This is a genomic window from Novosphingobium sp. 18050, assembly GCF_902706195.1.
GTDB lineage: Bacteria > Pseudomonadota > Alphaproteobacteria > Sphingomonadales > Sphingomonadaceae > Novosphingobium.
Genome location: NZ_CACSJO010000004.1, coordinates 225,899 through 283,180 on the forward strand (window position 1 = coordinate 225,899; position 57,282 = coordinate 283,180).

Below are 57,282 nucleotides of genomic sequence, written 5' to 3' on the forward strand. Positions count from 1 at the left end.
AGAGCTACAAGGCCAGCGTCTGGAAGGATGGCGAAGGCGCCACCTACCTCACCGAGGCCCGCCACAGGATCGCCTACGACACCAGGACCGTGCGCAAGGGCGATACGATGGACGTGTGGCTGGCCCCCGGTGGCGGCACGGCCATCAGGCTTGAGCCGGGCCGCTAAAAGAAAAACCGTCGTCCCCGTGCAGGCGGAGACGACGGTTTTTTCCAACTCACCGGTATCAACTTACGAACAGCTGGTATCGGTGTTGGTGGGCGTAATGCCGGGAGTCAGGTTGCGGTCGTCGCGGATCATGAACGCAGCCTCGCGGTGGAAGCTGGGATTGCCCGCGAACATCGAGCCGAACAGCGGCTGATAGGTATAATAGATCTCGACGTACATCACCGCCGAGCCATCGACTGCGGTGATCAGCGGGTTGCCCATGCCGGCCAGTGTCGTGCCGGTCAGGCCGGTCCCGGTCTTGCCATACTTCGAATTGGCCTTGAGGCTACCTTTGCAGCGCTGCCAGTGGATGTACTGGCGCCCGGTCGCGGAATCGCGCTCCAGGCTGGAAAGGATGATCCGGCCATTGGCCTCGAAATTGAAGGCCGCCCCCTCGACAAGAGCGCCGGTCATGATCGAATCGATCTGGGTCTGGGTCACGGTGGGCGTCACCGCGCTGTTGTCCGTCTGGCCCAGGCGCGAGGCGTTGTCGGCAACCGAGGTGGCCATCTGCCCGATCTGCATGTTCACGGTCGCCATCGTCGCCAGTTCGGTGCCGTAAAAGCCCAGCGTGATGAGGACGGGCAGGATCAGCGCGAATTCGAGGAAGGAAACGCCGCGCCGGTCCTCGCGCAGCCGCTGCGCCAGCGAGCCCAGCCGCAGCATGGTACGGTCGGGAAGTCTCACGAACATATCCCCGCAGCCGAACCGTACTTCTCCTGAAGTGCGTAAGGCTGGTTCTTGCTGACCGCACTGGCGATCAGGGTGCGGGCGTTCTTCGCGTTGCTTACGAACGGGTTCACGAAGATCGGCGTGTAAGTCACGGTCACCGTGTAAAGCACGACGTCATTGGCGCCGCCATTGTCGGTGGTGCCGATGTCCGCATCCCAGCGACCGTTCTTGTTTTCGTCGGTGTAGCTTTCGGAATTGTCGCAGATACCGTTGCCGTTCTTGTCGTTCCACGCCTCGGCCCGCTTGATATCGGCGAAGTCGTAATAGCTGACGCGCTTACTGGTGACCGTTGCGCCCGGTGCCACGCCCTGGACCAGGCCGGTTACATAGGTATCCGCCTTGGCAGTGTCGGCGATTTCAAGGGCACCGATGCGTGCGGCCTGGTTCACCGCGCCGTGCAGCACCGCGTTGAGATAGGCCATGTGGCCCATGTCGTAGATGCCGATCAGCAGCATGAAGAGCACCGGCGCCGTTACCGCGAACTCGATCGCAGTCACGCCGCGCCGATCGCCCCGCAAGGCACGCAGCGCTTCACGCACGAGGGGCGCCCTCGTCACTCGACGACCCTCAACTCACCCACCTGCTTGGCGATTTCCTGGAACGCGGAGTTCAGCTCGGCGGCATTGCCCGCGACGTAGGAGCTGCTGTCCGAAGCGCAAGCCTTCAGGTCATCGTTCAGCGCCGCAGTGAAGGCCACGACCCAGATGCGGATGCCCTTGTCCTTGATCGCCTCGCACACAGCGCGGAAGCGGGCCGTATGGCGCGCCTCGTCGTTGGTGGTGCCGTCGCTGGTGACGCGGCGGTCCCAGTACTCCATGCCCCAGGCCTGCTGGATATAGGCGTTGGGCTCCATTTCGCCGTCGGTCATGAAGATGAGGTGACGCGCCACTTCGCCGCCGTTGTCGGGATCGTCGTTTACCAGGCCCCTCCACAGACCCTGCGGCGAAAGCATGCGCCCACCCCAGATCATGCCGATGTCGAGGTAGGTGCCACCGATCGGCGTAAGAGAATCCGCAACTTTGGCGAAACCGTCCTTGTCCATCGCTTTGAGCAACTGCGCCTCGGCCGGGCAATACAGTGTCGTCTTGGCGCCGTAGGCAGAGTTGCTCGTCGTGTATCGGTTCGAACTGGTATATCGGTAATAGGCGACTTCCGGCCACATCGGCGCCCACTTGGTCTTGTCGTCCGAACCTGGAATCCCGTCGAGGTTGAGGTCGAGCGCGCCGGTCGGCGTGATGCCGGTGGCGGACGAATAGGAGAAGTTCGACTGCGCGATGGTGCTGCGTTCTTCGATGCAGCCTCCCCACGTCGACGAAACGTTGGCCCCGCCGCTGCCGGTGCGCGTCGTTACCTTGTTGAACTTCTTGTAGGCACTGGTGTCATAGGTCTCAGGCCGGTAATTGAAGGCGTAGGGACGCGTCGTGGTGCGCGAGTAAATGTAGTAAGACCCCGATTGACGGCAAGAGTATTCCGTCCGCTGCTGCTTCGACTGACCCGATACATCCGAAAAATCGGTCGTTGACGGCAAATCGGAACTACACTTCGAAGACGACGAATAGGATTTGCTCGAATAGAGCTTCCAGTCAGTGCTCGTATCGTTATCGTCGGTCGTGCCGGGTTCCCAAACGCGGGACTGGTACTGGCGCGAGTCGACAAGATAGCGCGGGTCGAGATCGTTGATCAGGCGGCCGACATTGACGGTCGAACTGAACGGCACGAAACCATAGCGCACGCGCGCGTTGCTGGCGCCGGTCGCGGCCGACATCGTCTGGTAAAAGTTCTTCACCGCCGCCCGCAGCGCCTCAATTCGCGTCTGCCCGCCCGAAAGCGAATTGGCCATCGAGCCCGTGGTATCGAGCACCATCATGATATCGGCATTGCCCACACCCATCGAACTGCCGCAGGTAACGGTGACGGTGATCGTTTCCTTGCCGAAGACACGCATCAGAAGCGTATCGAGCACGGTCGACGCCGTCGCTGTGATGGTGTTGCCGTCGTCGGAAGAAACGGCGTCGAACTTCGTCTGGCTCGTGGTCTGCGCGTTCTCGTTGTAGTTCGTCTTGAAATAAGCGTTGGCGGCATTCTTGGACGCGGTGTCCCAGCCGTTCGTGGTCACCGTGCGGCGGCCCGCCAGCACGCCGGCGTCACAGGCCGTCTGGAGCTGTTCCTTGGCGAGATAATTGCGGCTGAGATCGACGGCGGAGCCAATGACGGCAACTCCGACGAGCAAGCCGATCGCCGCGATGGGCAGTACGTTACCCGCTGTATCGCGCAGCAGTTCGCGGACCGGCCGCATGTCGATTTTTGGTGCTTGCCCCATCGTGTAAACCAGACTCGCTCTTGGAATTTCCCCGATAATCTCCGGGTCCTACCAGCAATGTCTTAAGGAAGTTTTCTGCCGTCACGGCGGGAACCAAAGCGGGGTGCCGCGCGTTGCCATGCCCGATCCGGGGATCGCGCGCGCCAGGGGCGCACGGTCCGCACTGGCACCGGCATCCCCGCACGGCCTTACAACGGCGCTGGATACCAAATGAAGAATGCGCGCAGTTTCGATTACCCGAAAACTTTATCCACCCTGCCATCCATTCTGCTACATGCCGCTCCCACGCTCCGGCACCGTACCCACGGCCTGCCGGCGCGATGCTTGCCTTCCGGCGGTTTCCCTGTCCTTGGCCCATTCGGGCCGGGCCGCAAGGAGACGATCCCGCGCCGCACTATCCACAACGTGCAGGAGGCAGCCATTGCCCAATGAATCGATCAGGATCCTGGCTGTCGACGACATTCGTGAGAATCTCGTCGCACTGGAGGCCGCGCTCGACCAGCCGGGCGTGGAACTGGTCACGGCGGCCTCCGGGTTCGAAGCGCTCGAACTGCTGCTGAAACACGAATTCGCGCTGGCCCTGCTAGATGTGCAGATGCCCGATATGGACGGCTTCGAACTGGCCGAACTGATGCGTGGAAACGAGCGGACGCGCGGCGTGCCGATCGTCTTCCTCACCGCCGTCGCCACTGACGAGCGCCGCAAGTTCCGCGGTTTCGAGACCGGCGCAGTCGACTACCTGCTCAAGCCGCTCGACATCACCGTGCTCAATTCCAAGGTTGCAGTCTTCGTGGAACTGGCCCGCCAACGCCGCGAAATCGCCTCGCAGCGCGATGAACTGGGAGCCGCGCTGGGCCGCCTGCGCGCGCACGGCGACAATTCGCCGCTGGCCATGCTGGAGATCGATTCTACCCTGCGGATCGTCGGCTGGTATCGCAGCGCCGAACGCATGGTCGGCTACACCGCCGCCGAGATGCTCGGCCTGGCCCTTGCCGATGCGCCGTTTCTACCCTCGAACGGCGGCCGTGAGGAATTTTTGGCCGGCATGAACGCGCTGCTGACCGGCGGAGACCGCCGCGCCATGCAGCAGCACCGCTTCACCCATGCCGACGGCACCCTGCGCGAGGGTGAGTGGTACTGCTCCTCGCTGGCGCCCTCGCTCGCGGGAGGCGGCCTGCGCCCCGGCAGCGTGATGATCGAACTGCTCGACGTAACCGAGCGCCGCCGCGCCGAGGACACCCAGCGGCTGCTGATCGGCGAGTTGAACCACCGGGTCAAAAACACCCTCGCCACGGTCCAGGCGATCGCCTCGCAGGGGTTTCGCCATGCCCGCTCGGAAAAGGATTTCCAGGACGCTTTCACCGGGCGCCTCCAGGCGCTCTCGCGCGCCCACTCGATGCTCAGCGCCACGACCTGGGAAAGCGCGCGTCTGCGCCACCTTATTGCCGACCAGGTCGCTATCGGCGCGGTGAGCGAGGACCGCCTGCTGCTCGCCGGCCCGGATGTCGACCTGCCGCCCGAACTGGCGCTGCGTTTCTCGCTGATCTTCCACGAACTGGCGACCAATGCCCACAAGCACGGCGCACTGTCGAATGCCACCGGCACAGTGCATCTGGTCTGGCGGCTGGAAGCGGGCGTGCTCGAACTCGAATGGGCGGAACACGGCGGCCCGCCCGTCGCCCCGCCCGAACGGCGCGGCTTCGGCTCCACCCTGATCGAGCACAGCATGGCGGCCGATGGCGCGCACATCACGTCCGACTTTGCTCCGGAAGGCGTCCGCTGGACGATGACCCTGCCGCTGGTCGCCCCCGTTGAAGATCCTGCCGAGCACGAGGCGCCCCTGCCCATCCCCGCACAGCCCGCCTACGATTCGGCACCCCCGTTCCAGCCTGCCGACACACTGCCCCCCTTGCGCATCCTCGTGGTCGAGGACGAACCGCTGGTGGCGATGGAACTGATGATGGAGATCGAGGACGGCGGCGCGATTGCCATCGGCCCGGCAACTTCCTGCGAGCAGGCGCTGGCCATGATCCGCGACGGGCGGCCCGACGCCGCCCTGCTCGACGGCAACCTGAACGGCGAAAAGATCGACCCCGTGGCCGACATGCTCGCCGCGCACGATACCCCTTTCGCCTTCGTCAGCGGATACGACCGGGATCACTTGCCGCAGGGCCACGGCGCCCGCCCAATGCTGGGCAAACCGTTCATCGGAGCGGACGTGCGCTCCATGCTGCGCCGCCTTGCCGAAGAAGCGGGCGCCGCCGTACGCTGAAGGCTATCCCCATCGCCGGGTGACGCGGCGCATCGCTGCGGCTATCGTGTGGAAATGCGCCAAACTCCGTCCGTTCTCTTCGTCTGCCTCGGCAATATCTGCCGCTCCCCCCTCGCCGAGGCCGCCTTGCGCCGCGAGGCGGAAGCAGCGGGTCTCGACATTCTCGTCGATTCGGCCGGAACCGGCTCCTGGCATGTCGGCAAGGGCCCCGACCCGCGTTCCTGCGCCGAGGCGCAGCGCCACGGCATCGACATCAGTTCCTACCGCGCCCGTCAGGCGAAGCCCGAGGACTTCGCCCGATTCGACCGCATCGTCGCGCTGGACGCCGCCAATTACGCCGACCTCCAGCGCATCGCCCCGCGCCATCCCCATGCGAAACTGTCGTTGCTGCTGGACCATGTCCCGGGATTGGAAGGTCAGGACGTCGCCGATCCCTATTACGGCGGCCCCGAAGGCTTCGAGGAGACCTGGCAGCAGGTAAACGCAGCAGCGCGTCAACTGGTGACAGAGCTGAGTCGTTAAAGGCGCCGCAGCCAGTATTGCATCGGTTTGGGTGTATCGCCCTCGTCCCGGTGGTCTTTCCAGGCGAATTCGGTGACGAAGCCTTCGACCGGCTCATAGCCGCGCTTTTGCCAGAACGGGCCAAGCGGACGATAGTCCGCCGGGCGGTCGGGATGATCCAAGGGCCGGATCACTACCGCGAACGTCGCGGCCTGCGCGCCGCAGCGCCGAGCCTGCGCCTCACGGTGATCGAAGAAGGCATGGCCGATGCCCTGCCCGCGATATTCGGGCAGCAGCACGGATTCGCCGAAATAGAACAGGCTTTCGACATCGAGCCCGCGCGCTGCGAAAGGCGCGCGAAACTGCGCCTTCTGCGCCGCCATCGGCGAGCCCGTTGCCGCTCCGACGATCCGCCCGTCGTCGCGCGCCGCCACAAGAACGGCGCTGGGCGCCTCAACGAATTCACGCAGGTAGTCGGCCTCGTAGCCTACGTCGCCGTCATAAAGGTAAGGCCACCGGGCGAAAACGGTCATCCGCAAGGCCGCCAGATCATCGATCGCGGCAAGCACTTCGTCGCCATTGAGAGTATCGATTGTAACGGTCATGCCGCAGGCTAGCGCGGCTTCGTCCACGCTGCCATCCTTGCCCGGTTTGCTTTTGACGCCGCTTCCACTATATGCCCGCTCGAATGCCCCGGCCGATAAAGTCGCCAAAGCGGCTCGATCGCGTCGGGGTTTGCTCTTTTGTCGTTTCAAGGACCACGCGCATGTCCCGTCGCCGCCAGATCTACGAAGGCAAGGCCAAGATCCTCTATGAGGGCCCCGAGCCGGGCACGCTGATCCAGTATTTCAAGGACGATGCCACTGCGTTCAACGCGCAGAAAAAGGGCACGATCCAGGGTAAGGGCGTGATCAACAACCGCATCAGCGAGTATGTGTTCACGCGCCTCAACCACATCGGCGTACCGAACCACTTCATCCGCCGCCTCAACATGCGCGAGCAGCTGGTCCGCCAGGTCGAGATCATCCCGATCGAGGTCGTGGTGCGCAACGTGGCGGCCGGCTCGATCTCCAAGCGCCTCGGCATTCCCGAGGGCGAGATGCTGCCGCACACGCTGATCGAATACTACTTCAAGGACGACGCGCTGGGCGACCCGCTTGTCTCCGAAGAACACATCGCCTGCTTCGGCTGGGCCAACCACGACGAGATGCAGGACATCGCGGCGATGGCCATCCGCGTGAACGATTTCATGGCGGGCATGTTCGCGGCGATCAACATCCGCCTCGTCGACTTCAAGCTGGAGTTCGGCCGCATCTGGGACGGCGATTACAGCCGCGTGATCCTCGCAGACGAGATCAGCCCCGATGGCTGCCGCCTGTGGGACATGATCACCGGCGAAAAGCTGGACAAGGACCGCTTCCGCCAGGACCTCGGCGGCGAGGAAGAGGCCTATCAGGAAGTCGCCCGCCGTCTCGGCCTGCTGCAGGATGACAGCGGCCCGAGCGAGGTTCTGGACCTGACCAAGCACCGCAAGCTGCGCGGCAAGTAAATCCGCCTTCCGGTTACGAAAAAGCTCGGTACGCCACCTGCGCGCCGGGCTTTTTCATGCCTGCGGCGATCACCTCGCCCCTTGCCATCCTTGGCCTGGGCGGGCAGTCCTTGACGCGATGAGAGCTTCCCTGATTGCTATCCTGATCGTGCTGGCGCCCGCGCCGCTGGCCGCCAAGGACAAGCCCCCCCGCCCCGCTACGACCCGCGATCACACTGCTTGGGCGTTCGAGCACAGCGACGTGCCGGTCGACCCGGATTTCCGCTTCGGCCGCCTGGCCAACGGCATGCGCTACGTGATCCGTCATAATGCCACGCCCGCCGGAACCGGCATCGTGCGCATGGACGTGAACGCCGGCTCGCTCGACGAATCGCAACAGGAACAGGGCTTCGCGCACTTCGTCGAACACATGGCCTTCAACGGCTCCACCCGTGTTCCCGAAGGCCAGATGGTCCCTCTGCTCGAACGCGAAGGGCTGGCTTTCGGCGCGGACACCAATGCCTCCACCGGGTTCGACCGCACCCTCTACAAGCTGGACCTGCCCCGCAGCGATCCGGCCCTGCTCGATACCGCGCTGATGTTGATGCGCGAGACGGCAAGCAACCTGACGATCTCACAGGCCGCCATCACCCGCGAACGCGGCGTCGTGCTGGCCGAAATGCGCGACCGCAATTCCTGGGCCCTGCGCAACGCCATAGCCACGACACAGTTCTTCTACCCCGGTGCCCGCTATGCCGAGCGTTTCCCGATCGGCACTGTCGAAACACTGAACGCCGCGAATGCCGAAACCCTGCGCGCCTTCTACGAGCGCGAATACGTGCCCGCCCATGTCACGCTGGTCGTCGTCGGCGATTTCGACGTTGCGGCGGTAGAAGCCGGGATCGTGCGCCATTTCGGCGACTGGGCGGCGAAACCGGCCGATCCCCAGCCCGATGCCGGCCCAATAAAGCCAAAGGACCGCGACCGCGCCGCCGTATACCTCGATCCCGCACTGGCAGAGCGCATCACCGTCCAGCGCAACGGCAAGTACCAGGACGAGCCGGACAGCCTCGCCCAGCGCCGCGAGGGACTTCTGCGCTCTATCGGCTATAACATCGTCAACCGCCGCCTCCAGCGCCTCTCGCGCGGCGCCGAGCCGCCGTTTCGCGGTGCTGGCTTCGGCACGGGCGACGTGTTCGAGGCGGCTCGCTCGACGCGGCTCATCATCGACACCGTCGACGGCAAGTGGCGCGTCGGCCTCGACGCCGCGGGACGCGAATACCGCCGCGCGCTGGCTTACGGATTCGAGGCGGGCGAAGTCGCCGAACAAGTGGCGCAGGTGCGCACCGCTCTGACCAACGCGGCGGCCTCTGCCGGCACGCGCAGCAATGCCGCGCTGACCCAGCTGGCGCTCACCTTGGTCGACGACGAACTGGTCCCCGCCACGCCAAAGTCGGGACTGGAGCGCTTCGAGGCCTACGCCGCGCAGATCACGCCCGATGCCGTGCTGGCCGCGATGAAGCACGAGGCGCTGGCTCTCGACAAGCCGCTGATCCGCTTCCAGGGCAGGCAGGCTCCCGAAGGCGGCGCTACAGCACTGCGCACGACCTGGCGCGAGGCTATGCGTGCAAAAGTCGGCCGCGAAACCAAGGCCGCCGCGACAACGTTCGCCTATACCGATTTCGGCACGCCGGGCGCGGTGGTCAGCGACACGCGCACCCCGGACCTCGCCATCCGCGAAGTGCGCTTCGCCAACGGGGTGATGCTCAACCTCAGGAAGACCGACCTCGAAACCGACCGTATCCGCGTCAGCCTTGCGATCGACGGCGGCGACATGCTGGACACCCGAGCGAACCCGCTGGCGAGCGAGATGGTCCCCTATCTGGACGAAGGCGGACTTGCGCTGCACAGCCGCGACGACCTCGATTCGATCCTAGCCGGGCGCACCGTCGGCTTCGGCTTTTCGCGCGGAGAGGCCAGTTTCGATTCGCGCGTCGCCACCACCCCGCGCGACCTCGAATTGCAATTGCAGCTGCTCACCGCCCTGATGACCGCGCCCGGCTATCGGCCGGAGGGCGAGGTCCAGTATCGCCAACAGATCAACAACTACTTCGCGCAGGTCCGCGCCGCCCCCGGTTCGGCGCTCCAGGCCGACCTCGGCGGCATCCTCTCGGACAACGATCCGCGCTTTTCGCTGCAGAAGGTCGAGGATTACCGCCAGCTCACCTATGCCCGCCTGCAGAAGGACATCGGCGAGCGCCTCGCGCACGGCGCCATCGAGGTCGGCGTGGTTGGCGACATCGACGAGGACAGGACCATCGCCCTCGTCGCCGCGACGCTGGGCGCCCTGCCCGCCCGCGAACCGGCGTTCCGCGCCTATGGCGACCAGCCGCCGCGCCTGTTCACCGGCGACCGCGCCCCCCGCGTGATCCGCCATACCGGCCCGGCCGACCAGGCCCTGCTGCGCATCACCTGGCCGACCCGCGACGATGCCGACCCGGTGGAAGCGCTGGCGCTGGAGATGCTGGAGCGGGTCATGCGCGTGGAACTGACCGACCAGCTTCGAGAGGCGCTGGGCAAGGCCTATTCCCCCTCTGCGTCGAGTTCACTCTCGCACGAGTGGAAGGGCTACGGCGTGTTCGCCGTCAACGCCTCGGTCGATGTATCGGAAGTCACCGCCACCCGCGCCGCGATCCGGCAGGTGGTGGACGAACTGCGCGCCGCGCCGATCAGTGAGGACATCCTGCACCGCGCCCGACAGCCGCTGGTCGAAGGGCTGCAGAACGCGCTGAAGAACAACGGCGGCTGGATGGCACTGGTCGAACACGCCCAGACCCAGCCCGACCGGATCGCGCGATTCGAAAAGGCAAAGGAACGCGTTTTGGCCCTGACCCCTGCGGACGTTCAGGCGATGGCCAAACGCTACCTCGCGCCGGATGCGGGGCTGGAAGTGCTGGTGCTGCCCGAGGGGGTGGCGGTTCCGAAACGCTGACCACACCCCTCGTCAGCGTCACCGCGCGTGATTCGGTCTTGTCGGCTTGCCCACCCGGTCCGCCCAATCGACGATGAGGTCGTCGTAAAGGGTCTGGTCGATCAGGTCGTACTTCTCGGGGAAATTGGTGAAAGCCCCCATCGCGCTGGCAACCGATCCTGTCTCCATCAGCTCGCGCGCCATCTTGAGGTGATTGACAGCCGCCGAGACCCAGCCCCATCCGGTGGACAGAGTGAAGCGAGTATCCGGCAGGTTGAAGCCCAGCGTGCATACCGGGATCTTCATATGCGGGATCACCTGCATCTGCTGCTCGGGCGGCGCACTGGCGAAGACCACCGTGTCCGCCCCGGCCTCGGCATAAGCGTGTGCCCGCCGGATCGCCTCTTCGATAGAGCCGGTGCCGCCGCCCCCATTTGCGCTGGTATAGAGTTCGTCGCAGCGCGCGATGATGACGAGGCCCGAGTCGCCGCGCGCCTTCACACCTGCCTCGATCCGGCACTGCATCTCCTCGATCGAGCATAGTCCGTTGACGTGCTTGGAGTGCTTGGGGTTCACCTCGTCCTCGACGTGGTAGCCGGCGATCCCCGCCGCGACGTACATCTTGGTGAGGCGATAGGCATCGGCCACCGTTTCCCCCAAGGTATCGGCATCGGCGACGAGCGGGATATCCATGGCCTGGGCGATGCGCCCCGCCTGCTCGATCTGCTCAATCTGGCTGAAGCTGCCATTGTCGGGCACGGCATAGTGGAAGGCCGAGCAGGCATGGCCGCCCAGATAGGCCGCCTTGAAGCCGACATGTTCGACGATACGGCCGGTCAGCGCGCTATAGGCTTCGGCGGCGACGAAATGCTCGCCGTTTTCTATAAGTGCACGCAGCTTCTCGCCCGGTGTCGGCATCGTCTCGTCTCCCTCTTTTGCAGGAGGGCTCGCACGGCGATCCAAGGCTGGCAAGCGCGCGCGCCTGCCGCCTCAACGTATCGGCGGGGCGTTACGCCGCCGGGGCCGATTGCCCGATGCGTTCAAGCGCGGGGACCAGTTCGCCAAGGTGACCGATCACCGCCGCTGCGCCCATGTCCTCGGGTGTCATGTCGCTGAAGCCGAAGCCCACAACCACGCAGGGTAGCCCGGCAGCCGCTGCGGCGCGGGTGTCGTAGGTCGTGTCGCCGACATAGGCCGCCCTGCCTTCGGTCCCGGCGCGTTCGAGCATGAGGTGCAGCAGGTCCGGCTTCGGCTTGGCCCGGCCCGGACCCAGCGTATCGCCGCCGATGACGGTGTAGAAACGATCCGACAGCCCAAGCTCGTCGAAAATCTTCACCGCAAAGCGCTCCAGCTTGTTGGTGACGACTGCGATCTTCACACCCTTTGCCGCCAGGGCATCGAGCATGGCCTCACCGCCGGGGAACAGCCGCGTCTCGACTGCGATGTTCGCCTCGTAATAGGTCAGCAGCGCATCGTGGAGTTCCTCGAAGCGTGCGTCGTCCACTGCGCCGCCCGTCGCTACCATTGCGTTGGCAAGCATCTTGCGCGCGCCGCCGCCGACGAAACCGCGCACTTCGGAGATCGGCACCGAACGCCGCCCCTCCAGCGAGAGCGCATGGTTCACCGCGTGACCAAGATCACCGAGGCTGTCGAGCAGGGTTCCATCGAGGTCGAAACCGACGATTTGAAAGGGAAATGCAGTCATCTCGCCTGCAGTGGCGGCTTGGTGTGGAAACCGCAACAATTTGCTGGCAGGAGTACCCCCATGACTTCTGCCAGTACCCCGCTCGCAGCGCCTCCCGGCGCGCCCTTGGCCACTGTCGTCCTTGCCGCCGGCAAGGGCACCCGGATGAAGAGCGACCTGCACAAGGTGCTCCATCCGATCGCCGGGCGGCCAATGCTGGAACACCTGCTGGCTAACGCACAGGCGCTGGCACCGCAGCGGCAGGTCGTCGTCGCAGGGCACGGTCGCGAGCAGCTGCAGAAGGCGCTGGGCACGCGCGCCGCAATCGCCGTGCAGGACCCGCAGCTGGGCACCGGCCACGCCGTGCAACAGGCTGAAGGCGCGCTGGCCGGCTTCGACGGCGATGTGCTGATCCTCTACGGCGACGTGCCTTTCGTGCGAGCCGAGACCATGCGCGCGATGATCGAGCGGCTCCATGCCGCCGATGCGCCGGCCGTGGTCGTACTGGGCTTCGAACCTGCCGACCCGCTGCAATATGGCCGCATCCTCGCCCATGACGACGGGCGCATCGCCATGATGGTCGAGTACAAGGATGCCACCGACGAACAACGCGCCTGCACCCTCTGCAATTCGGGGCTGATGGCGGTCAAGTCGGGCGACCTGTTCGGCCTGCTTGCCAAAGTCGGCAACGACAATGCCAATGGCGAATACTACCTCGTCGACATCGTCAATATCGCCACTCTCGAAGGCCGGGCCTGCGCCGTCATCGTCACCGACGACGCGGACGAAGTGGGCGGCATCAACAGCCGCGCCGAACTCGCCGAGGCGGAAGGCCGCTGGCAGAAGAAGCGCCGCGTCGAGGCCATGGCCGATGGCGCAACCCTGATCGCCCCCGAAACGGTGTTCTTCTCCTGGGATACCAGGCTGGGACGCGACGTGACCATCGAGCCCAACGTCGTTTTCGCCCCCGGCGTAACCGTGGCAGACAACGTGACGATCCACGCCTTCTCCCACCTTGAGGGCGCCACCCTGGAAAGCGGCGTCGCCATCGGGCCTTATGCACGGCTTCGCCCCGGCGCGGTGCTCAAGGCCAACTCCAAGGTCGGCAATTTCGTCGAGATGAAGAACGCGGTGCTGGGCGAAGGCGCCAAGGCCAATCACCTGACCTACCTCGGCGACGCGGAAGTCGGCGCCGGCGCAAACATCGGAGCGGGCACGATCACCTGCAACTACGACGGCTATTTCAAGCACAGGACGGTGATCGGCGAGCGCGCCTTTATCGGCTCCAACAGCGCCCTTGTCGCGCCATTAAAGATCGGCGCCGACGCCATAGTCGCCGCTGGGAGCGCCGTAACGCGCGACGTAGCCGACGGAGAACTGAGGCTGGTGCGCGGCGAACAACTGGTCAAGCCCGGCTGGGCCGACCGTTTCCATGACGCGATGAAGAAGAAAAAGGCCGAGAAGAACGGCTGAAACCGGACGCCACGCCGGAGATCACCCCGGCGTGGCCGTCAATTGCCGATCAGGAGCCGATGGCCTTCCTGCGAGCAATATTACCCAGCTCGGCAAGCGCGATTTCGTTCTTGGGATCATATTGCAGCGACTGGGTGAACAGCTGCTGCGCCTCGTCGTACTGACCAAGCTGCGCCTTGTTGAAGCCCATGCCGCGAAGCGCCCGCGCCGCTACCGAAGCGTCGGGACCGCCGGTTGCCTTGTCGACGACAGCCCAGGCCTGCGCGAACGTATCGTAGCTCTTCTGCCAATCGCGGCGCGACTTGAAGAGTTCGGCATATTCGTTGGCGAAGTGGGCATTGCCCGGTGCCATCTGGCTCGCCTTGCGCAGTTCCGCCTCGGCCAGGTCGCCCCGGCCCATGTCGATCAGCGCGAAGCCCTTGCCGAAGTAAGCATCACACACCGCAGGGTCGACCGAAAGCGAACTGTCTGCTGCCGCCTCGCCCGCACGGCAAAGACGGTTGCGCGTATCTCCGTAGAGTTGCTGGTCGGTATGGGCGATGACCTGATCGAACATCTTCACCGCCTCCGCCTGCTTGCCGCGCCGGATCAGGTTGAAGCCCTGCTCGACACGGGCACCGGCGTCGAAACTTGCTTTGACCGGCTTGCCGCTTTCGAACGCGGCGGCGACCAGCGCGACCGGAGCAATCGACACAGTAGCCGGACCTTCCGCCTCGGCGGAACTGGCCTGCGCCGATCCCGCGAACAGCAGAGACAATGACCCTGTTAATACCAACGCAATTCTTGCGCTCATCGGCTATGTTCCTCTCCCCAAAACACCGATGCCGCGCCGGTCTGTGCCGGGCCCTGTAGTCGGACCAATCGTCAGACAGTGTTCGTTGAATTGGGGAGAATATCTTAACACTACGGTTTGACAAGTCGTCTTGCCACGATCACATCGCCGTTCGTCGCATTACCCTGCACTGTGAGCCGCGTAGTTCCGATACTTGTTGCCGCTGGAAAGCGACCGTTAACCCCCGCTGGTCCATGGTCTCGGCATGACACCCGATGCATCCCTGTTGAGCATGATATCGCGACGTGATATCGGATCGTCATGACTCGCATCCTCGCAGACCTTCCCGATGAAGACATAAGGTGGCTCGATGCGCGCGCGGCCCAGCAGGGCAAATCGCGCGCGTCGGTGCTGCGCGAAGCGGTAAGCGTCTACCGCGCCGAATCCTCGCAGGACTGGATTGCGCGGGGGGCCGGCTACTGGAAGAACCGCGACGATATCGGGGACGCCGTGGAATACCAGCGCACCCTGCGCGCAGACCGCACGGTCGACTGAAATCCTGGGCAATTCAAAGCAACGTGGCCGATCCGTTTTTCGACACCAACATCCTTATCGACTGGCTGAAGGATCGTCCTCAGGCTGCGGCGGAACTGTCGCGCTATGGCCGCCATCGGATCAGCCGTATCGTGTGGACCGAAATACTGGCGGGCGAACCGCCTGAAACCCGTCCCAGAGTACAGCAGTTGATCTCCTATTTCGACGTCGTCGAGATCGAGGCGCGCGCCGCCACGGCAGCAGCGGATATCCACAATCGCCTGAAGATCAAGTTGCTCGACGCCCTGATCCTGGCAACCGCGCAAGTGCACGGCGCCATTCTCGTTACACGAAATACCAAGGATTTTCCGGCAAGCATGCCGGGCGTCCGCGTCCCTTATACCCTCTAAAGAAAGCGCATACGCTCATGTGTGGCATCATCGGCATCGTCGGCAAGGAAGACGTGGCAGACCGCCTGGTCGACGGCCTCAGGCGCATGGAATACCGCGGCTATGACAGCGCAGGCGTCTGCACCATCCATGAAGACCAGCTCGTGCGCCGCCGCGCCGAGGGCAAGCTGCTAAACCTGGTAAAAGTCCTGGCGCACGATCCCGCGCCCGGCCTGACCGGCATCGCCCACACCCGCTGGGCCACCCATGGCGCGCCGACCGCCGCCAATGCCCATCCGCATGCCACCGCCGAACTGGCGCTGGTGCACAACGGCATCATCGAGAACTTCAAGCCCTTGCGCGAAAGCCTCGAATCGCGCGGTCGCAAGTTCGAGAGCCAGACCGACACCGAAGTCGTCGCCCATCTCGTCTCCGAACAGGTCGAGGCCGGCCTGTCGCCGCAGGACGCAGTGAAGGCCGCTTTGCCTCAACTGCGCGGCGCCTTCGCGCTGGCCATCGCCTTCCGCCGCTTTCCCGACATGCTGATCGGCGCCCGCCTCGGCTCGCCGCTGGTCGTCGGCTACGGCGACGGCGAAACCTACCTCGGCTCTGACGCGCTGGCCCTCGCCCCGCTGACCCAGCGCATCACCTACCTCGACGAAGGCGACTGGGTCGTCATCACCCGCGAGGGCGCGCAGATCTACGATGCGCAAAACAACCCGGTAACGCGCGAGATCGTCGCCTCGGGCGCCTCCGCCGTCGCCATCGAGAAGGGCAATTACCGCCACTTCATGCAGAAGGAGATCTTCGAGCAGCCCACCGTGGTCGCCCAGACCCTGCGCAGCTACCTGCGCCAGGTCGACCAGTCAGTCGCCCTGCCCCAGATCGACTTCGACCTAGGCGCGATCAACCGCATCACCATCGTCGCCTGCGGCACCAGCTATTACGCTGGCATGGTCGCCAAGTACTGGATCGAGACTTTTGCGCGCCTGCCCGTCGACATCGACGTGGCATCAGAGTTTCGTTACCGCGACCCGGTGCTGGAGGTGGGCGGCCTCGCGCTGTTCATCTCGCAGTCGGGCGAGACGGCGGACACCCTTGCCGCGCTGCGTCACTGCAAGGCGGCCGGCCAGACCATCGCCGTCGTCGTCAACGTGCCCACCAGCACCATGGCACGCGAGGCCGACCTGCTGCTGCCCACGCACGCCGGCCCGGAGATCGGCGTCGCGTCAACCAAGGCATTCACCTGCCAGCTCGCCGTCCTTGCCGCACTGGCGGCGCACCTTGCGGTCAAGCGCGGGCGCATGGACCGCTCTGAAGAGATGGAGGTCGTCCAGCACCTGCTGGCGACACCCGCCAGCCTCAACGCCGCGCTCGACCACGACGAAGAGATCGCCGCTATGGCCCACCTCATCGCTCCGGCCCGCGACGTGCTCTACCTGGGCCGCGGACCCGACTATCCTCTGGCCCTCGAAGGCGCATTGAAGCTGAAGGAAATCAGCTACATCCATGCCGAAGGTTATGCCTCGGGCGAGATGAAGCACGGCCCCATCGCGCTGATCGACGAGGCAGTGCCGGTGATCGTCCTCGCCCCGTCAGGCCCGCTGTTCGAAAAGACCGTCAGCAATATGCAGGAAGTGCGCGCGCGCGGCGGCAAGGTCGTCCTGATCTCCGACGCGGAAGGCATCGCCGAGGCCGGCGAAGGCTGCATCGCCACGATCGAAATGCCGCGCGTCCATCCCCTGATCGCCCCGCTCGTCTATGCGGTGCCGGTCCAGCTGCTGGCCTATCACGTCGCCTGCGTGAAAGGCACGGACGTCGATCAACCCCGCAATCTCGCCAAGAGCGTCACTGTCGAATAAGACGGGAAACGAACAGGAAGGACGGGGATTAGTAAAGAAGGCGAATAGCAAGAGGTTAACAGGACCGTCTTGCACATAACTATCTACGGGTAGATCCGCACCGGGTCGATTACTTAACCTCCCGCTAACCCTTTGAACGGTACCCCGTCACGCGTGAACATGAGGACTCCTGCCAGCAAAGCCCTACCGAAGGAGCTTCCGGTTCTTGCGGTACTTGGCCTGTCGGACCCCGCTGACGGGGATTGGGCACGGCTGCGCGGGCTCCAGTTCTCGGCGCTGCGCCGCACAACCTTCACCCGTATCGTCTCTCAGGCAGTAGCCGCGCTGGCCACGACCATGCTGCTTCTTGGCAGGGTTCACCCTCTTGCCATCGCCTCGTGGTTGGTGCTGCTCACGGTGACCCACTGCCACGGCTACCGCATCGATCGTTCGCTTGCCGACACCGATCGTCGCCACGTCACCCATGACGAGGTCAAGGCGCATATGCTTGGGTCCATCGGCAATGGACTGGCCTGGGCCCTGCCGCTGTGTGGACTGGCTATGTTCGTGGACCCGCAGACCCAGGTGAAGATCTGGACCGTGCTGGCCATGCTGATGGCGGCATCGGTGATCCTCAGCCCCGCAGTTCCGATGAGCACGCTGCTGTTCTCCGGTATCGTCGGCGGCGCGGCCATCACAACGTTCGTTCTACGCGGCAGCTACGACATGGCCGCGATCGCGATTCTGTTCATGGGTATCGTCCTGGTCGGCGCAATCGAGGGCGCCCGTCGCTACCTCACCGCGAAGATCGCCGAGGCCGGGATGGCCGAAAAGGACGAAGTCGTCTCGCTGCTACTGCGCGAATTCGAGGAAGGCCAGGCCGACTGGCTGTGGCAGATCGACACCGGCCGCCGGGTCCGCTCGGTCTCCCCGCGCTTCGCCTATGCACTGGACCGCGACGCCGCCGAAGCTGAGGGCATGCCTCTGGTCCAGCTCATCTCCGGCCCCGCCTGGGAAACCGGCCAGTTCCCCCCCAGCCTCCATGAACTGGCTGAACGGCTGAAGCGGCGCGAACCCTTCTCGAACCTGCTGGTGCGGGCGACGATCGACGGACAATCACGCTGGTGGGAGCTTTCCGGCACCCCCCGCATCAACGAAAACGGCGTTTTCGACGGCTTCCGCGGCGTTGGCTCGGACGTCACCGAGGCGCGTGAAAATTCCGACAAGATCGCCTGGCTCGCCCGCTACGATACCCTGACCGGCCTGCCCAACCGCATGATGCTGACCGAAACGCTGGCCGGCGCGCTCGACTATGCGGACAAGTGGCGCACGCGCTGCGCCTTCCTGATGATCGACCTCGATCGCTTCAAGGCCGTCAACGACACGTTGGGCCACCATGTCGGCGATCAGTTGCTGGCGCGCGTCTCGGAACGGCTCAAGGAGCAGATGAGCGAGAACGAGCTTTGCGGGCGCCTTGGCGGCGATGAGTTCGCGATCGTCATACGCGATGCATCCGACGCCAGGCAGATCGACCAGGTGGCCCGGCGCGTGATCCACCGCCTGTCGCAGCCTTACGAGATCGACCACCATACGCTGTTCGTGGGTGCCTCGATCGGCTCTGCCATGGGCCCGCGCGACGGCTCCAGCGTCGAGACGCTGATGCGCAACGCCGACCTCGCGCTCTATCGCTCGAAGGACACCGGCGGCAACACCCACTGCACATACGAGCCCGCGCTCCACGCCCATGCCGAAGAACGGCGCAAGCTGGAATTCGCGCTGCGCCGCGCGATGGACCGGAAGGAATTCCACGTCGTCTACCAGCCGGTGGTCGACGCGACATCCGAAGCCGTGCTCAGTTTCGAGGCGCTGCTGCGCTGGAACAACGCCGAGCATGGCGCGGTCAGTCCCGCCAAATTCGTTCCGCTGGCCGAAGATACCCGTCTCATCGTCCCCATTGGCGAATGGGTCCTGCGCGAAGCCTGCCGCGAGGCGATGAACTGGCCGCCGCATGTGCGCGTTGCCGTGAACGTTTCCGGCGAACAACTGCTCGACAGCAATTTCGCAGCCAGCGTCGTGGGGGCGCTTTCGGGTAGCGGCCTGCCCGCGCACCGGCTCGAGATCGAAGTTACCGAAAGCATCTTCCTGCGTGATGCCAGTCAGGCCCGCGCGGCGCTGGAACAGATCATGAGCCTGGGCTGCGCGGTGGCGCTCGACGATTTCGGCACCGGCTATTCCTCGCTCGGCTATCTGCGCAACCTGCGGTTCTCGACCATCAAGGTCGACCGCTCGTTCGTGCAGGGCGCGGCGACCGGCAATGCCGAAAGCCTCGCCATCATCCGCGCCGTCGTCGCCATGGCGGACAGTCTGGGCATGTCGACCACGGCAGAGGGCGCGGAAACCGAGAAGCAGGTGCAGGTGATCCGCAAGCTGGGCTGCCGCAAGATCCAGGGCTATTTCTTCGGCCGCCCGATGTCCCCGCACGACGCGAGGGGCCTGTTCAGCAGCCAGGGCCAAATCGACCGCCAGAGCGTAGCGTAAGCGCGGCGGGTCACACCCAGTTCATGCTGCAAGTGCGAGAACGCGCAGTCACATTTTTCGCGCGGAAACCTGTCCCCATGCCTGTTATCGGATGCCTGCTCCTGATCGTCCTGCCTTTGCTCGGCTTGGCCGGCGGCGGTTTCCTGTGGGGGGCAGAGGGGGCGAAATGGGGCGCAGGCAGCGGCTTCGCATTGGCGCTGGTCGTTTTCGGCGTGGGCTCTTACGCCTTCGTCAAGGGCATACGCGGGCGCTGAGCCCAAGACGCCGAGGCGTCAGCCAAATACGGCGACCGACTGCATCCCCGTAATCGCGGGCGTTCCATCGCCGCTCCACTGCATGATATGCTCGCTGGCGCCGCCATGCGCTGCGTGCTGGCTGGTAGAGCGGATCAGCCACCAGCCGTCGGCCGCCGCACGCGAATCCAGCATGTTGAGGTGCCACTGCATCGACGAGATCGGCACGCGGAACGACAGCAGCGGCCACACCGCCACCGGCAGCGCATCGCCGCACAGCACGGACTCGACTTCGGAGTGGAGGCCGTCCCGCTCACGCGGCCGGACCCACCAGCACAGGTCAGCCTCTCCGAGCAGCGCCTTCGGCATGGCGAAACGGACCTCGAAATGGTTGCGCAGGAAAGCCGGGGCCTGATCCATCGGCACCGGCGGCGCATCCGCCAGAGGGATCACCCCTTCGGGCAGCACATAATGATCGATGGAAAGCACGCTCTCGACAGGCCGCATAAAAACGAAACTGGCGGTGAAGCCAACCCCGCTCTCGCCGGTCAGTTCGGCAGCAACCCAAGTCGCGTTGCGCCCCTGCCGAAGCACTTTTGCCCTCGCCTCGACCCGACCGGCAAGCGGTGCGATCATCGACAGCTGGCCCGATCGCAGCGGTGCAAGGTCGTCCGAAACGCCCCGCGCCGCCGCCAGCGCTATGGCGGAGGTCAGCCCGCCATAAGCGGTACGCCCCTGCAGCCAGTCGTCTGTAATTTCGAGCGCAAAGCCGCCTTCCAGCGGCTCCGCTTCTGCAAGCATGGTGCCAAGGCCCAGCATCAGAACAGTTCCCTCAAAACAGGCGTGATCCGTTGGGCACCGTCTTGTCGGGAGAGAACAGGACCACCCTGCCCTCCTCGTCCGCGAAGCCCATAGTCAACACTTCGGACAGAGCCTTGCCGATCTGGCGGACAGGGAAATTCACCACTGCCGCCACCTGCCGCCCGACCAGCTCCTCGGGAGAATAGAGCGCGGCCACCTGGCCGACGCTCTTCTTCTCGCCGATGCCGGGACCGAAATCGATCCGTAAGCGGTAGCTGGGCCTCCGCGCGCCCTCGTAGACTTCCGCCGCGACCACGGTGCCGATGCGGATGTCCACTTTCAGGAAATCGTCGAAGCCGATCTCTTCGGCTGCGAGCGCGGCAGGGTCGTGGTCGAGGTGCATATCACTCCATTTCGAGGATGATCGCATCCACGCGCAGGCTTTCACCGGCCTTGGCGTTGACGGTCTTCACCGTGCCAGACTTCTCTGCCCGCAGGATGTTTTCCATCTTCATGGCTTCCACCACTGCAAGCGGCTGACCGGCCTCGACCTTGTCACCCTCGGCCACGCTGAGCGAAACCAGCAGGCCCGGCATCGGACAGATCAGGAAGCGCGAGAGATCCGGCGCGACCTTTTCGATCATGTGCCGGGTCAGCCCGACGATGCGGGTGGGCAGGCACTCGACCTTGTGGATCGCGCCGCGCGTGGTCATCCTGAAGCCGGTGCGGGTGGTTTCCAGTTTGAGAATCAAGTCCTCACCGTCGACATCGGCTTCCACGAAACGGTCGCCCGGCGTGTATTCAAGCGCGAGATCGACTTCCTCGCCGTTCACAGTCAGCAGGTCCTCGTCGAGTTCGACTTCGTGGACGGTGCCGCCGATGGTCACGGTCCAGGCGCTCGGCGGATCGAGCGGGCCGCCAAGCTGGCCTTCCACCTGACGCGCACGGTCGGACCGGGCAGTGGCGACGAACGCGGCGACGGCGGCCAGCTTCACCTTGAGGTCTTCCGAGGCAGGCGCGCCGTGGAAGCCATCAGGGTATTCCTCGGCGATAAAGCCAGTGGTCAGCTCGCCCGAGCGGAAGCGCGGGTGCTGCATGATGGCCGAGACGAAATCGATGTTGTGGCCCAGTCCCTCGATCTCGAATGCATCGAGCGCGGCGACCTGCTTGTCGGCGGCCTCGTCGCGAGTTTCGCCCCAGGTAATGAGCTTGGCGATCATCGGATCGTAGAACATCGAGACTTCGCCGCCTTCGTAGACGCCGTCATCCACGCGCACGCCGTCGATACCGCGGCGCCCGTTGGCTTCCTCGTCCTCGGTCCAACCGTCGACCGGCGGGTTGTAGCGCGACAGGCGCCCGGTGGAGGGCAGGAAACCGCGATAGGGGTCTTCGGCGTAGACGCGGTTTTCGATGGCCCAGCCCTCGATCTTCACGTCGTCCTGCGTCATCGCCAGCGGTTCGCCGGCGGCGACGCGGATCATCTGCTCGACAAGGTCGACGCCGGTGATCGCTTCGGTGACGGGGTGCTCCACCTGCAGACGGGTGTTCATTTCGAGGAAGTAGAAGCTCTCGCCGGTCGCGTCCGCGCCCGAGACGATCAATTCTACCGTACCGGCTGAGTAGTAGCCCACCGCGCGCGACAGGGCGACGCACTGCTCACCCATGGCCTTGCGCATCGCCGGGGTGACAAAGGGCGAAGGCGCTTCCTCGACCACCTTCTGGTGACGGCGCTGGATCGAGCATTCGCGCTCGTTCAGGTAAAGAATGTTGCCGTGCTTATCGCCCAGGATCTGGATCTCGATGTGGCGCGGGTTGAGGATGAACTTCTCGATGAAGACGCGGTCGTCGCCGAAGGAGTTCAGGCCTTCGCGCTTGGTCGCCTCGAAGCCCTCGCGGACGTCGTTTTCATTGTAGGCCAGGCGCATGCCCTTGCCGCCGCCGCCGGCCGAAGCCTTCATCATCACCGGATAGCCGATCTCGGCCGAGATGCGCACGGCATGCTCGGTATCCTCGATCTCGCCGACGAAGCCGGGGACGACGTTGACGCCGGCCGCCTTGGCGAGCTTCTTGGACTCGATCTTGTCACCCATCGCCGCGATCGCATTGACGGGCGGGCCGATGAACTCGATGCCCTCCGCGGCCAGCGCCTCGGCGAAGGAGGTCCGCTCGGACAGGAAGCCGTAGCCGGGGTGGACCGCTTCGGCGCCGGTCTGCTTGCAGGCGGCAATGATCTTGTCGGCGATCAGGTAGCTCTGCGCAGCAGGCGCGGGGCCGATGTGCACCGCCTCATCCGCCATCTGCACGAACGGCGCGCGGGCATCGGCGTCGGAATAGACGGCGACGGTCTGGATGCCCATGCGGCGCGCGGTCTTGATGACCCGGCAGGCGATCTCGCCCCGGTTCGCGATCAGGATTTTTTTGAACATGTAACCTCAAAGCCCCATTCAGCGTCATGCTTGTTATCGGTCGGAAACAGGAACTGCAGCGCCTGCGGTGCGAGCGTGTGATAGGCCGTTGCATGCGTCAGGTCCTCACGCGGGACGAGACAGACGCGCGAACCACCCGCAGCCGCGACGAGCTTGGCCGCTTGCGCGGTTTCCGGCCCTTCGTTGGAATACGTCAGGAACAGCGGACCGCGCGGCCGGTCGGCAGCAGTGAGGAGACCCGCAGCCGCTTTCGCCAGTGCGCCGTCCTCCCACCACAAGCTCGCGTCGATGGCGGCGTAGCGGCGGAACAGGCCGGGCTCGCGCAGCCAGGTCTCGGTGATGAACAGTCCGGCAAGCGATTCCCCGATCACGCCGTCATCGCCGTTGGTGCGATAATTTGCCTCGACCAGCGGCTTCACCCGGTCGCGCAGGAAAGCGCGGAAGGCGGCGGACTGCCCGGCGGTGGGATATTGCTTGTGCTGGCCTGCATTGCCGGGGCTGCCGATGAGTTCGGCTCGCCGGTCCTTGCTTTCGATCCCGACGACGATAACCGGCAGCGAACGCCCCCATACGGCGTTCAGCGCGCTGGTCCCGGCAATATGGAGGAAATCCTGCGAAAGCCCGCCGTCGATGAGATAGAGAACGGGGTAGCGCGTATCTCCGGCCGCGTACCCTTCGGGCAGGTAGACGTTGACCTGCCGCTGATCACCGGCCGCGAACGGCACGAGGCGGGTTTCGCCAATGGTGATCGGCGCCGCCTCGGGCGCGGCGGCGAAAGCGATGCCCGGAAGACAGGACAGCGCCAAAAGCGCCGCCCCGGCCCGGCAGGCCAGCCCCCCTGGCTTCCCCTTGCGCCGGGAATGACGGGGACGGCGGAAAATCACCGCTCCGACGATTTCAGGTAATCGCGCAGTTGCCCGGTGCGCGCCTGCGTCAGCTCGTGCAGGCAACCGTTCTGGAGCAGCGGCCAGATCGTGCCGCTCTGTTCGCGTGGGCCGTTTTCCGACAGGCACTGGGCGTCACGGTACGCCAGCCACTTGCGCTGCGAATCGAGCAGCCTGTCGAAAGCTCCGCTTGGACCGTGTTTGTCAGCGTCCCTGGCGGCTATGGCCGCACTTCCCCAGGCGGCGTTCAAATCCCGGTCGGCCGACTGGAAATCGCGGTACGAACAGATGTTCATATCCGCCTGCGTCATCGCATTGGCGCAGTCGACCGCAGGCTCTGCCGCCATGAGGAACAGCGTCCAGATCACTATTCGGCAGCTTCCAGCTTGGCGCAGCCCTTGGGCATGCGCTGGGCTTCCACCTGGCCCGGCGTCAGGTCGATGGCCATGGGCTTGATGCCCAGACGCGCGAACATCGCCAGGTCGTTGTCGTCGCCCGAATTGGGCGCGGTGAGCAGCTTGTCGCCGGTGAAGATCGAGTTCGCGCCGGCCATGAAGCACATCGCCTGCGTCATCTCAGACATCGATTCGCGCCCAGCCGAGAGGCGCACCATCGACAGCGGCATGGTGATGCGCGCCACCGCAACGGTGCGCACGAACTCCACGTCGTCGATCTTGGCAAGCGGGGTATCGGCCAGCATGTCGCCCAGCACGGTGCCCTTGACCGGCACCAGCGCGTTGACCGGCACCGACTGCGGGTGGTCCGGCAGCGTGGCTAGCGTGTGGACGAAGCCGACGCGGTCGGCGCGCGTCTCGCCCATGCCGACGATGCCGCCCGAGCAAACGTTGATGCCCGCCATGCGCACGTTCGACAGCGTGTCGAGACGGTCGTCCATGGTGCGGGTAGTGATGACCTGGTCGTAACGCTCGGGGGAAGTATCGATGTTGTGGTTGTAGTAATCGAGGCCCGCGTCGGAAAGCATATCGGCCTGATCCGGAGTCAGCATCCCCAGCGTCATGCAGGTTTCGAGGCCCATCGAGCGGACGCCCTTCACCATTTCGATGATGGCAGGCATGTCGCGGTCCTTCGGGTTGCGCCAGGCGGCGCCCATGCAGAAGCGGGTCGAGCCCTGATCGCGGGCCTGCGCGGCGCGCTGGAGGACCTGCTGGACCTCCATCAGCTTGGTCGCCTTGACGCCGCTGTCCGCCTTCACCGACTGCGAGCAGTAGCCGCAGTCCTCGACGCAGCCGCCGGTCTTGATCGAAAGCAGCGTCGAAAGCTGCACTTCGTTGGCCTTGTGATTGGCACGGTGAACCTCGGCTGCGCGAAACACCAGTTCGGTGAATGGCAGGTCGAACAGCTGCGCGATCTCTTCACGGGTCCAGTCGGTGCGAGCCAGAGTCGAGGCAGCGGTGGCGGTATCGGTCATAGTCATTCCTCAGGCGTGCATAGCGCAGGGGGGCGAAGCCAAAGCCCTGCCATAGAGCCCGACGCCGCCGCTTGCCAGTTCTCGCACGCGCCCCTGCACAGCGCTTACTCGGCCGCCTGCAGTTCGGAACCCGCCGGCGGCATGTTGTGGCCCAGCAGACGCAGCACGTCTGCGGCGCATTCGACCACGTTCGAGCCGGGACCGTAGATGCCCTGAACGCCGGAATTGCGCAGGTATTCGTAGTCCTTCGCGGGAATTACGCCGCCTGCGATCACCTTGATGTCGCTGCGGCCGGCATCGCGCAGCTGCTGGATCAGTTCGGGGATCAGCGTCTTGTGACCGGCGGCAAGGCTGGACGCGCCGACGACGTCGACTGCGTTCTCCAGCGCCAGCACCACGGTTTCCTCGGGCGTCTGGAACAGCGGGCCGGAGACGACCTCAAATCCCATGTCGCCGAATGCCGAGGCGATGACGTTGGCGCCCCGGTCGTGGCCGTCCTGACCCATCTTGGCGACGAGCAGCTTGGGCTTGCGGCCCAGACGGCGCTCCACCGCCTGCACACCGTCAAGCACCTGCTGCCAGCGGGTGTCGCCCTCGTAAGGGGCGCCGTAGACGCCCTTCACCGGCGTCGGCTGAGTGCCGTAGCGCTCGAAGCTCTCTTCCATCGCGGAGGAGATTTCGCCCAGCGTGGCGCGCGCGCGGGCGGCTTCCACCGCGAGGGCGAGCAGATTGTTCTCGATGCTGGCGGGCGACGCGGCGCCTGCCGCCAATGCCTTGAGAGCGGCCTGACAGGCAGCCTCGTCGCGCTCCGCCTTCATCTTGTTGATGCGGGCGATCTGGCCTTCGCGGACCTTGGCGTTGTCGATGTCGAGCGTCTCGATCGCGTCTTCGGCGGCGAGACGGTACTTGTTGACGCCGACGATCACGTCGTCACCCCGGTCGACACGCGCCTGGCGCGAAGCGGCGGCGGTTTCGATCATCGCCTTGGGCCAGCCGGCGGCGACCGCCTTGGCCATGCCGCCATCGGCCTGCACGCGCTCGATGATTTCCCAGGCCTGGTCGACCAGCTGCTGCGTCAGCGATTCGATGTAGTATGAGCCACCCAGCGGATCGACGACATTGCACATGCCGGTCTCCTCCTGGATGATGATCTGGGTGTTGCGGGCGATGCGGGCCGAGAAATCGGTCGGCAGCGCGATCGCCTCGTCCAGCGCGTTGGTATGCAGCGACTGGGTGCCGCCTAGCATCGAGGCCATCGCCTCGACGGTGGTGCGGATCACGTTGTTGTAGGGGTCCTGCTCCTGCAAGGACACGCCCGAGGTCTGGCAGTGGGTGCGCAGCATCTTCGAACGCTCGTCCCTGGCGCCAAGGTCGGTCATCACCCGGTGCCACAGCACGCGCGCGGCGCGCAGCTTGGCGATCTCCATGAAGAAGTTCATGCCGATGGCGAAGAAGAACGACAGGCGGCCCGCGAACTTGTCGATATCAAGGCCCGAGGCCACGCCGTACTTCACGTATTCGGCGCCGTCGGCGATGGTGAAGGCCAGTTCCTGGACCTGCGTCGCGCCGGCTTCCTGCATGTGATAGCCGGAAATCGAGATCGAGTTGAACTTGGGCATCTCGCGGCTGGTGTAGCCGAAGATGTCCGAGATGATCCGCATCGAAGGCTCTGGCGGGTAGATGTAGGTGTTGCGGACCATGAACTCCTTGAGGATGTCGTTCTGGATGGTCCCGTCGAGCAGCTTGCGGTCGACGCCCTGTTCCTCGCCCGCAACGATGAAGAAGGCCAGGATCGGGATCACCGCGCCGTTCATCGTCATCGAGACCGACATCTTGTCGAGCGGGATGCCGTCGAACAGGATCTTCATGTCCTCGACCGAGTCGATCGCAACACCGGCCTTGCCGACATCGCCGACCACGCGAGGGTGGTCCGAATCGTAGCCGCGGTGGGTGGCGAGATCGAAAGCGACCGACAGGCCCTTCTGCCCGGCCGCAAGGTTGCGGCGGTAGAAGGCGTTGGATTCCTCGGCGGTGGAGAAGCCCGCGTACTGGCGGATGGTCCAGGGGCGGCCCGCATACATCGAGGCGCGCACGCCGCGCGTGAACGGCGCATAGCCTGGCAAGCCGGGGTCCACGGTCACGTCCTCGGAGGTGTAGAGCGGCTTGACCGCGATGCCTTCGGGCGTGTTCCAGGTCAGGTCCCTGCCCTTGACTTCCTTGTCAGCCGCTGCCTGCCAAGTCTCGATGGTGGGTTTGTCAGTCATCGCCTTGCCTCGCCAATTTCGTCATTCTGAACTTGTTTCAGGATCTATTTTTCGATCCATTCCGTCAGTGCTTCACCAGCACGATGGATCCTGAAACGAGTTCAGGATGACGGAGAAAACGAACTCAATGCCCGTGTTTAGGCGTTTCCATGATCTCGGTAAGCTGTCCGCCCATATCCTTGGGATGGACGAAGAAGATCATCGTGCCATGGGCGCCGACACGCGGTTCACCCAGGACGCGTTTGCCGAGGCCTTCGAACCAGGACTTTGCCTCCTGGATGTCGGGCACTTCGTAACAGATGTGGTGCTGGCCTCCGAGGGGGTTCTTCTCGAGCCACTTGCCGACCGCCGATGCGGGTGTCGTCGGCTGCAGCAGTTCGATCTGCGTCCCCGCCGTTCCGTTCTCGCCCGGTGTGTTCACGAAACAGACGCGCACCTGCTGGCTTTCCAGCACGAACGGTTCGGTTACGTCGGTGGCCCCCATCACGTCCCTGTAGAACGCGATCGAGGCATCAAGGTCAGGCGTGGCGACGCCGATGTGATTGAGACGGCCCAGTTTCATGCGACATTCTCGATAATCATGGCGATGCCCTGACCGCCGCCAATGCACATCGTGATGAGGCCGTACCTGCCGCCGATCCGCTTCAGTTCATAGGCGCACTTGATGGTGAGCATGCTGCCCGTCGCGCCGACGGGGTGGCCGATCGAGACGCCCGAACCGTTGGGGTTCACCTTCTCGGGATCGAAGCCAAGCACCCTGGCGACGGCGCAGGCCTGCGCCGCGAAGGCTTCGTTGCTCTCGATCACGTCGATCTGGTCGAGGCTGAGACCGGCGCGCTTGAGCGCGATCGGCACAGCCACGATCGGGCCTTCGCCCATGTATTCCGGCTCCACACCGGCATGGCCCCAGGCGACGATCCGGGCGAGCGGCTTGAGCCCGCGCTTCTCGACCTCGGTGCCAGTGGCCAGCACCACGGCGGCGGCGCCGTCGTTGATGCCGCTGGCGTTGCCGGCGGTGACCGAGCCATCCTTCTTGAAGGCCGGCTTCATCTTGCCCAGCGTTTCCGCAGTTGTGTCGGCGCGGACATGCTCGTCGGTGTCGAATACGGTGACACCCTTGCGGGTCTTCACTTCGACGGGAAGGATCTGGTCCTTGAAGCGGCCTTCCGCGATCGCGCGGGCGGCACGCTCGTGGCTGGTCGCGGCCAGCGCGTCCATGTCGCCGCGCGAAACGTTGTGGCGCTCCGCGACGTTCTCGGCGGTGATGCCCATGTGATATTCGCCGATGGCGTCCGACAGGCCGAGCGTCAGCGCGTCTTCCTGCGTATTGGCGCCCATCTTCCGGCCCCAGCGCACGCCGTGATCGTGATACGGCACGTTCGACATCGATTCCGCGCCGCCTGCAAGCGTGACCGAAGCCTCGCCCAGCTTCATCATCTGCGCGGCCGAGACGATCGCCTGGACACCCGATCCGCACAGGCGGTTAAGCGTCAGCGCCGGGGTGCCCAGCGGGATTCCGGCGTTGATGCCGATCACGCGGGAAAGCATCTGGTCGCGGGCGCTGGTCGGCATGACCTGGCCGATGACGACATGTTCGACAGCTTCGGCCTCGATGCCCGCGCGCTTCAGCGCCTCGGTGGCGACAAGCGCGCCCAAATCCGAAGGCATGAAGCTCTTGAGCGAGCCCCCGAAGTCGCCGACTGCCGTGCGTACGCCGCTGACGATGTAGATCTCTTCCATGATCTGCCTTCCAATCTCTTGTTCTCGGTTTCGAGCGAAGGTCCTCTTCGACCTCCGCCCGCGATCACGGTACTCTCAAAAAGAACACCGCCCGCAGCTATGAATCCCGCCTTCGGCAGGTATCAGAGCGGAATGTTGTCGTGCTTCCTCCAGGGGTTCTCGATGCTCTTGTTGGCGAGCTTGCGCAGGCCCAGCGCGATGCGCCGGCGCGTCGAGTGCGGGTAGATGACCTCGTCGATGTAGCCCCGGCTTGCCGCCACGAAGGGGTTGGCGAAGCGGTCTTCGTATTCCTTGGTCTTGGCGGCGATGCCGTCCGCGTCCTGGCCGCGGAAGATGATCTCCACGGCGCCCTTGGCACCCATCACCGCGATTTCCGCAGTCGGCCAAGCGTAGTTGAGGTCGCCGCGCAAGTGCTTGGAACTCATGACGTCGTAGGCGCCGCCATAGGCCTTGCGGGTGATAACGGTAATCTTGGGCACGGTCGCTTCGCCATAAGCGAACAGCAGCTTGGCGCCGTGCTTGATGATGCCGTTATGCTCCTGGTCGGTGCCGGGCAGGAAGCCGGGCACGTCGACGAAGGTCACGATGGGAATGTTGAATGCATCGCAGAAGCGCACGAACCGCGCGGCCTTCTTGGACGAGTTGATGTCCAGCACGCCCGCCAGCACCATCGGCTGGTTGGCGACGATGCCCACGGTCTTGCCTTCGATGCGGCCAAACCCGATCAGGATATTGCCCGCGTGGAGGGGCTGCAACTCGAAGAACTCGCCCTCATCCAGAGTTTTGCGCAGCACTTCCTGCATGTCGTAAGGCTGGTTCGCGGACGGCGGGATGATCGTGTCAAGGCTGTACTCGAGACGGTCCCAGGTATCGGCACAAGGGCGCTCCGGCACGTCGTCACGGTTGGAAGCGGGCAGGAAATCGAAGAAATCGCGCGCCGCCAGCAGCGCCTCGATGTCGTTCTCAAGCGCGAGGTCGGACACCGAAGTCTTGCTGGAGTGCGTGATCGCGCCGCCCAGCTCTTCCTGCGTGACAACCTCATTGGTGACCGTCTTGACCACGTCGGGGCCGGTCACGAACATGTAGGAGCTATCCTTCACCATGAAGATGAAGTCGGTCATCGCGGGCGAATAAACCGCGCCGCCGGCACAGGGCCCCATGATGAGCGACAGCTGCGGCACCACGCCCGAGGCAAGGACATTGCGCTGGAACACGTCGGCATAACCGCCCAGCGAGGCGACGCCTTCCTGGATGCGCGCGCCGCCCGAATCGTTGAGGCCGATCACCGGCGCGCCGACTTTCATCGCCGCGTCCATCACCTTGCAGATCTTCTGCGCATGACGGGCCGAAAGCGAGCCGCCGAACACCGTGAAGTCCTGGCTGAACACGAAGACGAGACGTCCGTTGATCGTCCCGGAACCGGTGACCACGCCGTCGCCGGGGATCTTCTGGTCCTGCATGCCGAAGTCGACGCAGTCATGCTCGACGTAGAGGTCCATCTCCTCGAAGCTGTCCTCGTCAAGCAGCACCTCGAGACGTTCGCGCGCGGTCAGCTTGCCCTTGGCGTGCTGCGCATCAATGCGCTTCTGCCCGCCGCCCAGCTTGGCTGCGGCCCGGCGCTTTTCCATTTCGGCGATGTTTGCTGACATCCGGCTTCCCTATGTACCCAATGGTCGCGGCATCGAAATGCCCATGCCTCCTAAAGGCAGCTGGAAGCGCTCAGGTCAACAGTTTTAATCGCTCGGTTAAAACAAATCGCGGGGCTGTTTTGGCTATATCCGTCAGGCGATACAGCAATGCAGCGCCGCCGCCGCGCTGCGTTCCGGCGAGCGGAACGCCCGGCTCGCAATGAGGAAGATGACGGAGGAGCATCCCGTTTCAGCGATGCCCCTCTCCGTCCCGCTCACTTCATCAGAACGAGTTCCTCCGACATCGTCGGGTGAATGGCGACGGTTGCGTCGAAGTCGGCCTTGGTAAGGCCTGCCTTCACCGCCACGGCAGCAGCCTGCATGATCTCGGGCGCTTCGGCGCCGATCATGTGGATGCCCAGCACTCGCTCGGTCTGCGCTTCGCAGACCATCTTGTAGAGCGAGCGTTCGTTCCGGTGAGCGACGACGTTCTTCATCGAGCGGAAGTCGCTCGTATAGACCTTGACCGAGCCATACTGCGCCGTTGCTTCGGCTTCGGTGAGGCCCACGGCTGCGATCGGTGGGTGGCTGAACACGGCCGAGGGGATGCACGAATAGTCCACCTTCGTCGGCTTGCCGCCGAACACGCTGTCGGCAAAGGCCTGCCCTTCGCGGATGGCCACCGGGGTAAGCTGCACGCGGTCGGTAACGTCGCCCACGGCGTAGATGCTCTCGATGCTGGTGCGCGAATTCTCGTCCACCTCGACCGCGCCCTTCCCGTTCAGCTTCACGCCAACGTCGTCGAGGCCGAGACCTTCGATGTTGGGCACGCGGCCAGTGGCGAACAGCAGGCAGTCAACCTCGATCGGCTCATGATTGCTCATGTGGACGGTGAGCGAGCCGTCCTCGTTTTTCTCCACCTTCTCGAAAGCGGCGTTGAAGCGGAATTCGATGCCCTTGATGAGCGATATCTGCAGCAGACGGTCGCGCAGGGCCTCATCATAGCCACGCAGCAGCTGGTCGGAGCGGTTCATCAGCGTAACCTTCGCACCGAACTGGTTGAAGATGCCGGCAAACTCGTTGGCGATATAGCCCGCGCCCGCGATCAGCACGCGCTTCGGGATCGCGTCGAGGTGGAATGCCTCGTTCGAGGTGATGCCGTGTTCGTGGCCAGGGCACGTGGGCACCATCGGACGCGCGCCGGTGGCGATCAGGATGTGCCTGGCAGTCTTCTTCTCGCCGCTCGCCAGCGTGATCTCGTTGGGGCCGGAGATCACGGCGCGCTCATGGAATATCTCGACTTTGTTGTTGTCGAGCGTCTGGGTGTAGAGGCCGTTCAGCCGGTCCACGTCGCCCAGCACGTTGTCGCGCAGCTTGATCCAGTCGAACTTCGGCTCGCCCACGTCCCAGCCGAAGTGCCTTGCATCCTCCAAATCCTCGGCGAAGTGCGCCCCGTAGACGAGCATCTTCTTGGGCACGCAGCCCCGGATCACGCACGTGCCGCCAACCCGGAACTCCTCGGCCACGGCAACCCGCGCCCCGTAAGCGGCTGCCACGCGGCTGGCGCGCACGCCGCCCGAACCGGCGCCGATGGTGAAGAGGTCGTAGTCGTATTCGGCCATGCGTCTGTGCTCCGTTGCGGCGGGCGCAGCCAAGAGTGCGGCGGCAGATCCCGTTGCTTCGCGGCGCATATGGGACATGGCCGGGACGATTGCCAGCGACCACCGGCCCGGCCCGCCGTTTCGATCCGGCTCGCGCTTCACTCTCTCCGTCGCCAACCTATTGTCAATCAATTTGGTTGAGTTTATATCCGGGGTATGGCTGCTTTTCCATGAGGCAGCGCACCACGACTGGGAGATCACCGATGGCACGTTCGCACAACGCCTCGGCGGACAAGCAGGAGCCGCTGATTTTGCTCGTTCCCGGCCTCGATGGCAGTGGCCCCGGCCACTGGCAGCGACGATGGGCGGAAGAGATCGACAATTGCCAGATCGCCGAACTGGGCAGCTGGGACACCCCGCACCGCAATACCTGGATAAACCGCCTGAACCTTGCCGTGCACCGCGCCGGACGGCCAGTGGTGCTCGTGGCCCATAGCCTGGGCTGCGTGCTTACCGCATGGTGGTCGAAGTTCGAGCAGCCCGGCTACTCGACGCCGGTGATCGGCGCCATGCTGGTCGCCCCGCCCGAGGTGGACTTCTTTCCGCGCGATGACCGCCTCAACGGCTTCGCGCCCACTCCGGCGGATGCCCTGCCCTTTCCCTCGCTGCTGGTGGCAAGCCGCAACGATCCCTGGATCGGCTTCGATACCGCCAAGGGCCTCGCCCGGCGCTGGGGGAGCGATTTCGTCGATGCCGGCAATGCCGGGCATATCAACGCCGATTCCGGCCTCGGAAGCTGGGAGGACGGCAAGCGCCTGCTGGCGCGGCTGCTCGACGCTCAGGTGCCGACCCAAGCCTTGCCGTCGAGGGCCGCGCATGGCGACTGGTCCGAAGGTCTCGAATACCGCGCCTGACGGGCAATCTCAGCGCGTCACCAGCCCCTTGCAGGGCGCCGGGGCGGGACCAGCGCCCGCTCCGGCGTATGTTCTCACGGCGTTTCCCCCATCCTTCGAGGGGCGCGCCGATCAACCGATACCGGCGATGGCCAGCAGCGACTCGGTCGAGGGATCGAACGTCGTGCCGCCCTGCTCGATCTTGTTGGCGATTTCCTTGCCCAGTTCCACGCCGAACTGGTCGAAGGGGTTGATACCCATCAGCACCGCGTTCGCGAAGGTCCGATGCTCGTGGAAGGCCACCAGCGCGCCGAACGTGACGGGGCTGACTTCATCAAGAAGGATCGTCGCCGAAGGCCGGTTGCCGGCATAGGCCCGTGCCGGATCTTCGCTGGCCTTGCCCGCCATCAGCGCCGCGCCCTGCGCGAAGCAGTTGGAAAGCAGGATGCGGTGATGCGCCGCGCCCTGGTCATGGCCCGGCTCGATCGAGGCGATGAAGTCCACCGGCACCAGATTGGTGCCCTGATGCAATAGCTGGAACACCGCGTGCTGGGCATCGGTGCCGACGCCGCCCCAGGTGATCGGCGCGGTCGGACCGTCGACGGGGGTGCCGTCCATCTTCACGCTCTTGCCGTTCGATTCCATCTCCAGCTGCTGGAGATAGTCGGGCAGCAGCGCCAGCCGTTCGTCATAGGCAAACACGGCGCGGGTCTGGCAGCCGCGCAGGCGGGTGTAATACTGGTCGGCAAAAGCGGCGCGCAGCGGCAGGTTGGCAATGCCGTCCGCATCGCGGAAATGCACGTCCATCGCGGCGGCACCGGCAAGGAACTCGGCGAAATCGGGCCAGCCCAGCGCCATGGCCACCGGGAAGCCGATCGAGGACCAGAGCGAATAACGCCCGCCGACGCTTTCCGAGAACGGCAGGACTCGGGTTTCGTCGACGCCCCATTCCATGGCCTTTTCCGGCGAAGCGGTCAGCGCCACGACGCGGCCATAGGGGTCCTCGACGCCATTGTCGCGCAGCCAGGCGATCGCGCTTTCGGCGTTGGTCATGGTTTCAAGCGTGGTGAAGGTCTTCGAGGCAACCGCCAGCATCGTAGTGGCCGGATCGCATGCCTTGAACGCCTGCTCCAGCGCGCAGCCGTCGATGTTGGAGACGACATGCACGTCCACCAGCGCACCCTTGCGGGCCAGCGCATCCACGGCAAGCGCCGGGCCAAGCGCCGAACCACCGATGCCGATGTGGATCAGGTGCTTCACCTCGCCCATCGCGCCGCGGTGGATAGCCTCGACGATCGCGGCCATACGGTGGTGGTACATCGCCGCCAGATCGACGCTCTCTTCCTTGCCGACGCCGCGCTGTGCGGTGTGCTCGGCCGCGCGGCCTTCGGTGGTGTTGACGATCTCGCCGGCGAACAGCGCGGCGCGGCGGCCGTCAAAGTCCATCGCTTCGGCCAGTTCCTCGAAGGCGGCGACGTGGGCGGCGTCGAGATGGGTCTTCGACCAGTCGAAGCGGATGCCGGTGGAGTTTTCCTCCTCGCCCAGTTCAAGCTCGGTAGCGAAGGTGTCGAGGCGGGTGGGGTCACTGTCGAAAAGCTGCGCCAGAGTCGGCTTTTCCAGTCCCTGCAGCTTCTTCCAGACCGCTTCGCTCATGCCGTACAACTCCTATTGGCCGTGTCGGTCGGCCTTATGCGTTCCGCAAGTGCGAAATCCAAGCCCGAGTTGTGCAATTATCGGCCAGTGTCACACCTTGGTGGGGATCGCACTTGACGGGAGCGCGCCCGCGTGAGCAAGGGTTTCGATCATGAGCGATACCCCTATCCAAGTCACAGAGGCCGCCGCAAAAGCCCCTGCGGACAAGCCCGCCACGGGACCGACAACTCCGGTCAAGAAGGACGAGAGCTTTTTCTCCTTCCTGGCGTGGCTGGTGCTGGGCGTGCTGATCCTGCGCAGCTTCATCATCTCGCCCTTCAACATCCCCAGCGAATCCATGCTGCCACGACTGCTGACCGGCGACTATCTGTTCGCCACCAAGTGGTCCTATGGTTTTTCCCGCTATTCGCTGCCGTTCAGCGTGCCGCTGATCCCGGGCCGCATCCTGGCCAGCCAGCCGGACCGCGGCGACGTGGTGATTTTCAAGGCGCCCCCGGGCAACGATGTCGACTATATCAAGCGCGTTATCGGCCTGCCCGGCGACGAAGTGCAGATGAGGGGCGGCCAGGTCTGGCTCAACGGCAAGGCCATTCCCAAGATCAAGGTCGCGGATTTCCTCGTGCCGATCAGCCCCAACACCGATTGCGGCCCCGGTTTCGACAGCACCGACGACAAGGGCACGCCCGTCTGCCGCTACCCGCAGTTCCGCGAAACCCTGCCCGGCGGCAAGACCTACAACGTCCTCGACATGGGCCAGACCCCGCAGGATGATACCGGCGTGTTCATCGTCCCCGAGGGCCACATGTTCCTGATGGGCGATAACCGCGACAACTCGATGGACAGCCGCTTCCCGGCGATCGAAGGCGGCGGCATCGGCATCGTCCCGCAGGAAAACCTGGTCGGCAAGGCTGCAGTCATGATGTTCTCCACCGACGGCTCGTCCGAATGGATCAAACCCTGGACCTGGTTCACCGCCGCACGCTGGAACCGTATCGGGAGCGTTATCTGAGTGCTTGATGCGCCCACCCGCGCCTTCCTGACCGAACACGCCGGCTACGAACCCGCCGACGAAGCCCTCTGGCTCTCGGCCCTGACCCACGGGTCCACCGGCGATAAGCGCAATTACGAAAGGCTGGAGTTCCTGGGCGACCGCGTCCTGGGGCTTTCGGTCGCTGAGTGGCTCTACCGCAATAGCGAGGAGGCGGAAGGACGCCTCTCGCAGCGCCTCAACGCGCTCGTCAGCCGCGCCACTTGCGCGATCATCGCGCGCGAGATCGGCCTGGGCCCGCACATGCGGCTGGGCAAGCAGGCCCGCGACGACGGCGGCGAGGATTCCGAAAACATCCTGGGCGACGTGATGGAGGCGATCATCGGCGCCTGCTTCACCGAGCGCGGTTTCGAAGGTGGCCGTGACATGGTTCTGCGCCTGTGGGGCGATGTGCTCAACGGCAAGACCGGCAAGCGCAAGCATCCCAAGTCCGCGCTGCAGGAATGGACTGCGGGCAATCGCCGCCGCATGCCCGAATACAAACTGCTCGACCGCTCCGGCCCCGATCACGCCGCGCGCTTCACTGTCGAGGTATCCGTTCACAACGTCGGTTCGGCCCAGGCCACCGCAAACTCGAAGCAGGACGCCGAGACCGGCGCCGCCGAGGAATTCATGAGGAAATTCGGATGACCCAGCACTGCGGTCTCGTCGCCGTCCTAGGCGCACCCAACGCGGGCAAGTCGACGCTCGTCAACGCACTGGTCGGCCAGAAGGTGGCGATCACCTCGGCAAAGGCCCAGACCACCCGCGCTCGCCTGCTCGGCATCGCGCTGGAGGATGAAACCCAGATCATCCTGGCCGACACCCCCGGCATCTTCGAGCCCCGCCGCCGCCTCGACCGGGCGATGGTCGCCGCCGCTTGGGAAGGCGCGCAGGAGGCCGACGCAATCCTCCTCGTGGTCGATGCGGTGAAGCTGCGCCGCCACGAACTGGCGCCATTGCTGGAATCGCTCAAGCCCCGCCCGGAGCGCAAGCTGCTGGTGCTCAACAAGGTCGATGCCAGCGTCAAGGAGAAGCTCCTCGAACTGGCGCAGGAATTCAGCGCCGACTCCATGTTCGACGAAGTGTTCTTCGTCTCCGCGCTGACCGGCGACGGTGTGCCCCAGCTCAAGTCCTGGCTTGCAAAGCTGATGCCGGAAAGCCCCTGGCACTACCCCGAGGATCAGGTTTCCGACGCCAGCGAGCGCCTGCTGGCTTGCGAGATCACCCGCGAGCAGATCTACCGCCAGCTCCACGACGAGTTGCCCTACGATGCCGCTGTGCGCCCGGAAAGCTATACCCCGCGCAAGGACGGCTCGGTAGAAATCCGCCAGCAGATCGTCGTCGCCCGCGAAAGCCAGAAGGCCATCGTGCTGGGCAAGCGCGGCGCCAAGATCAAGACCATCGGCGAAGCGGCCCGCACCGAACTGGCGGCCGTGCTCGGCCACCCGGTCCACCTCTTCCTCCACGTCAAGGTTGAGGAAAACTGGGCCGATTCCGCCCGCGACATCTACGAAGAAATCAGGCTGGACTGGGTTAAGTGATGACGCCGGTATTGAGGAATTTTGGCGCAGCCCTACTGCTGGGCTGCGCAGCCGCCTCGATGCCGGCCCTCGCCCAGCAATCGGCTACGACGGAAAAGGCCAAGGCCGCCTCGGTCAAGAAGCCGAAGGTCGAAAAGCCCAAGGTCGTGAAACCCAAGGGCAAGAAGGGCGCGCCCGCACCCGTCGAAGCGCCCAAGGTGGTGATCCCTGTCGAGACCCCCAAGCCCGTTGTCATGGAGAGCCTGCTCGACAAGCGCTACGTCGCGATCGGCTCGTCCTTCGCGGCTGGGCCACAGCTACCGCCTTCGAAGCCAAGCTGGCCGGCGCGCTGCGGGCAGAGCTTCAACAACTACCCCACGCTGCTGGCCGAACGGTTCGGCGTGGAACTGATCGACCGCAGTTGTTCAGGCGCGACCACGGACAACGTGCTCGGGCCGTGGAATGAAGTGCCGCCGCAGATCATCAGCGTCACGCCGGAAACCCGCCTCGTCACAGTGACGATCGGCGGCAACGACCTGTCGTATATCGGCAACCTGTTTTCGGCGACTTGCGCCTTCAACGCCAAGCTGGCCCCGGTTCCGGGCGCGAAGACCCGCGCCTGCGGCGCCGTGCGTATACCCACCGAAGCGGACTATGTGCGCGACGAAGCCCAGCTGAACGAGATCGCGCGGCGCATCAAGACGACCGCCCCGCAGGCCCGCCTCGTCTTCGTCCAGTACTTCAACCCGCTGCCAAAACCCGGCGGCCTGTGCCCGGCAACTCCGGTCAGCGAGACCGACGCCGCCATCGTGCGCGAAATCGGCCGCCGCCTGGTTGAAATCACCGCCCGCGTTGCCGAAGCACACGGCGTGCCCGCGATCGAGATGAACCTGTCCTCGGCCGCGCATACGCCGTGCGACAAGGAGCCCTGGATGATCGGCTCGCCTGCCGGCTATGATGGCCGGCAGGGTCTCCAGTGGCACCTCAACAAAGCCGGGATGCAGGCCACCGCCGATACCATCGCCGCCTGGCTTATCAAAAGCGGCGTTAAGCCGGTCAGGTCTCCGGTCACCGCCGAACCTGGCCTCAACCCGCCTGGAGGACAAGCTCCGACGATGACAGCGCCGAATGCGCCCGCGCCGGCTGTCCCGGTCCCCGCGCCGACGGTCAAGACGCCCTCGAAACCGACGGTCGGCACGAGGCAGTAGAGCCTGACCCAATCGATCGGTCGGATGGATCGCTGCTGATGGTCACGATGGTCCACCGCGATGCAAACGCCCGTCGCAATTCTGCAATTTTGACGCAGTAATCGCCCCTTCAGCGAGCGCCCCCGGCGGCCGCACCACAGAAGGGCTCGCAGGAATGATCGCGCGGATCGCCGCAAAAGCGCATTGGGCCATCCGCCCTGCCGCCGCAGACGCTTTGCGCCTCGGCTCGCTCGCACTCTACCTGCCGGTCGCTTTCGCGCTGCGGTTGATGATGCTTGGCAAACCGGCGTTCCAGTCTGACGAGCAGTTCTACCTCCTTGTCGGGCAGCGCATGGCACAGGGCGCCCTGCCCTATGTCGACCTCTGGGACCGCAAGCCCTGGGGCCTCTTCGCCATCTTCCGGGGTGTCTACGCCCTGCCTTTCGATCCGGTGCTGACCTATCAGTTGCTTGGCCTCGCAAGCTCGGTGCTGACGGCGCTGGTGATCGAGCGGATCGCCCGGCGCATCTCCCCCCCGCCCGCCGCGCGCATGTCGGGCCTTGCCTATCTGATCTGGCAGCCGGTGTTCAACGTGGCGCTGGGCCAGTCCCCGGTGTTCTACAATCTGCCCGTCGCGCTGGCCGCGCTGATCGTCCTTGACGCGCGACTGAAGTCCGGCGATCCGCTGCTGGCACGGCGCGGGCTGGAGGCGATGCTACTGCTCGGCCTCGCCCTGCAGATCAAGTACAGCGTGGTGTTCGAAGGAATGGCCTTCGGCCTCCTCCTCCTCGCGCGGGGCCGGGCCGATGGATGGACCGGCGTCCGCCTCACGATGACCGGCGCAGCATGGATCGTCGCGGCCCTCGCCCCGACCGGCGCAGTGCTGCTCGGCTATATCTCGGCGGGCTACGGCGAGGCTTTCGTGCAGGCCAACTTCCTGTCGATCATGGGTCGTTCCACCGACCATGCCGACGCCTTCGCCCAGCTTGGCAAGGAATGCCTGGCGATGATCCCCTTTGCCCTCGCCGTGATACTCGCGCCCCGCCGCCTGTCGCCGGTTCGCGGCGAGCGGCCTGCAATATTGCCTGACCTGCGCCTCTGGGCACTGGCAAGCATCGGCGGCTTCCTGATCTTCGGCACATGGTACGACCACTACCTCGGCCCGGTGCTGGTCCCGCTCTGCATCCTCGCAGCGCCCGCGCTGGCACGCACCGCAAAGGGTGAACGCTGGTATGGCCGAATATTACTGGGCCTGGGCCTGATCGGCGCCGTTGCCGTACCCCTCGCACAAGTGATCGAGCGCGGAACTGCCGCCGAATTCGCCGCCACGACCCGCGCCATCGCCGACGAACTGCACGGCCGCTGCCTCTACGTCTACGAGGGCGACAGCGCGCTCTACCGCACTACCGACGCCTGCATCCCAACCCGCTTCGCCTATCCCAGCCACCTCAACGCCATGAACGAGGCAGGCGCGCTGGGCATCTCCCCCCAAGCGGAAGTCAGGCGTATCCTGGCGAGCAGGCCCGGCGTGATAGTGGTTTCGGAAACCGGCCGTTCCAACCAGCCCAACCGCGAGACGCGCGCCTTGATAAGAGAGGCGCTAAACCGGGACTATGAGCACTATCAGAGCGCAGCGCTGGGCGAGCGGCGCTATGGCCTGTGGCGGTTGAAAAGAGCACCGCTTCTCTAACGCCCAGCGGTGCCCCGACAAAAAGGCCCCACACAGGTCGATAATGCGCGCGGCCATGCTGCGCCTCCTCTCCGGTTCGAGGGGAGGCAGGCACACGGCCGCGGCGCCGAACTGGTTACCGCGCTTTGGCGACCCCGATATTGTGCTGTTTCGCAGCGTCCTTGGTCGATTCCTCGGTACGGTTGAGGGCCTTGGCGATTTCCTTCAGGCCCTTCCCCTTGCCGGCGAGGATCTGCAGCTTTTGCAACTCCTCGGGCTTCCAGGGCTGCTTGTGCTTGGCTGTCTTGTCGCTCATTCCGCTGCCTCCGCAGGCTTCTTCTTGGCCGGAGCCTTCTTGGTCGCCGCCTTCGTACCAGCTGCCTTGGGAGCAGCCGCCTTCTTGGCAGCAGGTTTCTTTGTGGCTGCCTTCTTGGGCGCCGCCTTCTTCTTGCCCTTGGCCGGCCCCTTCGCAGCCTTCTCGGTGATGAGAGTCACGGCCTGCTCTTCGGTGATGTCCTCAGGCTTCATGTCGCGCGGCAACGTGGCATTGGTCGTGCCGTCGCTGACGTAAGGACCATAGCGCCCTTCCATGACCTTCATCTCACCGCCGCTGACGGGATGCATGCCGAACACCTTGAGCGGTTCCGCCTTGGTGCGCGAAGCACCGCCGCGATTGGCCGCATCGGCGAGCATCGAGACGGCCGCGTTCATGCCTGTGTCGAACACCTCGGCGGTCGAACGCAGCTTGGCATACTTACCATCATGGGCGAGGTATGGCCCGTAACGTCCTATGCTGGCAGTAATATCCTTGCCGCTCTCCGGGTGTTGGCCGACCGGGCGCGGCAAGCTGAGCAGCTTGATCGCCCATTCCAGATTCAGCTCGTCGATGTCCTTGGGGATTGACGCGCGCTTGGCTTCCTTGCCCTCACCCAGTTGGATGTAGGGACCGAAGCGGCCGGTGCGGCGCACGATATCCAGGCCGGTTTCGGGGTCCTGGCCCAGCGCCTCGTCGTCACCGCCGCCATCGGCGCTGCCGCCGGGCTGCGCGAACTTGCGGGTGAACTTGCACTCAGGATAGTTCGAGCAGGCGATGAACGCACCGTAGCGACCACCGCGCAGCGAAAGGCGGCCTGCCTCGCACTTGGGGCAGACGCGCGGATCGGTGCCGTCTTCCTTGGGCGGGAACAGGTAGTCGGAGAGGAATTCGTCGAGCGCCTCGGTCACTTCCGAGGGCTTCTTCTCCATGACCTCGTCGGACTTGGGCTTGAAGTCGCGCCAGAAGTTGGCGAGCAGAACCTTCCACTCCTCGCGCCCGCCCGAGACGTTGTCGAGCTGGTCTTCCATCCCCGCCGTAAAGTCATAGGCTACGTAGCGGTCGAAAAAGCGTTCCAGAAACGAGGTGAGAAGTCGACCGGATTCCTCTGCAAAGAAACGGTTTTTTTCGGTCCTCACATAGTTACGGTCCTTGATGACCTGAATTGTCGAGGCATACGTCGACGGACGGCCGATACCGAGTTCTTCGAGGCGCTTGACGAGGCTCGCCTCGGAAAAGCGCGGCGGCGGCTGGGTAAAGTGCTGCTCGGCGTTGACAGCCTTCTTAGCCGGCATGTCGCCCGCCTTCATGAACGGCAGCAGGCCGCCGTCCTCGTCCTCCGACTTGTTGTCCTGCCCTTCCTCGTAAACCGCGAGGAAGCCGGGGAACTTCACGACCTGGCCGGTGGCGCGCAGTTCATTGCGGCCGGTGCCGTCGCGCAGAGTGATGGTGGTGCGCTCAAGCTGGGCCGAGGCCATCTGGCTGGCCATCGCGCGCTTGAAGATCAGGTCGTAGAGGCGTGCCTCGTCGCCCGAGCCAAAGCGGTCCTTAGTGAATTCGGTCGGCCGGATCGCCTCGTGAGCTTCCTGCGCGTTCTTCGCCTTGGTTTCGTAGTGTCGCGGCTTTTCGGGAACGTAGTGGCCCGAGAAACGCTCGGCGATGGCCGCGCGGGCGGCCGAGATCGCGCTGGGGTCCATCTGTACCCCGTCGGTACGCATGTAGGTGATCGCGCCCGCTTCGTAGAGCGACTGCGCCACGCGCATCGCCTGGCTGGCAGAGAAGCCCAGCTTGCGCGCGGCCTCCTGCTGCAGGGTCGATGTGGTGAACGGCGGCTGCGGGTTGCGGCGGTGCGGTTTGGTCTCGACGCCCTCGACCTTGAAGGCGCCTGCCTCGACGGCGGCCTTGGCGCGCATCGCAGTGCCTTCGTCGCCCAGCGTCAGGCGGTCGAGCTTCTGGCCGTCGAACGTCACCAGCTTGGCGGTGAAGTCGGTGCCGTCATGCGCCATCTGTGCGGCGACAGACCAGTATTCCTGCGCCTTGAACGCCTCGATCTCGCGCTCGCGGTCAACGATCAGGCGCAGCGCCACCGACTGGACGCGGCCAGCGGACTTGGCGCCGGGCAGCTTGCGCCACAGCACCGGCGAGAGCGTGAAGCCGAACAGATAGTCGAGCGCGCGGCGCGCCAGGTACGCGTCGATCAGGTCCTGATCCAGCTCGCGCGGCTGGGTCATCGCCTTGGTGACGGTTTCCTTGGTGATCGCGTTGAACGTCACGCGCTGCACGTCCTTGGGCAGCGCCTTGCGCTTGGCCAGCAGTTCGCGAACATGCCACGAAATCGCCTCGCCTTCGCGATCAGGGTCAGTCGCGAGGATCAGTCGGTCGGCGTCCTTGGCGGCATCGGTGATCGCTTTCACCTGGCGCTGCTTGTCGCCGTACAGCTCCCAGTCCATCGCGAATTCCTCGTCCGGGCGGACGGAGCCGTCCTTGGGCGGCAGGTCGCGGACGTGACCGTAGCTGGCGAGGACCTTGTAGTCCTTACCCAGATACTTCTCGATGGTCTTGGCCTTTGCAGGCGATTCGACGATTACCAGCTGCATTTCAGACTTTCGTTATGCCTTATACGCGTAGGCGCGTTGTGCTCGTGCACATGCGCGCTCTCGCGTGCGCATATGTGTGTACGCATAGGGTGGGAAGCATTGGGGCGGTTCGTCAAGCGCAAGACGCGTCCTTTGCTCAGGCGAAAACCGAGACCATCCGCTCGTCGCGGTCGACCAGCAGTGCGAAGAGAGCCACGGTGCCGCAGGAAATCAGGGCGGAAAGCCCGTAACTGGCAACGTTGCCGAGAAATTCAACGACGTAATGCGCCAGACCGATATTCGCCGCCTCCTCGCTCACCACGGCGTAAATACCCAGCGGCAGCAGGAGGGCGGCGAAAACCACGCACACGATGGCAAGAAAGCCGACGATGGGCCACGTAGAGCCCCGCGTCAGCCGCCAGCTTTCACCGAAAGCGGCGAAAACCGCAGAGCCCCGCGCCACGACAAGCGCTCCCGCCAGTGACCAGCGCGCAATCAGGATAAGACCCGGAAGGATCACGAGAATCAGCCCCGGCAGTCCCAAGACCGAGGTGACGAACGATATGGCCGCATAGGCGATGAAGCCCGCGCGCCTGCTCCGGCTGCCGTCCAGAAGCCCTTCGGTCGCCATCACCTGCCAGAACAGAAAGTAGCCCGCCACCGAAGAAGCGGCCATTTCAGCCCCGATGCCGCGCGTATCGTCGATCACGAGCGAAAGGGCGCTGGAAACCACGCTCATACCCAGCGCGAACGCGGCCAGCACCACGCGGCTGCGCCCGGCGATGCCGGCACCTTCCGCGAAAATGTCGCCCACGCGAATTGCCGGTTGGGTAGTCGCCACCGAAAGCCCCGTTTCTGCCTTAATCAAGGCTCTGCGCGAGCCGGTTCACGTCGTCAATCGGCAAGTTGCCAATTCGTTCTGTTCATTGGGAAATTCGCGCGCAGGTGGCCACCAGTCAGCCGATGCTAACCCTGCCACCGGCGTGGCGCACCAGCTGCCCCGCCAGTTCAAGTTCGAGCAGCGCCAGTTGCACGCTGGCGGCGCTGGCGCCCGACTGACGGATCAGTTCGTCCACTCCTACCGGCGCGGCGGTGAGGAGCCCGCCGACATCCGCCGGATCGCCTGTTTCCCCGGCCAGTTCCTCCACTTCCCAGTGCGCTGACACTTCGCGCAAGGCGGAGCGCGGCTCGCCAGTGAAGCCGGATAGCAATTCGATCACGTCGGCTGCGCCCTGCACCAGTATCGCCCCGTCGCGGATCAGCTGGTTGCAGCCGTGAGAGCGCGGATCGACCGGAGAACCGGGGATCGCCATGACCTCGCGCCCCATCTCGCCGGCGAGACGCGCGGTGATGAGCGAACCGGACCGGGGCGCGGCCTCTACCACCAGCGTGCCTGCCGCCAGTCCGGAAATAATGCGGTTGCGGGTGGGGAAGTGACGTGCCAGCGGCTCGGTTCCGGGTGGCTGCTCGGCCAGAAGCAGGCCCTTCGCCGCGACATCTTCCTGCAACGCCGCGTGTTCGGGAGGGTAGGAAATGTCGATGCCGCTGGCGATGACGCCGATCGTCGCACCGCTGGTCAGCGCGCCTTGGTGCGCAGCACCATCGATACCGCGCGCCAGCCCCGAAACGACGGTCCAGCCCTCACCCGCTAGGTCGTGGGCGATCTCCCGCGCGAGGCGGATCGCGGCGGCGGAGGCGTTGCGTGCGCCGACCATCGCGACACAGGACCGCGACGAGAGGGCGATATCGCCCCGGTAGGTCAGGATCGGCGGCGCGCCCTCGGATTCGGCGAGCAGGCGCGGATAGTCCGGCGAATCGTGGAAAAGGTAGCGCGCACCTGCCTGGCGCACGGCGGTGATCTCATCGTGAATGCGGCGCTCGGGCGCAGGAACATAGGCACGGCCCTTGCGTCCGGCGAGGTCCGGCAGTGCAGCCAGCGCCGCCTTACCGCTCCCGAAACGCGCCATGAGCTGGCCATAAGTGACCGGGCCGACGTTGGGCGAACGCAGCAGGCGGATGCGGGCAAACGCCTCTTCCTGCGAAAGGCCGCCTTCTCCGCTCATTTTTTCTTGCCACTTCCGATGCGCGGCTCGGTTCCGGCGCGCAGGCGGCCGATGTTCTCGCGGTGCTGGAACAGCACGAGGGCCGCGATCACCGCCAGCACCGTCGCCGCGTCATGTTCCCCCAGCGCCAGCGCCGCCAGCGGCGCGACCACAGCGGCGGTCATGCCCGCGACCGAGGAAATCTTCGCAGTGGCAAGCAGGCCGAGCCAGGTCAGCGCATAGGCCAGCCCCACCGGCCACGCGAGGCCGAAGGAAATGCCCGCCATGGTCGCCACGCCCTTGCCGCCCTTGAAACCCAGCCAGACCGGAAAGCAGTGCCCGAGGAACGCCCCCAGCCCCGCAAGCGCGGCATAGTCCGGCCACAGGCGGGCGGCGATCAGCACGGCGGCAAGACCCTTGGCAAGGTCGAGCAGGAGCGTTGCCGCCGCCAGGCCCTTGCGTCCGGTGCGCAGCACGTTCGTCGCGCCGATGTTGCCCGAGCCGATGGAACGCAGGTCTCCTGCGCCGAAAAGGCGGGTGATGATGAGGCCAAACGGCACAGATCCGAAGGCGTAACCGAGCGCAAGTGCGAGAATCCAGTCCATATGCCGGTGCCTTAGCGTCCTATCGAGCCAAGCAGAAGACAAGTTGCAGCATTCGGCGTTGCTCTGTCCACGTCCGCGCGGTTAACAGGTGGCAAGGCGCAGGGGATGATGCCAAAGAAATGATAATGGCTTCCGATACGATCACCGCGCCGCATAACGCAGGCGCCCTTTCGGGTGCGGTCGATCCTTCGGCGCCGATCCTGCTGTTCGATTCGGGCGTCGGCGGCCTCACCGTGCTGGAGGAAGTGCGCAAGGCTGTTCCCGATGCGCCGATCATCTACGCCGCCGACACCGCCGGCCTGCCCTATGGCACCAAGACCGAGGCGCAGGTCGCCGCGCGTGTCGCCGGCCTGCTCGGCCGCATGACCGAGCGGTTCCGCCCGCGCCTGGTCTGCATCGCCTGCAACACCGCCTCGACAATCGCCTTGGGCATGGTCCGCGAAGTACTGGAAGTGCCGATCGTTGGCACCGTTCCCGCGATCAAGCCTGCCGCCGCGATGACCCGCACCGGCGTGATCGGCCTGCTCGGCACCGAAGCGACCGTTCGGCAGGCCTATGTCGACCGGCTGGAGCAGGAATTCGCCGCCGACAAGCGCCTGCTGCGCCACGGCGCCCCGGGCCTGGTCGAAGCGGCCGAGGCCAAGCTGCGCGGCGAACCCGTCGATCCCGCCGTCATCGAACATGCTGCCAACGCGCTGCGCAGCCAGCCGGGCGGCGAGCGGATCGACACGGTCGTGCTGGCCTGCACCCACTTCCCGCTGGTCGAGGAAGAACTGTCCCGCGCCTTCGGTCCGGGCGTGCGTTTCGTCCACGGCGCACAAGGGATTGCGCGCCAGATTGCGCGCCTGATGGCGGGACAGGAATACGCTCGCCAAGCACCTGACATGGCGCTATTTACGGGGGCGGGAGACGTTCCCGATGCGTACCGCTCCAAGCTGGCGCAATACGGGTTGCTTGAGGTTCAGAAATTTTGACGCGGCGACTGAATATATGGTTGTTGTCGGCACTGCTTATCATCGGAATTCCCTACTACTGGTACCTGGTCGATCCGGGTGCCGGCCCGGGGGCTACCGAACCGAGGGCAAAGCCGGTGACGATAGCCCAGCTTCGCGCGCTCGCTGCAGCGCCCGAAGGCCAACGCCCTGTCGCGGTGCGGGTAGAGACGGTGGGGCTGCGCTACAGTTCGCGCAACATTCTGGTGGCGGGCACGGGGCTGCGCACAGTGCCGAACACGGTCCGCGCCTATGAGCTCGTCGTGCCCGGCAGCGGCCCGATCGTGATTGATGCAGGCACATCCCTCAAGGCTGCCCGGACCCTCGATTTCGAATGGTTCAGCGAGGCAGCGCAGGCTCGTGTCGAGCTTGCCCGGCAGCGGGCCAGCCACACCGTCATGCTGTCGGACAGGCCCTCCCATAACGGCGGACACGCCCCCGGCTCGCAGCGCACCGGGCCCGAACTGCTGCCACTGCGCGGCCCCCCTTATGCCCTGGCTCCCGGCGTAGTGATGATCCCCGCAAGCGGACTGCGCCCCGGCAGCTTCATGCTCTACGCATGGCTCGAGGACGGGCGCGAATACCTGTTTACCGGCGATGTAGCAAAAACAGGCGCGAACTGGCAGGATCTGCTTCCCCCGGCCCGCTTCGCGACGCGCGGCGACCCTGCCAGCTATCGCGGCGAAACCCTCTCGTGGTTGATGACGATCAATGCGCTCCACCGCGCCGCGCCGCAGATGGCCGTCATCGCCGGACACGACCCGGCGAAAGTTCCGTTTTCCGCAGGCACGTTTTCCGATTAGACCCTTGGCATAAGCAACTGGCAAAGAATGACGCGATACGCTATTGGCCGCCGGAAAAGCTAACCCGGCGCCGATAGGGCGCACAGGACAAGCAACGCAGGACACAGTCTCAACCGTGAACTACGAACACATATTCGACCAGGCGATTGAGCGGCTCCATTCGGAAGGCCGCTACCGGGTATTCATCGACATCCTGCGCAACAAGGGTGCCTATCCCAACGCGCGCTGTTTTGCCGGCCACAACGGTCCCAAGCCGATCACGGTCTGGTGTTCGAACGATTATCTCGCCATGGGGCAGCACCCCAAGGTAATCGAAGCCATGGAAGAAGCGTTGCACGATGTCGGCGCAGGCTCCGGCGGCACCCGCAACATCGGTGGCAACACGCACTACCATATCGAGCTTGAGCACGAGCTGGCCGACCTGCACGGCAAGCAGGGCGCGCTACTGTTCACTTCGGGCTACGTCTCGAACGACGCCACGCTGTCGACCCTTGCCAAGCTGCTGCCGGGCTGCGTGATATTCTCGGACGAGCTGAACCACGCCAGCATGATTGCGGGTATCCGCAATTCGGGCTGCGAAAAGAAGGTCTGGCGCCACAACGATCTCGAGCATCTCGAGCAGCTGCTGGCCGAAACCGATGACAGCCTCCCCAAGCTGATTGCCTTCGAATCGGTCTATTCGATGGACGGCGACATCGCACCGATCCACGCGATCTGCGACCTGGCGGACAAGTACAACGCCCTCACCTACATCGACGAGGTCCACGCGGTCGGCATGTATGGTCCGCGCGGCGGCGGCATCACCGACCGTGACGAGGCCGCTCACCGCATCGATATCATCGAGGGTACGCTGGGCAAGGCGTTCGGCGTGATGGGCGGCTACATCGCCACCAACACCAAGATCATCGACTGCATCCGTTCCTACGCGCCGGGCTTCATCTTCACGACGTCGCTATCGCCGGTTCTGGTCGCGGGCGTGCTGGCCTCGGTCAAGCACCTGAAAAGCTCCAGCGCGGAACGTGATGGCCAGCAGCGTTCGGCAGCAATGATGAAGCAGATGTTTCGCGATGCGGGCCTGCCGGTCATGGATTCCACCACGCATATCGTTCCGCTCATGGTCGGCGACCCGGTGCGCGCCAAGCAGATCAGCGACATCCTGCTCGCCGAATACGGCGCCTATGTGCAGCCGATCAATTACCCCACCGTACCGCGTGGAACCGAACGCCTGCGCTTCACGCCCGGCCCGGCCCACACCGACGAGATGATGCGCGACCTCACGCAGGCTCTTGTCGAAATCTGGGAACGGCTGGAGATGCGCGAAGCCGCATAACGTCTTCCAGCTGCCACCTGACGGTGGCAGTCTGGATGGACGGGCGGCGGCGCACCTGCATCGCAGACACCAATAGCGGCAGCCCGAAAGGGAGGCCTTCGTGACGATCATCCGCCCCGTTCGCTGGGAACTGCGGGACAATCCCGAGCATCGCCGCTTCGTCGCCGAGCGCCTGATTGCGCTCAAGGCCGGACTTCAGGAACAGGTCCACGCCGCCACCAGCGAGCATTCGCTGCGACTTGCGACCTGGAACATCATGCATTTCGGGGATGGCGGCGCCTATGATCGCAGCACCGAATCGATGCTCTACATCGCCGAGATCATCGATCATTTCGACCTCGTCGCGGTGCAGGAGGTCAATGAGAACATCGACAGGCTCGAAGAGCTGATCGCCAAATACCTCGGCTCTGGATGGGACTATCTGGTCACCGACGTCGTCGAGGGCAGCGCCGGCAACAACGAGCGCCTCGCCTTCCTTTACCGTACCGGCAAGGTCCAGTTCTGCCGCGAAGTGGGCGAGATCGTGTTGCCGACGGGCGACGAGATCGCGGCGCCTGGAGCCGACGGATCGAACGCCGTCCTCCAGTTCGCACGCACCCCGTTCAGCGTATCCTTCCGCGCCGGCTGGCTGCGCTTCAAGCTGTGCACCGTGCACATCCATTACGGCAAGGACCAGTCGCAGGGTTCGCCCGACATGGTCCGCCGCCGCGAGGAGATCGCCAAGGTGGCGGGCCTCCTCGCAAAGCGGCAGGAGCACGAGCGGCTTGCCGGCGAAAAGCGCGCCGCCGTCTGGGCGGACCCGAAGGAAGGCGGCTGGAACGCCAACTACATTCTGCTGGGCGACTTCAACATCGTCTCGCCCGAGCATGAAACGATGCGGGCCCTGACGGACGCCGGTTTCACCGTGCAAGACAAGGACCACGCCGATATCGCCGGCAGCGGCAAGCATTACGACCAGATCGCCCACAAGACGGGCCACCCCGGCTTCAAGGCGCACGATTCCGGCGTGTTCGACATGTTCGGCTATGTCTACCGCGACGAGGATGCCGGGCACTACGTCGACAGGGCCCGCCTCGAGGTGCTGAGCGCGCGCAAGGACCCCAAACCCGGCCAGCCACCGCAGCGCACGCGGAACGAGGCTATGGCCTATTTCCGCAGCTATTACCGCAAGCACCAGATGTCGGACCACAAGCTGCTCTGGGCCGAGCTTTGCATCGATTATGCGAACGACTATCTAGAACGGATCATCGACGAGCCAACCATCTGAAGCGCGTTCGGCGCGGCGCGCTTTCGCAATTGTAAGATATTCTATCGGGAAATGCCCTGCCCCCCGGGTATGAGGCCTTTTTTCCGGGCCCCCGCGTTCCCAAGTGAACGCTCGTTGCCGCGCCCGGTGTTTCGCCGGCCGCCCCTCCCCCCTTTTTGCAACGTAAAGACCTTGAGGAACATCCATGGCCAAGCTGTTTGAGCCCATCACGCTGGGCGACCTGACGCTCTCCAACCGCATCGTCATCGCACCAATGTGCCAATATTCCGCAGAGGAAGGCCGGATGACCGACTGGCATGCCGTCCACCTCGGCAGTCTCGCCCAGTCAGGCGCCGCCCTGCTGACGATCGAGGCAACCGCCGTAACCCCCGAGGGCCGCATCTCCTACGGCGACGTCGGCCTCTGGGACGATGCCACCGAGGAAGCCATGGCCAAGGTGCTGGAAACGGTACGCCGCTGGTCGGACATGCCGATCGCGATCCAGCTGGCCCATGCCGGCCGCAAGGCCAGCACCGCCAAGCCCTGGGACGGCGGCGCGCAGATCGCTCCCGATGCCCCTAACGGCTGGCAGACCCTTTCCGCTTCCGACCTCCCTTTCGAGGCGCATGAGCACCCGCCCGTCGCACTGGACAAGGCAGGCCTTGCCCGCATTCGTGACGCCTTTACCGAAGCCACGAAGCGCGCCGCCCGTCTCGGCATCGACGCGGTGCAGATCCACGGCGCGCACGGCTATCTGCTCCACCAGTTCCTTTCGCCGCTCTCCAACCAGCGCACCGACGAATATGGCGGCAGCCTGGAGAACCGCCTGCGCTTCCCGCTTGAGATTTTCGACGCGGTGCGCGCTGCTTTCCCCGCCGAGAAGCCGGTGACGGTGCGAGTCTCGGGCACCGACTGGGTCGAGGGCGGCTGGGACGCCGAACAGACCGTGGCCTTCGCCAAGGCGCTCGAAGCACGAGGTGCCGCAGCGATCCACATCTCCAGCGGCGGCCTCGATATAGGCCAGAAGATTCCGGTCGGACCCAACTATCAGGTCCCGCTCGCCCGCGCCGTGAAGGAGGCCGTCAACATGCCCGTGGTGACCGTCGGTCTCATCACCGAGCCGGAACAGGCCGAGGCGATCATTGCCACTGGCGAGGCCGACATGATCGCCCTCGCCCGCACCGTGCTCTACGATCCGCGCTGGCCCTGGCATGCAGCTGCAGCGCTGGGAGCGAAGATGCCCGTAGCGCCGCAATATCTGCGCAGCCAGCCCCACCGCGTAAAGGAACTCTTCGTCAAGGCGTGACGGCCATCTCCTCCCTTTCCCGCAAGGAACGGGGATGAACGAAACAAAAAAGGCCCCCGGAACCGCAGTTCCGGGGGCCTTTTTCAAATCAAGACCGGATCAGCGCAGCGAGACGACATTGTCCGAAACGCGCGGGTCCTTGCGACCGGTATAGAGGCTCGCCATCGGCTCGTCTTCGGCCACGACGACTTCGCCGCCGCCGAAACCGTTAAAGGCCGTGCGCATCGCCGCACCGTAGGCACCCAGCATGCCGACTTCGATGAAGTCGCCTGCCTTGATGTCGGCGGGGAGCATGAAGGGCCCTTCCATGAAATCGGCATCGTCGCAGGTCGGGCCGTAGAACGAGAAGCCCTGAAGCTCCGTCGAACGTGCGCCCTCACGCGGGATCGCCTTGACGGGGAAGCGCCAAGCCACGTGCGCAGCATCGTAGAGGGCGCCGTAGGCACCGTCATTGATGTACAGCTCGTCACCGCGGCGCTTCTCGACCTTGACCACCAGCGAGTTGTACTCGGCCGACAGCGCGCGGCCGGGTTCGCACCACAGTTCGGCGTTGTAGGCGATCGGCAGTGCCTCGAAGTGGCGGTGGATGATCGCGAAGTAATCCTCGAGCGGCGGCGGCTCCATGCCGGGGTAGCACGAGGGGAAACCACCGCCGACATCGATCATGTCGATGACGACGCCGGCATCCGCGATCGCGGCGCGTGCGCGCTCCAGCGCCTGGACATAGGCGAAGGGGGTCATCGCCTGCGAACCGACGTGGAAGCACAGACCCAGCCAGTCGGCGACCTGACGGGTCGCCTGCAGCAGTTCACCCGCGTCGGCGATATCGATGCCGAACTTCGAGGCGAGGCTCAGTTCCGAATATTCCGAGGAAACGCGCAGACGAACGCAGAGACGCAGGTCCCTGGCCGTGTTGCCTTCAGCGTCGGTGGTGGCGGCAACGATCTTCTCGACTTCCTCAAGGGTGTCGAGGCTGAACGTGCGCACGCCGTGCTGGAAATAGGCTTCGCGGATCGCGCTCGCGGTTTTGACCGGGTGCATGAAGCACAGGGTCGCGTCGGGGAGCGTCGCGCGCACCATCCGCACCTCGGTGATCGAGGCGACGTCGTAGTGCGAGATACCGTTGTCCCACAGGATCTGGATCAGATCGGGCGAGGGATTGGCCTTCACGGCATAGAGCGACTTACCCGGAAACTTCGTGGCGAAGAAACGGGCAGCGCGCGCAGCAGCGTGCGGGCGATTGATAATCACAGGTTCGTCCGGCGAAAGGGTGCCAGCTACAACCGATGCATCAGGATAAATGTGCAATTCAAGGGACCCCCAAACGGTGTGTTAACAACAAGAGCTGCCTTGCGGTTTGGAAGTCCCCATGGGGCAGCGAGGGGCCGGATATAGGGCTGCGTTCCCGAATCGCAAGTAAAAATAAACCCCCTTCACAAAAACGTCACATAGCGTCGTAAAACGCCCGAAACGCTGGGAATTTGCGCCATTTTTACAGCCGATTACAGAAGCTTGAATAGCCCTTCTCCGTAGCACCCGGCAATTCCCGAACATAGGCCCAGGACGGTTATCAAGGTCCGCAACGGCCATGGCCGCCACATCGCTCCCGGCGATTCGCAGTAAGCGGGATTGATCGCCACTTACGCGCGGTAGACTGCAGATCGCCTACAGTGTGCTTCAGGTTTTGTCCGTAACGCCACCGGCCGCTTCGTCCTCGTCCTCAGCCTTGCTGTCGGCCGCAGCCATGGCATCGTTGGCGGCATCGGGCGCAATATCGAGCAGCACGGCCAGGTTCTCACGCAGGTTCTGCATCGTGATGCCGTGGTCGAGAATGACGTAGCGCGTTACGCCCAGCATCTTGGCGTCCTCGTCGAACCACATCGTAATCGAGGAGCGATTGAGATTGGCGTTGTTGAGGCGGGCATAATCGATGCTGTCGCACTCGTAGCGAACTTGCATCATGACGCCGCTGCACCCCGATGGCTCGCAGGCGGTGCCGACGAGGACGTAGACCAGCCCGTCGGCATTCGCCGCGCGCAAGCTGACATCAACCTCGTCGCCGTCGCCCCAGATGCGCTCTTTCTCGACCTTGTGGCCCGGCAAGGAGCCGACGATGACCTTGAGGTCCGTGAGATTGACCGACATGCGCAGCGCACGCGCATCGTAGGCCTGCGCGGCCGCTGACTGGACACCGAACAGACAGGCCAAAGCCGCAAGCGTGGAGAAAACAATTCGATGCATGCGAGCCCCTTCGATTCGACCGGCGAGTAGTATCGCAGCCAATCGAAGGGGCAACTGCCGGAGGACGAAAGAAATTTCCCGTATCAGCTCAGGCGGCTGCGGAAGTCCTCGTAGTCGAACCTGCGGACGCATTCGAGGCCGTCCGTTTCCGAATCCCAGAGCCAGATCGAAGGCAGCGGCACGCCGTTGAAGGTCGTGGTCTTGACCATCGAATAGTGCGCCTGATCAAGGAAAGCGAAGCGCAGCCCCGGCTCGGCGGCGGCCGGCAGGCGATAATCGCCGATGACGTCGCCGGCCAGACACGATGGGCCACCGAGGCGCACAGCCCCGCTCTCGTCCAGACCGTCCTCGTCCATCGGCAGCTCGCCAAGCATGGCGGGGCGATAGGGAGCCTCGATCACGTCGGGCATGTGGCATGTGGCCGATATGTCGACAATGGCCACCGGCATACCGTTCCAGCCCACGTCGAGCACGGTGCCCACGAGAATACCCGCGTCCAGCGCCACCGCCTCGCCCGGCTCGATGTAGATCTGCGCGCCCGTGTCCTCGGCCATGTCGGAAAGGAATTCGACCAGTTCATCGCGCTGGTAATCGGCGCGGGTTATGTGGTGGCCGCCGCCCAGATTGATCCACTTCAGGCTGCCGAAATAGGGCTCGATGAAATCGAACACCTTGTCCCAGGTGCGGTGCAGCGGCTCGAAGTCCTGCTCGCACAGGTTGTGGAAATGGATGCCGTCGATCATGCCGACATGCTCTTCGGTCAGCTGGTCGATCGGGAAGCCAAGACGCGAATGCGGCGCGCTCGGATCGTACTTCGGCACCTCGCCCTCGGGATGGAGCGGGTTGATCCGCAGGCCGATGTGGAAGATCTCGCCGCGCGCGCGGGCCAGTTCCACGTAAGGCCAGAAACGCTCGATCTGGGCGGGCGAATTGAAGATGACGTGGTCGGAGAGGCGCAGGATCTCGTCCATGTCCTCTTCCTTGTAGGCCGCGCAGTACGTCGCGATCTCGCCGTCGTAGAATTCCGAGGCGAGGCGCGCTTCCCACAGGCCCGAAGTGCAGACGCCGTCGAGGTATTCGCCCACGATCGACGCGGTCGACCACATCGAGAACGCCTTCAGCGCGGACAGCACCTTGGCACCCGAACGCTCGCCGATATCGGCAAGGATGCGCAGATTGTCACGCAGCTTCGCGGCATCCACCACGAATGCGGGGCTGTCGACGCGGGCAAGGTCGAACTTGGCGAAGGCGCCCGGATCACCGGCTCTGGTTTCCATGCTACTCGTCCTGAATCAGCCCAGCGGGCCTTTGAATATGAACCACGCCCCTGCCCCGACCAGACAGAAGCCGACGATCTCGTTCCAGCCCGGCTTTTGCCCGAACAGCGCCCAGGCCACCAGCACGAAGCCCAGCAGCGAAAACGCTTCCTGCATCACCTTGAGCTGGCCGAGCGAATAGACCTGCGCGCCGATCCGATTGGCGGGCACGGCAAGGCAGTATTCGAAAAAGGCGATGGCCCAGCTCATCGCGATGGCCACCCATAGCGCCTTGCCCGGCACCTTGAGATGCAGATACCAGGCGGTGTTCATGAACAGATTCGAGCCGGCCAGCAGGACCACCGGCGCCGCGAAGGACCAGTTCACCTAAGCCCTCAATCGACGCAGATCGCGTAGGCGGCCTTGCCGTCCCTGATCTCGGAATAGCAGCCGAACAGGCGGTCGTCGGCCTGGCACTGGCCGGAAACCTTCTCGCTGGCAGAGGCTGCGCCGGCGCTGCCCACGCATTTACCCTGGCACTGCGAGGTATCAGTGCAAGCCTTGCCGGCATCGGCGAAAGCACGGACGCATTGCTCCATGCCCAGCCTGCCACGGCGCTGCACAGTACCGCCGGCGGACGTGCAAGCCGCCTTGTCCGCCGCGCTCATGTCGCGCGCGTAGGACTGGTTGCCGGGTGCCTCGGTGCCCTCGCCGGTGGGCGGGGTTGGCGATTGGGGGCCGGCCGCAGGCATGCAGCCGCCGAGTGCGCAAGCACCCAGCACAGCCAGAGCGAGACTGCGAACCGGCCGAAACATCAGAACGCCACCATCAGAAGGGAAGCGGCTCGGCGAGTTCTTCCACCGTCCAGGGCAGGCCGTGCTTGTTCAGCATGTCCATGAAGGGATCGGGATCGAACTGCTCGATGTTGAACACGCCCTCACCCGCCCAGGCGCCGGTCAGCACCATGGCCGCGCCGATCATGGCCGGAACGCCGGTGGTATAGCTGACCGCCTGGTTGCCGGTTTCGGCATAGGCATCTTCGTGGTCGCAGATGTTCTTGATGTAGAACGTCTTTTCGCCAGAACCGTCGAGCGCCTCGCCGGTGGCGATGTCGCCGATGTTGGTCTTGCCCTTGGTCGTGGGGCCGAGCGATGCGGGCTCGGGCAGCACGGCCTTCAGGAACTGCAGCGGGACGATTTCGACACCGTTGTAGATCACCGGGTCGATGCGGGTCATGCCCACGTTCTGCAGCACGGTGAGGTGCTGGATATAGGCGTCGCCGAAGGTCATCCAGAAGCGCGCGCGTTCCATCTCGGGGACGAAGCGGGCGAGGCTTTCCAGCTCCTCGTGGTACATCATGTACATGTTCTTGGGGCCTACGGCCTCGAAATCGAAGCTGACCTTCTTGCCCATCGCCGCGCTCTCGACGAATTCGCCGTTCTCCCAGTGGCGGGCCGGCGCGGTGACTTCGCGGATGTTGATTTCCGGGTTGAAGTTCGTCGCGAAGGCCTGTCCGTGATCGCCGCCGTTGCAGTCGAGGATGTCGAGCGTGCGGATGGTCTTGAGCTTGTGCTTCTTGAGCCACATCGCGAAAACGCTGGTCACGCCCGGATCGAAGCCCGAACCCAGCAGCGCCATCAGGCCGGCTTCCTTGAAGCGCTCCTGATAGGCCCACTGCCAGTGGTACTCGAACTTGGCCACGTCCTTCGGCTCGTAGTTCGCGGTGTCCATGTAGTGCGTGCCGGTCGCCAGGCAGGCGTCCATGATTGCAAGATCCTGGTAGGGCAGAGCCAGGTTGACGACCAGCTTCGGGCCGATCTCGCGGATCAGGGCCGAGGTGGCGGCGACGTCGT

Annotated in this window: 52 protein-coding genes (2 of these 52 only partly in view); 22 read left to right on the top strand and 30 right to left on the bottom strand. The window is 64.7% G+C overall.

What is annotated here, in order from left to right:
• Positions 1-167, top strand: the final stretch of a protein-coding gene (locus tag GVL61_RS06790; protein ID WP_159978302.1) for a glycoside hydrolase family 97 protein. It extends 1,897 nt beyond the left edge of the window; only the last 167 of its 2,064 coding nucleotides appear in the window; its start codon lies off the left edge, out of view; the stop codon is at positions 165-167.
• A gap of 63 nt (positions 168-230) precedes the next feature.
• On the opposite strand, the gene GVL61_RS06795 is transcribed toward GVL61_RS06790, so the two are convergent.
• The 3 genes from GVL61_RS06795 to GVL61_RS06805 are packed head-to-tail and all read right to left on the bottom strand — an operon-like array spanning position 231 to position 3,234.
• A complete protein-coding gene (locus tag GVL61_RS06795) occupies positions 231-893 on the bottom strand; it encodes a TadE/TadG family type IV pilus assembly protein (RefSeq protein ID WP_235037557.1) in 663 nt (220 codons plus the stop codon).
• On the bottom strand, positions 890-1,495 hold the full coding sequence (locus GVL61_RS06800; protein ID WP_235037558.1) for a TadE/TadG family type IV pilus assembly protein: 606 nt from the start codon (positions 1,493-1,495) through the stop codon (positions 890-892). The genes GVL61_RS06795 and GVL61_RS06800 overlap by 4 nt, the downstream gene beginning before the upstream one ends.
• A complete protein-coding gene (locus GVL61_RS06805) occupies positions 1,492-3,234 on the bottom strand; it encodes a VWA domain-containing protein (RefSeq protein WP_159978304.1) in 1,743 nt (580 codons plus the stop codon). The genes GVL61_RS06800 and GVL61_RS06805 overlap by 4 nt, the downstream gene beginning before the upstream one ends.
• A 445-nt stretch (positions 3,235-3,679) precedes the next feature.
• Here GVL61_RS06805 and GVL61_RS06810 point away from each other — a divergent pair, with 445 nt between their 5' ends.
• Positions 3,680-5,530: a response regulator gene (locus tag GVL61_RS06810; protein WP_159978306.1), complete on the top strand. Its 1,851-nt coding sequence runs from the start codon at positions 3,680-3,682 to the stop codon at positions 5,528-5,530.
• 54 nt (positions 5,531-5,584) lie between these two features.
• Positions 5,585-6,052 (top strand): low molecular weight protein-tyrosine-phosphatase, encoded by a 468-nt coding sequence (locus GVL61_RS06815; protein ID WP_159978308.1) that lies wholly within the window; start codon positions 5,585-5,587, stop codon positions 6,050-6,052.
• On the opposite strand, the gene GVL61_RS06820 is transcribed toward GVL61_RS06815, so the two are convergent.
• Entirely contained in the window at positions 6,049-6,636 is a 588-nt protein-coding gene (locus GVL61_RS06820; protein ID WP_159978440.1) for a GNAT family N-acetyltransferase, read from the bottom strand. The genes GVL61_RS06815 and GVL61_RS06820 overlap by 4 nt on opposite strands.
• 161 nt (positions 6,637-6,797) lie before the next feature.
• On the opposite strand from GVL61_RS06820, the gene purC reads away from it, so the two are divergent.
• Both purC and GVL61_RS06830 read left to right on the top strand, forming a co-directional pair.
• Positions 6,798-7,580 carry a phosphoribosylaminoimidazolesuccinocarboxamide synthase gene (purC, locus tag GVL61_RS06825; protein WP_043972592.1) on the top strand — a complete coding sequence of 261 codons (783 nt, stop codon included), beginning with the start codon at positions 6,798-6,800 and terminating at the stop codon, positions 7,578-7,580.
• A 118-nt stretch (positions 7,581-7,698) separates the two neighbouring features.
• Entirely contained in the window at positions 7,699-10,551 is a 2,853-nt protein-coding gene (locus GVL61_RS06830) for a pitrilysin family protein (protein ID WP_159978310.1), read from the top strand.
• Positions 10,552-10,569: 18 nt separating this feature from the next.
• Here the strand turns inward: GVL61_RS06830 and GVL61_RS06835 are convergent, their stop codons facing one another.
• Both GVL61_RS06835 and GVL61_RS06840 read right to left on the bottom strand, forming a co-directional pair.
• Positions 10,570-11,448, bottom strand: a complete 879-nt coding sequence (locus GVL61_RS06835) for an oxaloacetate decarboxylase (RefSeq protein ID WP_159978312.1) — start codon at positions 11,446-11,448, stop codon at positions 10,570-10,572.
• Between the two features lie 91 nt (positions 11,449-11,539).
• Positions 11,540-12,235 (bottom strand): HAD family hydrolase, encoded by a 696-nt coding sequence (locus tag GVL61_RS06840; protein WP_159978314.1) that lies wholly within the window; start codon positions 12,233-12,235, stop codon positions 11,540-11,542.
• 60 nt (positions 12,236-12,295) lie between these two features.
• Here GVL61_RS06840 and glmU point away from each other — a divergent pair, with 60 nt between their 5' ends.
• Complete coding sequence (gene glmU / locus GVL61_RS06845; RefSeq protein ID WP_159978316.1) at positions 12,296-13,687, top strand: bifunctional UDP-N-acetylglucosamine diphosphorylase/glucosamine-1-phosphate N-acetyltransferase GlmU; 1,392 nt, start codon at positions 12,296-12,298, stop codon at positions 13,685-13,687.
• Between the two features lie 49 nt (positions 13,688-13,736).
• On the opposite strand, the gene GVL61_RS06850 is transcribed toward glmU, so the two are convergent.
• Positions 13,737-14,480 (bottom strand): lipopolysaccharide assembly protein LapB, encoded by a 744-nt coding sequence (locus GVL61_RS06850; RefSeq protein WP_159978318.1) that lies wholly within the window; start codon positions 14,478-14,480, stop codon positions 13,737-13,739.
• A 300-nt stretch (positions 14,481-14,780) separates the two neighbouring features.
• On the opposite strand from GVL61_RS06850, the gene GVL61_RS06855 reads away from it, so the two are divergent.
• The 5 genes from GVL61_RS06855 (at position 14,781) to GVL61_RS24740 (ending at position 20,015) form a co-directional block, all read left to right on the top strand.
• Positions 14,781-15,014 (top strand): CopG family transcriptional regulator, encoded by a 234-nt coding sequence (locus GVL61_RS06855; RefSeq protein ID WP_159978320.1) that lies wholly within the window; start codon positions 14,781-14,783, stop codon positions 15,012-15,014.
• Positions 15,015-15,037: 23 nt separating this feature from the next.
• Entirely contained in the window at positions 15,038-15,403 is a 366-nt protein-coding gene (locus GVL61_RS06860) for a type II toxin-antitoxin system VapC family toxin (protein WP_159978322.1), read from the top strand.
• 17 nt (positions 15,404-15,420) lie between these two features.
• Positions 15,421-17,244, top strand: a complete 1,824-nt coding sequence (gene glmS, locus GVL61_RS06865; RefSeq protein ID WP_159978324.1) for a glutamine--fructose-6-phosphate transaminase (isomerizing) — start codon at positions 15,421-15,423, stop codon at positions 17,242-17,244.
• A 159-nt stretch (positions 17,245-17,403) separates the two neighbouring features.
• On the top strand, positions 17,404-19,761 hold the full coding sequence (locus GVL61_RS06870) for a bifunctional diguanylate cyclase/phosphodiesterase (RefSeq protein WP_159978326.1): 2,358 nt from the start codon (positions 17,404-17,406) through the stop codon (positions 19,759-19,761).
• 77 nt (positions 19,762-19,838) lie between these two features.
• A complete protein-coding gene (locus GVL61_RS24740) occupies positions 19,839-20,015 on the top strand; it encodes a hypothetical protein (protein WP_200844877.1) in 177 nt (58 codons plus the stop codon).
• 18 nt (positions 20,016-20,033) lie between these two features.
• Here GVL61_RS24740 and GVL61_RS06875 read toward each other — a convergent pair whose 3' ends face one another.
• From GVL61_RS06875 to gor, 11 genes are all read right to left on the bottom strand, one after another.
• Positions 20,034-20,813, bottom strand: coding sequence for a thioesterase family protein (locus tag GVL61_RS06875; RefSeq protein ID WP_159978328.1), 780 nt, complete (start codon positions 20,811-20,813; stop codon positions 20,034-20,036).
• 13 nt (positions 20,814-20,826) lie between these two features.
• Complete coding sequence (locus GVL61_RS06880; RefSeq protein ID WP_159978330.1) at positions 20,827-21,198, bottom strand: tRNA-binding protein; 372 nt, start codon at positions 21,196-21,198, stop codon at positions 20,827-20,829.
• A gap of 1 nt (position 21,199) precedes the next feature.
• The gene (locus tag GVL61_RS06885) at positions 21,200-23,221 is read right to left on the bottom strand and encodes an acetyl/propionyl/methylcrotonyl-CoA carboxylase subunit alpha (RefSeq protein ID WP_159978332.1); all 2,022 of its coding nucleotides are present in this window, start codon (positions 23,219-23,221) and stop codon (positions 21,200-21,202) included.
• Positions 23,203-24,027, bottom strand: a complete 825-nt coding sequence (locus tag GVL61_RS06890) for an alpha/beta hydrolase (protein WP_235037559.1) — start codon at positions 24,025-24,027, stop codon at positions 23,203-23,205. The genes GVL61_RS06885 and GVL61_RS06890 overlap by 19 nt, the downstream gene beginning before the upstream one ends.
• Positions 24,028-24,101: 74 nt before the next feature.
• Positions 24,102-24,473, bottom strand: a complete 372-nt coding sequence (locus GVL61_RS06895; protein WP_235037560.1) for a lysozyme inhibitor LprI family protein — start codon at positions 24,471-24,473, stop codon at positions 24,102-24,104.
• The gene (gene bioB / locus GVL61_RS06900; protein ID WP_159978334.1) at positions 24,473-25,534 is read right to left on the bottom strand and encodes a biotin synthase BioB; all 1,062 of its coding nucleotides are present in this window, start codon (positions 25,532-25,534) and stop codon (positions 24,473-24,475) included. Before bioB ends, GVL61_RS06895 begins: the two co-directional genes overlap by 1 nt.
• 104 nt (positions 25,535-25,638) lie before the next feature.
• Positions 25,639-27,798 carry a methylmalonyl-CoA mutase gene (gene scpA, locus GVL61_RS06905; protein WP_159978336.1) on the bottom strand — a complete coding sequence of 720 codons (2,160 nt, stop codon included), beginning with the start codon at positions 27,796-27,798 and terminating at the stop codon, positions 25,639-25,641.
• A gap of 124 nt (positions 27,799-27,922) precedes the next feature.
• Positions 27,923-28,360, bottom strand: coding sequence for a methylmalonyl-CoA epimerase (mce, locus tag GVL61_RS06910; RefSeq protein ID WP_159978338.1), 438 nt, complete (start codon positions 28,358-28,360; stop codon positions 27,923-27,925).
• Positions 28,357-29,538, bottom strand: a complete 1,182-nt coding sequence (bktB, locus tag GVL61_RS06915; RefSeq protein ID WP_159978340.1) for a beta-ketothiolase BktB — start codon at positions 29,536-29,538, stop codon at positions 28,357-28,359. The genes mce and bktB overlap by 4 nt, the downstream gene beginning before the upstream one ends.
• Before the next feature lie 122 nt (positions 29,539-29,660).
• Positions 29,661-31,187 carry an acyl-CoA carboxylase subunit beta gene (locus tag GVL61_RS06920; RefSeq protein ID WP_159978342.1) on the bottom strand — a complete coding sequence of 509 codons (1,527 nt, stop codon included), beginning with the start codon at positions 31,185-31,187 and terminating at the stop codon, positions 29,661-29,663.
• A 254-nt stretch (positions 31,188-31,441) separates the two neighbouring features.
• Positions 31,442-32,788 carry a glutathione-disulfide reductase gene (gene gor, locus GVL61_RS06925; protein ID WP_159978344.1) on the bottom strand — a complete coding sequence of 449 codons (1,347 nt, stop codon included), beginning with the start codon at positions 32,786-32,788 and terminating at the stop codon, positions 31,442-31,444.
• 242 nt (positions 32,789-33,030) lie between these two features.
• Between gor and GVL61_RS06930 the strand changes: the two genes are divergently transcribed.
• Positions 33,031-33,681 (top strand): alpha/beta hydrolase, encoded by a 651-nt coding sequence (locus tag GVL61_RS06930; RefSeq protein WP_159978346.1) that lies wholly within the window; start codon positions 33,031-33,033, stop codon positions 33,679-33,681.
• Between the two features lie 111 nt (positions 33,682-33,792).
• Here GVL61_RS06930 and pgi read toward each other — a convergent pair whose 3' ends face one another.
• The gene (gene pgi, locus GVL61_RS06935) at positions 33,793-35,313 is read right to left on the bottom strand and encodes a glucose-6-phosphate isomerase (RefSeq protein WP_159978348.1); all 1,521 of its coding nucleotides are present in this window, start codon (positions 35,311-35,313) and stop codon (positions 33,793-33,795) included.
• A 151-nt stretch (positions 35,314-35,464) separates the two neighbouring features.
• Between pgi and lepB the strand changes: the two genes are divergently transcribed.
• The 5 genes from lepB (at position 35,465) to GVL61_RS06960 (ending at position 40,740) form a co-directional block, all read left to right on the top strand.
• Entirely contained in the window at positions 35,465-36,322 is an 858-nt protein-coding gene (gene lepB / locus GVL61_RS06940; RefSeq protein WP_159978350.1) for a signal peptidase I, read from the top strand.
• The gene (rnc, locus tag GVL61_RS06945; RefSeq protein ID WP_159978352.1) at positions 36,323-36,991 is read left to right on the top strand and encodes a ribonuclease III; all 669 of its coding nucleotides are present in this window, start codon (positions 36,323-36,325) and stop codon (positions 36,989-36,991) included. It begins immediately after the preceding gene.
• Positions 36,988-37,884: a GTPase Era gene (gene era / locus GVL61_RS06950; protein ID WP_159978354.1), complete on the top strand. Its 897-nt coding sequence runs from the start codon at positions 36,988-36,990 to the stop codon at positions 37,882-37,884. The genes rnc and era overlap by 4 nt, the downstream gene beginning before the upstream one ends.
• The gene (locus tag GVL61_RS06955; protein ID WP_235037561.1) at positions 37,884-39,071 is read left to right on the top strand and encodes an SGNH/GDSL hydrolase family protein; all 1,188 of its coding nucleotides are present in this window, start codon (positions 37,884-37,886) and stop codon (positions 39,069-39,071) included. Before era ends, GVL61_RS06955 begins: the two co-directional genes overlap by 1 nt.
• Positions 39,072-39,225: 154 nt before the next feature.
• Complete coding sequence (locus GVL61_RS06960; RefSeq protein WP_235037562.1) at positions 39,226-40,740, top strand: hypothetical protein; 1,515 nt, start codon at positions 39,226-39,228, stop codon at positions 40,738-40,740.
• Between the two features lie 115 nt (positions 40,741-40,855).
• Here GVL61_RS06960 and GVL61_RS06965 read toward each other — a convergent pair whose 3' ends face one another.
• The 5 genes from GVL61_RS06965 to plsY form a co-directional block, all read right to left on the bottom strand.
• Entirely contained in the window at positions 40,856-41,035 is a 180-nt protein-coding gene (locus tag GVL61_RS06965; protein ID WP_007680958.1) for a hypothetical protein, read from the bottom strand.
• Positions 41,032-43,629, bottom strand: coding sequence for a type I DNA topoisomerase (topA, locus tag GVL61_RS06970; RefSeq protein ID WP_159978356.1), 2,598 nt, complete (start codon positions 43,627-43,629; stop codon positions 41,032-41,034). Before topA ends, GVL61_RS06965 begins: the two co-directional genes overlap by 4 nt.
• A 136-nt stretch (positions 43,630-43,765) precedes the next feature.
• Entirely contained in the window at positions 43,766-44,449 is a 684-nt protein-coding gene (locus tag GVL61_RS06975; RefSeq protein ID WP_159978358.1) for a hypothetical protein, read from the bottom strand.
• 115 nt (positions 44,450-44,564) lie between these two features.
• Positions 44,565-45,671 carry a DNA-processing protein DprA gene (gene dprA / locus GVL61_RS06980; RefSeq protein ID WP_159978360.1) on the bottom strand — a complete coding sequence of 369 codons (1,107 nt, stop codon included), beginning with the start codon at positions 45,669-45,671 and terminating at the stop codon, positions 44,565-44,567.
• Positions 45,668-46,255, bottom strand: a complete 588-nt coding sequence (plsY, locus tag GVL61_RS06985; protein WP_159978362.1) for a glycerol-3-phosphate 1-O-acyltransferase PlsY — start codon at positions 46,253-46,255, stop codon at positions 45,668-45,670. The genes dprA and plsY overlap by 4 nt, the downstream gene beginning before the upstream one ends.
• A gap of 125 nt (positions 46,256-46,380) precedes the next feature.
• Here plsY and murI point away from each other — a divergent pair, with 125 nt between their 5' ends.
• The 5 genes from murI (at position 46,381) to GVL61_RS07010 (ending at position 51,932) form a co-directional block, all read left to right on the top strand.
• Positions 46,381-47,229: a glutamate racemase gene (gene murI / locus GVL61_RS06990; RefSeq protein ID WP_159978364.1), complete on the top strand. Its 849-nt coding sequence runs from the start codon at positions 46,381-46,383 to the stop codon at positions 47,227-47,229.
• Positions 47,230-47,252: 23 nt separating this feature from the next.
• Positions 47,253-48,050: a hypothetical protein gene (locus GVL61_RS06995; protein ID WP_235037563.1), complete on the top strand. Its 798-nt coding sequence runs from the start codon at positions 47,253-47,255 to the stop codon at positions 48,048-48,050.
• 115 nt (positions 48,051-48,165) lie between these two features.
• The gene (hemA, locus tag GVL61_RS07000; protein WP_159978368.1) at positions 48,166-49,380 is read left to right on the top strand and encodes a 5-aminolevulinate synthase; all 1,215 of its coding nucleotides are present in this window, start codon (positions 48,166-48,168) and stop codon (positions 49,378-49,380) included.
• A 100-nt stretch (positions 49,381-49,480) separates the two neighbouring features.
• Positions 49,481-50,647 carry an endonuclease/exonuclease/phosphatase family protein gene (locus GVL61_RS07005; RefSeq protein WP_159978370.1) on the top strand — a complete coding sequence of 389 codons (1,167 nt, stop codon included), beginning with the start codon at positions 49,481-49,483 and terminating at the stop codon, positions 50,645-50,647.
• Between the two features lie 184 nt (positions 50,648-50,831).
• Positions 50,832-51,932, top strand: a complete 1,101-nt coding sequence (locus GVL61_RS07010; RefSeq protein WP_159978372.1) for an NADH:flavin oxidoreductase/NADH oxidase — start codon at positions 50,832-50,834, stop codon at positions 51,930-51,932.
• A 99-nt stretch (positions 51,933-52,031) separates the two neighbouring features.
• Here GVL61_RS07010 and GVL61_RS07015 read toward each other — a convergent pair whose 3' ends face one another.
• The 6 genes from GVL61_RS07015 to GVL61_RS07040 form a co-directional block, all read right to left on the bottom strand.
• Positions 52,032-53,240, bottom strand: coding sequence for a type III PLP-dependent enzyme (locus GVL61_RS07015; protein WP_159978374.1), 1,209 nt, complete (start codon positions 53,238-53,240; stop codon positions 52,032-52,034).
• Positions 53,241-53,609: 369 nt separating this feature from the next.
• Positions 53,610-54,173 (bottom strand): YbjN domain-containing protein, encoded by a 564-nt coding sequence (locus tag GVL61_RS07020; protein WP_159978376.1) that lies wholly within the window; start codon positions 54,171-54,173, stop codon positions 53,610-53,612.
• Between the two features lie 83 nt (positions 54,174-54,256).
• Entirely contained in the window at positions 54,257-55,450 is a 1,194-nt protein-coding gene (locus GVL61_RS07025; protein WP_159978378.1) for a carboxynorspermidine decarboxylase, read from the bottom strand.
• A gap of 15 nt (positions 55,451-55,465) precedes the next feature.
• Positions 55,466-55,816: a DMT family protein gene (locus tag GVL61_RS07030; protein WP_159978380.1), complete on the bottom strand. Its 351-nt coding sequence runs from the start codon at positions 55,814-55,816 to the stop codon at positions 55,466-55,468.
• 8 nt (positions 55,817-55,824) lie between these two features.
• Entirely contained in the window at positions 55,825-56,244 is a 420-nt protein-coding gene (locus tag GVL61_RS07035; protein ID WP_159978382.1) for a hypothetical protein, read from the bottom strand.
• Positions 56,245-56,257: 13 nt separating this feature from the next.
• A protein-coding gene (locus tag GVL61_RS07040; protein WP_159978384.1) for a saccharopine dehydrogenase family protein crosses the window boundary here: on the bottom strand, positions 56,258-57,282 show its 3' portion. Its footprint extends 187 nt past the window's final position; only the last 1,025 of its 1,212 coding nucleotides appear in the window; its start codon lies beyond the right edge, outside the window — the gene reads right to left on this strand; its stop codon occupies positions 56,258-56,260.

What these genes read in the sequence shown, in the direction of transcription:
- GVL61_RS06805 (WP_159978304.1), bottom strand. Translation starts at nt 3,234, where the DNA reads ATGCGGCCGGTCCGCGAACTGCTGCGCGATACAGCGGGTAACGTACTG.
- GVL61_RS06815 (WP_159978308.1), top strand. Translation starts at nt 5,585, where the DNA reads ATGCGCCAAACTCCGTCCGTTCTCTTCGTCTGCCTCGGCAATATCTGC.
- GVL61_RS06820 (WP_159978440.1), bottom strand. Translation starts at nt 6,636, where the DNA reads ATGACCGTTACAATCGATACTCTCAATGGCGACGAAGTGCTTGCCGCG.
- purC (WP_043972592.1), top strand. Translation starts at nt 6,798, where the DNA reads ATGTCCCGTCGCCGCCAGATCTACGAAGGCAAGGCCAAGATCCTCTAT.
- GVL61_RS06830 (WP_159978310.1), top strand. Translation starts at nt 7,699, where the DNA reads ATGAGAGCTTCCCTGATTGCTATCCTGATCGTGCTGGCGCCCGCGCCG.
- GVL61_RS06835 (WP_159978312.1), bottom strand. Translation starts at nt 11,448, where the DNA reads ATGCCGACACCGGGCGAGAAGCTGCGTGCACTTATAGAAAACGGCGAG.
- GVL61_RS06840 (WP_159978314.1), bottom strand. Translation starts at nt 12,235, where the DNA reads ATGACTGCATTTCCCTTTCAAATCGTCGGTTTCGACCTCGATGGAACC.
- glmU (WP_159978316.1), top strand. Translation starts at nt 12,296, where the DNA reads ATGACTTCTGCCAGTACCCCGCTCGCAGCGCCTCCCGGCGCGCCCTTG.
- GVL61_RS06850 (WP_159978318.1), bottom strand. Translation starts at nt 14,480, where the DNA reads ATGAGCGCAAGAATTGCGTTGGTATTAACAGGGTCATTGTCTCTGCTG.
- GVL61_RS06855 (WP_159978320.1), top strand. Translation starts at nt 14,781, where the DNA reads ATGACTCGCATCCTCGCAGACCTTCCCGATGAAGACATAAGGTGGCTC.
- glmS (WP_159978324.1), top strand. Translation starts at nt 15,421, where the DNA reads ATGTGTGGCATCATCGGCATCGTCGGCAAGGAAGACGTGGCAGACCGC.
- GVL61_RS06870 (WP_159978326.1), top strand. Translation starts at nt 17,404, where the DNA reads ATGAGGACTCCTGCCAGCAAAGCCCTACCGAAGGAGCTTCCGGTTCTT.
- GVL61_RS24740 (WP_200844877.1), top strand. Translation starts at nt 19,839, where the DNA reads ATGCCTGTTATCGGATGCCTGCTCCTGATCGTCCTGCCTTTGCTCGGC.
- GVL61_RS06875 (WP_159978328.1), bottom strand. Translation starts at nt 20,813, where the DNA reads ATGCTGGGCCTTGGCACCATGCTTGCAGAAGCGGAGCCGCTGGAAGGC.
- GVL61_RS06880 (WP_159978330.1), bottom strand. Translation starts at nt 21,198, where the DNA reads ATGCACCTCGACCACGACCCTGCCGCGCTCGCAGCCGAAGAGATCGGC.
- GVL61_RS06885 (WP_159978332.1), bottom strand. Translation starts at nt 23,221, where the DNA reads ATGTTCAAAAAAATCCTGATCGCGAACCGGGGCGAGATCGCCTGCCGG.
- bioB (WP_159978334.1), bottom strand. Translation starts at nt 25,534, where the DNA reads ATGACCGATACCGCCACCGCTGCCTCGACTCTGGCTCGCACCGACTGG.
- scpA (WP_159978336.1), bottom strand. Translation starts at nt 27,798, where the DNA reads ATGACTGACAAACCCACCATCGAGACTTGGCAGGCAGCGGCTGACAAG.
- mce (WP_159978338.1), bottom strand. Translation starts at nt 28,360, where the DNA reads ATGAAACTGGGCCGTCTCAATCACATCGGCGTCGCCACGCCTGACCTT.
- bktB (WP_159978340.1), bottom strand. Translation starts at nt 29,538, where the DNA reads ATGGAAGAGATCTACATCGTCAGCGGCGTACGCACGGCAGTCGGCGAC.
- GVL61_RS06920 (WP_159978342.1), bottom strand. Translation starts at nt 31,187, where the DNA reads ATGTCAGCAAACATCGCCGAAATGGAAAAGCGCCGGGCCGCAGCCAAG.
- gor (WP_159978344.1), bottom strand. Translation starts at nt 32,788, where the DNA reads ATGGCCGAATACGACTACGACCTCTTCACCATCGGCGCCGGTTCGGGC.
- GVL61_RS06930 (WP_159978346.1), top strand. Translation starts at nt 33,031, where the DNA reads ATGGCACGTTCGCACAACGCCTCGGCGGACAAGCAGGAGCCGCTGATT.
- pgi (WP_159978348.1), bottom strand. Translation starts at nt 35,313, where the DNA reads ATGAGCGAAGCGGTCTGGAAGAAGCTGCAGGGACTGGAAAAGCCGACT.
- lepB (WP_159978350.1), top strand. Translation starts at nt 35,465, where the DNA reads ATGAGCGATACCCCTATCCAAGTCACAGAGGCCGCCGCAAAAGCCCCT.
- era (WP_159978354.1), top strand. Translation starts at nt 36,988, where the DNA reads ATGACCCAGCACTGCGGTCTCGTCGCCGTCCTAGGCGCACCCAACGCG.
- GVL61_RS06955 (WP_235037561.1), top strand. Translation starts at nt 37,884, where the DNA reads ATGACGCCGGTATTGAGGAATTTTGGCGCAGCCCTACTGCTGGGCTGC.
- GVL61_RS06960 (WP_235037562.1), top strand. Translation starts at nt 39,226, where the DNA reads ATGATCGCGCGGATCGCCGCAAAAGCGCATTGGGCCATCCGCCCTGCC.
- GVL61_RS06965 (WP_007680958.1), bottom strand. Translation starts at nt 41,035, where the DNA reads ATGAGCGACAAGACAGCCAAGCACAAGCAGCCCTGGAAGCCCGAGGAG.
- topA (WP_159978356.1), bottom strand. Translation starts at nt 43,629, where the DNA reads ATGCAGCTGGTAATCGTCGAATCGCCTGCAAAGGCCAAGACCATCGAG.
- dprA (WP_159978360.1), bottom strand. Translation starts at nt 45,671, where the DNA reads ATGAGCGGAGAAGGCGGCCTTTCGCAGGAAGAGGCGTTTGCCCGCATC.
- plsY (WP_159978362.1), bottom strand. Translation starts at nt 46,255, where the DNA reads ATGGACTGGATTCTCGCACTTGCGCTCGGTTACGCCTTCGGATCTGTG.
- murI (WP_159978364.1), top strand. Translation starts at nt 46,381, where the DNA reads ATGGCTTCCGATACGATCACCGCGCCGCATAACGCAGGCGCCCTTTCG.
- GVL61_RS07010 (WP_159978372.1), top strand. Translation starts at nt 50,832, where the DNA reads ATGGCCAAGCTGTTTGAGCCCATCACGCTGGGCGACCTGACGCTCTCC.
- GVL61_RS07020 (WP_159978376.1), bottom strand. Translation starts at nt 54,173, where the DNA reads ATGCATCGAATTGTTTTCTCCACGCTTGCGGCTTTGGCCTGTCTGTTC.
- GVL61_RS07025 (WP_159978378.1), bottom strand. Translation starts at nt 55,450, where the DNA reads ATGGAAACCAGAGCCGGTGATCCGGGCGCCTTCGCCAAGTTCGACCTT.
- GVL61_RS07035 (WP_159978382.1), bottom strand. Translation starts at nt 56,244, where the DNA reads ATGTTTCGGCCGGTTCGCAGTCTCGCTCTGGCTGTGCTGGGTGCTTGC.